This is a genomic window from Nostoc sp. CmiVER01, assembly GCF_034531135.2.
Classification (GTDB): domain Bacteria; phylum Cyanobacteriota; class Cyanobacteriia; order Cyanobacteriales; family Nostocaceae; genus Nostoc.
This window is the reverse complement of the sequence record NZ_JAVRBU020000006.1, coordinates 356,903-414,573: the sequence shown is the minus strand read 5'-3', so window position 1 is coordinate 414,573 and position 57,671 is coordinate 356,903. Positions and strand designations below refer to the sequence as shown.

The following is a 57,671-nucleotide window of genomic DNA, read 5'->3' as shown; positions in this document are numbered from 1 at the left end:
GGAGCGATTTGGAAGGATTGATTAAGACAGTGAGCATCCCCAAGCGCAATCGCACTTCTCCCACCCTTTACGAAAATGTAATAGGTTATGAAGCAGTCGCATAAGCTGCACAAACTGCCGATTCTATAAGGTAGAGAAATAGATAGTATAACTTTACGCACTCTTGTATGTATTGTGTAATGTCGGACGATCGCCCAAAACAAAACCCCCAGTAAGACTACTGGAGGTTAGTTATTTTTTGAACCATAGTCACCACTTCAAACACTTTGATAATGCTAGGAAAACAATGAGTGAGAATTTCCATTCCAGACTTGTTACTCTTTGCTCGGCAATCTTTTGGTGACTCTTTCCAATGCCCATTAAAATCTCAAACCAACACCACCTTGTACAGAGATAGCTGTACCACCGCTATCACGGTAAGCATCAAAAGCAATAATGGCGTTGCCAAAAAGTACAGTATTGCTATTTGGGATCATGTAATCAATGCCTGGTTGTAAAGCAAAACTAATTTTGTCGCCCACAGGAGAAGAACCACCACCACTAGCCAACACTAACCCAGCACCCAGGTAAGCATCAGCTTGCCAGTTAAGGGGTAAATCGTAGGAAACCGTTGGTACAATTGCCGTATTATTACCAATTAACACTTGGGCACGCAGCGAAAGTGGCGCTTCCAAAAGCTTGTAGCGACCGGCTATAACTCCCCCCAATTGGATACCATCAGTAAAACCAACAGTGGGGCCTATACCGACATAACTGCCATAGGCTACTTGTCCTTGTGCTGGTTTAGCACTTGCCAGACTCAAGACCAAGCCAGCACCCAAAACTGAAACCAAATATTGAATACACTTCATAACCAACTCCTCACACCAATCTGTCATTTGTCATTTGTCATTGGGTATTGGGCATGGGGCATTGGGCATTGGGCATTGGTCATTCGCCTTGTCTTTCTCATCTTCCCCTGCTCCCCCTGCTCCCTCTGCCTCTCCCCTCCACCTGCCCCCTGCCCCTCTGCTCCCCCTCCCATTCTACGGGCAACTAGAATGAATACCTCCTTGAGTACAAATGTATGCTATTTGCTTAGGATCTAAATTTTTGGCTTGAGAAAAATCAACCCCTTGGACTACGGCAGATACTGAGCCTAAATCTGGGGTTTGTACAAATTGATCGGCTGGATCTTGTTTAGTAGGGGCGAGAATTGCTCCTTTAAAATCTGCTCCAGCAACATTTGCCCCACGTAAATCTGCAAGACTCAGATCGGCATTTTGCAAGTTAGCGTTTTCCATCTGGGCAGAACGCAAGACAGCACCAGCTAGACGAGTGGCTCGGAGGTTAGCATTACTGAGATTAGCACGATCCAAATAGGCTCCTGATAAATCTGCCCCTTGCCAATCAGTGTTCGTTAAGTTAGCAAAGGATAATTGTGTTCCGATGGCAGTGGCGCGACCTAAACGGGCAGCGTACAGATTGGCTTCGTTCAACTTAGCGTCACCTAAATCTGCTCCAGTCAAGCTGGCTTTTTCTAAAACAGCGTTTCGCAGATCGGCTCCTACTAGTTGGGCGCTGTTGAGTTTAGCCTCATATAGACGTGCATTGGATAAGTTGGCTCTGTTGAGAGTGGCGCGGCTCAAATCGGTACGGTTCATTAAGACGCGACTGAGATTAGCATCAGTAAGATTGGCTTGCTGCAACTGAGCTTGGCTTAAATCAGCCATCACATCGTCGTAGGTATCCCAACGTCCATCTTCACCCACATCTCGAAAGCGGCTACCCTTAAAGCTGGCTTGATTAAGATTTGCAGATTTAAACTTAACTCCTGACAAATCAAGGTTGTCTAGTACCAAATTGAAGAAGGAACTTCCTGGAGTCCCGCTTTGACCTAATTGGGTGCTACTAAGGTCAACGCCCTCGATTTTCCCGCTATAAACAGAGAGAATCTTGTTAATTGTTCGCTGGTTTCTTTGTAACCGTCCTTGCCGTAATTCCCGTTCTTGGGTTGCAGTACTACCCACAGCGTCTAGTTCGCTAACCAAAAACTGATTCTTATTTTTTAATTCCGGGATGGCTTTGGGCCCGACAGTTGTCAAAGCTTGTTGAATCGTATCCAGGATGCTGGGGTTGGTTTCGCTAACCAAGAGATTCGCCAGAAATTTGATAGACTCTGGGTCATTAAGACCACCTATAGCCAAAATTGCACTTTGGCGTTGTTCATTAGTTGCCCCAGAGTTGGGAGCTAATTGTTTGACAAGTTCAAGGAACTGTTGGCTATTGATTTTCTCGGTTGCTCGCTGGGATTGTTGAATTTGGATATAAACTTGAGTACCGATTAAAGTTGCCAATACAGCAGTCATACTCGTAAGCCCTACCCCAAACAAAGTCAGATTAGGATTTTGCTGTATTCGTCGCCAGATATTGGGCGACTGATTGGTTTGGGCTGCCGCTAATTCTTCTCCCTCCTGCCATTCTTCTGCTTCATCATTACCATCAGCAGACTGAGCTTGTTTGTTATTAGCTAAGAGTGAGGATGGCAAGGGGCGAGTCGCATCTATTGTATAAGTGCCTGCAAGTTGATCATGCAATGCGCGACGACCCCGGCGCGACGGTAAGCCTATCCCTTCACCGACAATCATTAACAAAGATAAAAATGTGAATAATCCTAAATTAGGAAAAGCAAAGCTGTAGCGCCACAGCAGATAGGCGATGGAAACGGGTACAGTCCAACGCCCAACTCCTTCTCTAATCACCACTGCCCCTAAACCAGGTGGTTTTCCTTGCCCGTTGACAACCCGCACTTTTAACCAACGTTTAGGAATTGTGCTACCAGTCTTAGCCAGTAAATACAATTGCCACCATGAGAGAGTTACAGGTGCTAACAGGGCGATTGTCCACAAAATATTAGTCGGCCATGCCACGTTACGGATGCCATAGCTAACAGGTAGAGCCAGGGGTCTAGCGATCGCTCTTTCTGTAACTACCAACACGGGGTTAAGGGGTACTCGGTTTAAATCGCTTCTAGAATCGGCATAGACACCAATGCCGAAGGGAATCAACCCACTTGTAACCACTAGTGTAATTTCAGCCGCCCAAGCAGCAAACCGCCTACTTGCTAGTAGCAACGAATTAGCTCTTTCTGGTTGTTTAGATTGACCAGATTGATTACTTCTTTTAACAATTGGTGTCGTCATCGCATAATTTCCTTTGACATTATTTATACGCCGCGATCGGCACAGTTAAAATAGACTAAGCTAATCGGCAAAAAGTGAAATAGAATTTTGGAGCTATAAGTCAGGAGCCTTTTGTATCATGGCTCCTGACTTTCATAACTACAGGTATGCAAAGTAAATGCATATCTAGCTTATTACTTACGTTGAAAGCTACTGGACACAAAAATTTTGTATCCAACATACACTAACACTGCCAAAAGTGCCAGACTAATTACAGATGCAACCAGTTTAAACACTGCTTGCAGCATTGCCAAGCCTACTAGCACCGTCACACCCGAAACTACCAGCTTTTTTGTTCCAGATAAACTGTTGAACCAAATCTGAAATCGCTCCAGTTGCAAATTAAATTTGGCAAAAACAGATGCCTCAGTCTGTCTTTGTTCTTGTGGTTGGGGAACCACTTCCGGCGAAGAATTAATATCTGCCTCTAGCTTATTGAGGCGACGCTGCAAGTCTTCTTCTCTTTGAGGATTCATCAATCTTTTCTACCTCAGCTAGGTCACTTATTCCACAACAGACCAACCAAATTATATTTTTGGTGGTTGTCTTAGTGATTTTAGCTAATGTCTGTGTATGCAATACCTTTCTAGGCACTAAAAATTATGATGATTTTTGGAATCTTAACGTACTACGGATTGAAGTATAAAATGTAGAGTAGAAAATTTTAGTGTAAAAGCGCCACCACTATAATAAATAAACTTGCATAGTTAATGGTCTTTATACCCATCGGATCTTCACAAAAAATCCTTAAATGAATGGTATTGCTTTATACGGCAGATTTTGGAACCAAGATAGATTGTTGCCGTCTATTAAATCAGACGATATAACAATACTGCTCTAAAAAAATTTGGAGCATTAATAAAAATGAAAACGCTTAGGCTACTTACAATTGTTCCCACAGCTTTGGCGATGAGTTTGGTTTTCGCCCAGACTAATCTGGCACAGACACCAAAAATCCAAATTAATCGGAATCTCCAAGCAGATCCACTGATTTTGAAGGGAAAGTCTGGGGGAACTGTCAAAAGTAATTGTGGCAATATTACCACTGAACCTAATCACGTTATCCAGGTTACAGAATCACTACCTTATTTGCGATTAACAGTAGAGAGTGAAGGAAAGCCAACGCTATTGATCGATGGGCCTGGGGGGCGTTTTTGTGTAATGGCAGATAAATATTCTGGAGGCAAGCCAGAACTTTCTGGTTTCTGGCAAGCAGGAACATACTCGCTGTTTGTAGGCGACCAATCCCAAGGAAATCCAAACTTTAACTACATCCTCTCAATCTCGCAAGAAACAAAGAAATAGTTATTGGTCATTAGCAAAGGACAAATGACTAATGACTAATCTTCCAGTGATTTGCCTGGGATTTCGACAGCTTTGACATCAATTGTGCCTTCTGGTGTGAAGCGTTGAAAATGACTATTTTGTACCAACAGTGACTCTCCACAGTTAGGACACTGCAATTGACTGTTATTTAAACCTGTAAATTCATATCGACAGACGGGACACTGATCAGCAACTAAGTTACGTTGCAGCCACCAACGAAAGCCAAAAAAAGCCACAATGGGTGCTAAAAACAGCAACCCGACAATAATTAGTAACGAATTAACCAGCCAACCCAAGCCCAGTGATGCTAGCAACCAAATAACTGCCAGCAGGGTAAGCCAAGGGCGGAGATTTAAAAGATTCAATTGAAATGACTTAAAGCTCATTTTTTAAATATTGTCCTGCTCTCCTTCTAGGATAGCGATTTTAGTCATTGGTCATTTGGACTTCATTACTAAGGATAGAAGAATTTTTTGTAAGTGCTGTTGAAAGGCATCTATGCCAAACATAGCGATCGCTTGTTCTTGTAGCCACTCTCCATTACATCGCTGGTCATTCCCTTGAAGCATTTCTATACAAGCCGTTGCTACCGCATCAGGACTGCGGTGCGGGACTCGCCATCCCAGTTTACCATCTTGCAAAGGATCAGCTGAACCATCGTCGTCACCGGATAATACAGGTACTCCACAAGCCATTGCTTCTAAATAAACTATGCCAAAGCCTTCTTGTGAAGGCATAATATAGGCATCAGCAAGGCGGTAATGTTCCATTAATTCTTCTGTGGCAACAAAACCAGCAAATACGACGCGATCGCTCACACCTAAATCTTCTGCAAGTTTAGCTAATCGCGGTTGGTCATCACCGCGACCAATTACTAAATATTTCACTTCTGGGAAAACTTGAGCGATTTGTGGTAATGCCCGAATCGTTACATCTACACCCTTGTAAATATCCCCTGACCATAACCGCGCTACTGTCATTAACACCTTAGCATCAGTTAAGCCATACTTCTTTTCTAATTCTGGCTGCTTGGAACCAGGAGTAAATTTATCACCGTCAATTGCACAAGGCATCATTTGTACAATGTTCGGGTTTAGATTATTGGCAGCACAAGCGCGATCGCGGCTGTAACGACTAATTGTCCAAATTCCAGCTGCTGATGTCAGGGCGCGACGTTCTTGATTTTTGAGCGGTTCCCAAACTTCTTTGCCGTAAGTTAGCACTGTGTAAGGAATCCCTAAGGGCTGGCAAAGAGTTTGTACTAATACTCCTAAGTTAATGTGACCGCAGAAAACTTGTTCTGGACGGTTTAGCAACAGACACTTAAGTAATGCTGCTGCCATTTGCAATCTCCCCACATAAGGAGACTGATTTTTAAAGTAATGAAATTTTAAGTTCTTGTCTTTAAACGGATTTAAGCTATCAGGATTATCTCGCAGCAAAAACACTTCCGCTTTGTAAACATCGCTCAATCCCAGATAGGCGCGAAAAATATCTTTTATATATGATTGAATACCGCCTTCGTGGGCAAAAATTTCTAAAAACACGAAGACATGATTAGTTTTTTTGTTAATTTTATCACCTAACTTGAGGTTTTCTGTCACTGTAGTGATATGCATGTTAGGTTATTTACACTTGCGGTAAGGGAGCAATGCGATTTTGTGAGGTGGGCAAGCAGGGGAGGCAGGGGAGGCAGGGGAGGAAAAATAAATTAAGTGTATTTTGAAGTATTTATAGTAGCGCATGTTACTAAATTCTCTCTTTACTCTCCCTGCTCCCCCTGCTCCCCCTGCTTCAAAAAGCCATGATCTCACATTTTCGCGTTGCTCCCTGCGGTAAGGGTGCGATTGCACCGCTTTTTAACCGCTCTAAATCTGTTTTTACCATTGTTTTCTACCAGTTATTAAATCCAGGGTTCCCAATGAGCTATTCCATGAATCGGGTACAAAATTGGGAGCCGCCAAATTGTAAATTTCTTGAGGACGGCTGACAAATATTAACAAGGGAGCTAGGATAACTCGAATGTTATCTTTACTGTATTTCTTAATTTTTTTTATACAACAATATTTTTTGGTACTTTATAAAATGCTCATAATAAATGAGCGTTTTTACATAAAAAACATATTACCCCAATCCAGATAATATTGAGAAAGCAGTATACTCTTATCAATCAAATAACTATTTGTTTAGTCGAAGACCCCTGCCGCTCCTGCTTCTGTTTTGATGTGAGTGGCATTACTTCTCTAGCTTACGCCTTTGCTCAAAACCCAAAATTGGCATCAGAAGTATTCTTACTTTTGTGCTTCTTGAGAGTATTTGACGATGAGAAGGCAATTTCTACCATCTGCACCACGTTCGTATACAACCCGATCAGCCAACCGCCGCAGGAGAAACCATCCATAACCGCCTACTTGCAGTGTACCTGGTTCTGGTTCTGCGATCGCATCAGGATTAAAAGGTTTTCCATAATCCCAAATTCTGATCTCTAGTCGGTCAATCCATAGATAAATGTTAATCTCAATGGTTGTTTCCGGGGGTAAAGCATGATGAGCGTGACGAACAGCGTTAGTAAAGCCTTCTGCTAATGCTAAATTTAGGCGATCAAGTTGTGTTTTTGACCAGCCAAGTTGAGACAAATGTTGCAGACAAAATTGCTCGAACCATTCTTGTACCTGGTTTAGGAGACTGAGTTCGCTCTTAACCGTCAGATGGTCTTGCTGCACTATGCTAAACATTAACTGTGACTTAAATATAAGTAAACCCAAGTTGCTAGTTATTAAATTTTGCACTATTCGCAAAATTTCTTTGATATAGAAAAATTTAAATTGAGATAATCTATGTCCCAAAAGACAAAACATGAAGGATTTTGGCATTTCGAGAATTGTAACTAGCAACTTACGTTAAGTAAGTTAAAAATGTTTGTATTTGATGACTTTTGGTGATTTTAAATTTTGGAATAGCTTTTCCATCCAAAACTTCAGATTCCAGATGCAATCTAAATTATTAAAATTGACGCCTGTAAATTTTTTTCAAAAGCACATTTGCATCTGCTTTTGAAACTCACAGGCGTCAAAGCACTTTGTGGTGACTAATTTAGAATAGTCCCAAGGTTAAAGATTTATCCAATGGCAAGGCAGCACCAATACCCAGCCACAAGGTGACAAGGGTACCAAAGAGGAACACTGTGGTTGCAACTGGACGACGGAAGGGGTTTTGGAACTTGTTAACGTTCTCAATAAAGGGAACGAGGATTAGCCCCACTGGTACCGAACCCATTGCTAACACTCCTAAAAGTTTGTTAGGAAGCGATCGCAAAATCTGGAAGACTGGATACAAGTACCACTCTGGCAAAATTTCCAATGGTGTAGCGAAAGGATTTGCTGGTTCACCGGTCATAGCGGGGTCTAGCACAGCTAGAGCTACAATCGCAGCGAAGGAACCCATGATCACGATTGGAAAGACATAAAGTAGGTCATTAGGCCAAGCGGGTTCACCATAGTAGTTGTGACCCATGCCTTTAGCTAGTTTGGCTCTTAACTGAGGATCGCTCAGGTCAGGTTTCTTTTGTGTTGACATATTGAAATTTGCTCTCCTGCTTAACTTAAATTAAAGCATTTGTGAAAGCTATCAGCTACTAAACAACCCTAACCTTGCGGCTAACAGTATTTGTCTATTTCCGGTCAGCCGCTTGGAGGGTGTCTACAGCTTTAGCCTTCAGATACAAGTGTTTGTTTTTTGAAACTTATGTACAATTAATTTCTTGTGTTTCATAAGTTTAAAACAAACAACTTCATCTGGGAACTGATAAATGTTGCCGAGGGCTAATAGCTGAGATTACAAAGGCCCGGAAATGCCTTGTTTGCGGATCATCAAGAAGTGAAACAGCATGAAGACTGCAATCAACCAAGGCAGTACAAAGGTGTGTGCGCTATAGTAACGAGTTAGTGTAGCTTGACCAACACTTGAACCGCCGCGCAGCAGGTCGGAAATCAGAACGCCAACCACGGGAATTGCTTCTGGTACGCCGCTAACGATTTTCACAGCCCAGTAGCCAATTTGATCCCAAGGTAAGGAATAGCCTGTGACTCCAAAGGAGACTGTAATCACAGCCAAGATGACACCACTTATCCAGGTCAGTTCGCGGGGCTTTTTGAAACCACCAGTCAGATAAACCCGGAAGGTGTGCAAAATCATCATCAATACCATCATGCTGGCAGACCAGCGATGGATGGAGCGAATTAGCCAACCGAAGCTGACTTCATTCATGATGTACTCTACAGAGGAGAAAGCTTCAGTAACTGTTGGTCTGTAGTAGAACGTCATCGCAAATCCAGTGGCAAACTGGATGAGAAAGCAAACCAGGGTAATTCCACCCAAACAGTAGAAGATGTTGACATGGGGAGGGACGTACTTACTAGTAACGTCTTCGGCGAGTGCCTGAATCTCTAGGCGTTCCTCAAACCAGTCGGAAACGTTGGCCATACAATCTCAAGTTCCTAAAAGTCGGTTGCGGTTGATAAATCTCGAAGTTCTGAATCGGCGACCAAAATTCTGATGGACTCAAGCTTCGGCATGCTGTAAGTTTGCCTTTAGGTTTTCCCGTTCGATAAAGGAAAGGGGTTGCCACAGACTAGGGTAGCAGCAGAATTGTCTACGGACTTCTCATAAGCCACCGTTCAGACTTCTCTCCCAATTAGCAATTTTGGGATTTTAGTAAAGGCGAGTTTTCTTTGCTTATCAGCTTTCAGCGTGCTAAGAGTCTTCAGAAACTTTACACTCTGTAAAGAAGGAATATATTGCGATCTCTTTACGCCCCTGCACAGAAAAAGGTGGACACAAAGTAGATTTTATCCTTTGATGAGTGGATACAACGCATCAGTTGACTGAACAACTTGATGAGAGGAATGCACCACTTCTATAAAAAAAGTAACATAATCGAGAGATAGATTTCATCAACAACAGAGCAAGTGAGCATTTCTAGGCAATTTGGGTTGAGGTGGAATTGATAATGGGGTTCATGAACAAACAAGTCTTTCGGGTTGGATTTTCATTGTTAATGGCGTTTTGGGTGGCATTGGGTACGCTCACCCAGCCGGCGATGGCTTTAACGTCGGAACAAAAGCTGGTTTCGGAAGTTTGGCGAATTGTTAATCGTACTTATCTAGATGAGACGTTTAATCATCAAAACTGGGCGGCTGTGCGGCAAAAGGTTCTAGAGAAGCCACTAAAAGACTCAAATGCCAGTTATGAGGCAATTGGGAAGATGCTTAAGAGCCTCGACGATCCTTTTACCCGCTTTTTAGACCCAGAACAGTACCGCAGCTTACAGGTCAATACTTCTGGGGAACTGACTGGAGTAGGATTACAAATTGCTCTAAATCCTGAGACTGGGAAGTTGGAAGTAGTGGCTCCGATCGCAGGTTCACCAGCAGATAAAGCGGGAATTAGACCACGTGATCGCATTCTCAAAATTGAAGGCGTTTCCACAGAAAATCTTACCCTAGATGAAGCTGCGACTAAAATGCGCGGCCCGAGTGGCAGCCTTGTTACTCTCCTCATAGAACGGGACGGAGAGGCAGAAACAGAAATTAGATTAACACGCGATCGCATTGCTCTTAACCCTGTGGTTTCAGATTTGCGTGTTTCTCCTGAAGGTACGCCCATTGGCTACCTTCGTCTGACTCAATTCAATGCCAACGCCTCAACGGAATTGGCACACGCTATTTCTAGTCTAGAAAAAAAAGGCGCTGATGCCTACATTCTAGATTTACGAAATAATCCGGGAGGGTTATTACAATCAGGGATTGAAATCGCCCGTCTGTGGTTAGACTCTGGTACTATCGTCTACACTGTAAACCGACAAGGTATTCAAGGTAGTTTTGAAGCCTTTGGGCCACCTCTGACGACCGATCCTCTGGTGATTTTGGTGAATCAAGGAACTGCCAGTGCTAGTGAAATTCTGGCTGGCGCCCTCCAAGATAATGGTCGCGCCCAATTGGTAGGCGAAACTACTTTTGGAAAGGGCTTAATTCAATCTTTATTTGAATTATCAGATGGTTCGGGCTTGGCAGTCACAATTGCTAAGTATGAAACTCCTCAACACCGGGACATTAATAAACTAGGTATTAAGCCAGATAAAGTGATTTCCCAAGAGCCAATTAACCGCGAACAGATTGGCACGGAAGCGGATCTGCAATATCAAGCAGCAATGGAACTTTTGAAGAAAAACTCCGTTGTGGCGGGGAAGGTGTAAAAAGTTAGGAGTTAGAAGTTTACCTTGTTCCCAGTAAGAGACTGGGAACAAGCGAATAAATTCTTATCCGATAGCTCTTGAACGTGCTGCTGCCTATAAATGCCAGCATATCCAGATCGTAAATGCTTTTAGGTAAGCTCTATTTTAGTGCGATCATTCCTCCCATGACGAATTTCACCCTTTATCTTCTCTTCTATTCAGTCTGAAAAATCACCATTAAAACCAGGTTTTCTAAGTAAGGCAACAGCTTTTTGTGCTGAACTTGCTTTTTGTCAGTAACTATGAGATATTCTATCTGAGATTTAAAATACTATATTGCTATCGACTTACTGTAAATTGCTGGTAAGTACTAGAATATATAAGGTTTTTTATATGAATTTAAGTTTTTTCAAAAAGCATCCACTGTTGTTTGTCATAATAATTTTCTTTGGGCTTTTTTTCAGTAGTACAGTAGTTGCTGCCAACTTAAAATTGTATTTAGCTGCTCATAACTCTCGGTCACTACAATCAGCAAATCCTCAAGCTATTACGATTGCAGATCAACAACTACCTGTGAATAAATTACTAAAATTGATCCAGCAACGATTGCTAATTGCACATGATGTAGCCAGGTGGAAATGGAATCACAAACGTCCTATTGAGGATCTGAAGCGAGAACAAGAGTTACTATTAAAGGTTAGGCAACAAGCAAAAACCCATAGTCTAGAACCCGATACAGTTGCAGCATTTTTTAAAGCACAAATAGAAGCAGGAAAACTCATCCAAACGGTTGATTTTCAAAACTGGCAAAAGCAAGGCATTAAATCTTTTCCTAATGTGCCAGACTTAAACCAAACATTGCGACCAGCGTTAGATAAATTAAACACAGAATTTGTCTTTGCTTTAACAGAACTGACTCCTGTTCTGGGTTGTCCGCAGATACGAAAATTAATTCAGTCACGTTCTCAGGTGATTATTCAGGGAGATGGTATTGATCGGCAAGTGCAGAGCCTAGCAATTTCACCCCTGCTGAAATTTCAAAGCGCTTCTTGCAAAGTAGTTTCCTTGCCTTGAGCGTGGCCAGCATGTTTTGTACATCTTCAGAAGTTGTTTATAAACAACAGTAAAAATTTATAACGGAATTTCAATGATAAATTCTGTCCCTTCACCTTTAACAGAGTTAAAACTTAATTTTCCACGGTGGGTTTCTTCAACGATTTGACGAGCGATCGCAAGTCCTAATCCTGTCCCTTTACCGACAGCTTTAGTCGTAAATAAATGGTCAAAAATCTTTTGTTTTACTTCTTCGGTCATTCCCTTACCATTATCAGCAATGATAATTTTTACCAAATCTTCTTCTAGAGAGGTTGTAATTACAATTCGATTGCAATTATCCTGAATATCCTCAAAACTACGTCCATTATTCGATTCTTCCAAAGCATCAATAGCATTGGCCAAAATATTCATAAATACCTGATTTAATTGACCAGGAAAACATTCAATTTGAGGTAGCTTTCCATAGCTTGTAACTACTTCAATCGCTGGACGCTGTTCGTTCGCCTTCAGACGATGTTTCAAAATTAAAATCGTGCTATCAATACCTTGATGTATGTGAAATGGCACTTTATAATCTCTATCAGCACGAGAAAAAGTGCGGAGGCTAGTGCTAATATTTTTTAATCTTTCACACGCCATAGACATAGAATCAATCATCTTAGGCAAATCTTCTAAGGTATAATATAAGTCAATTTCTTCGGCATGTTCAAGAATTTCTTCGCTTTTAATGGGTAAAGTTTCTTGATAAAGTCTAAGATGTTCAAAAATATCAGTAATAGTGGGTTTAGCTTGTTTGAGACTGGCAGCAATGAAACCCAAAGGATTATTCATTTCGTGAGCTACACCAGCAACTAAATTGCCCAGTGCTGACATTTTTTCACTTTGGACTATTTGTAATTGGGCATTTTGTAGGTCGTTTAATGCTTGTTGCAAATCAAGTGATTTTTGCTGCAAGGCAAGTTCTGATTGTTTGCGATCGCCAATATCTCGCATCACAACTACTGCACCGATTTTATTACCCGAAGAATCAACAATTGCTTGTCCGCTTGCTAATAAAATTCTTTTAGAACCATGCTTTGGTGCAATCACCATTTCGGCATTTTCAACGATTTCCCCAAGTAATGCGCGAAACAGAGGAATTTCCGTTTTTGATAGGGGTGTTTGTCCATCCGGTTGATAAAGATCGAAGTGTTCTGTCCATTCTTCTGCTGGTAATGATTCTACTGGTAAGCCATGAAACTCACGAGTTGCTTTGTTAAATAGAGTTAATTTACCACTGGCATCACAAACAACAACCCCATCGGTAATATTGTGAATGATGGCATTCAAGAACTCTCTTTCTTTGGCTAGAGATGCTTCGGCCTCTTTGCGTAAGCGCAGCTCGTCGTAGACATCGCTAATATCAATTACCACGCCATCCCATAGAATTGCACCATCGGCTTGTAGCTCTGGGCGAGAAGCAGCTCGAACCCATTTGACGGTTCCTGAAGGCAGGATAATGCGCCATTCTTGCTCAAATGGTGTGAAATTTTGGGCAGAGTAGGCGATCGCTTCTGCAATAGCTGGTTGATCGTCAGGATGATGCATGGCATTAACACTATACGTTCCTGCCATCACTGACTCTGGCTCTAACCCATATAAGTCAAAACAGCCAGAGCTAACATAAGGTGTTGAAGTTGAACCGTCAGCCTCCAGACGGAATTGATACACCATACCAGGAATATTATTCGCCAAATTTTGAAAACGGGTTTCACTAGCCTGCAATTTTGCTAGAGATTGTGTTAATTGTTGAGCATGATTCTGGGAATTTCCATAAAGTCGGGCATTTTCCAAAGAAATTGCAGCTTGAGCGCAAAGTAAGTTTAATAGTTCGACGCGATCGCTTGTAAAGACTCCGGTTGCCAAATTATTTTCTAAATACAATATGCCCAACAACTTACCCTGATGCAAAATCGGGCAGCACAAGATACTTTTAGGCTGCTGTTGTTGAATATATGGATCATTAATTAATTGAGGATGCACCCTGGCATCAATAATCACTGTTGGTTGTAAGCTGCGTTTGACGGTATTAAGTAAACCAACTGGCACATCAACAGAGTCTTCAACAGACTGTGGATTGAGCAACATTGGATAAAAATCGACTTTAGCATCCTGGTTCTTGACACCACTCAGAGAAACCTGTGCTGACGCCTGAATTAGCAAACGATCTGATTCTAAAAGCATGAACACACACTTATCGGCTCCGGCATTTTCAATGACGATATGCAGTAATGCTTTGAGCAGTTTTTCGAGTTCGATTTCCCCTGAGATAGTTTGATAAGCTTTGAGAATGGCGGCTAAATCTAAAGCAACAGAGACGCTGCTACTACTGGAAGTGGCAAAAGTGGTGGATGTGACATTCCCCAAAGCAAATATAGTTTCGTGAGTTGAGAGAGTTGAACGGGTTTGCTCTAATATGGGAGCAAGTAATTGGGGATAGAGTTTTTCTAAGTTGGCAACTTTGGCTTTTGCACCCCAACGGGCGTAGCAGTAGTATGCTTCTTGCATGTATATTTGAGCTAGTTTTTCTTTATCCCAATCGAGATAAAATTTAGCGGCTAGTTCATTTGCTAAAGCTTCTTCTTGAATATATTCGTTTTCTTTGGCTCCCAAAATTGCCTTGTCGTATAGCTCAATGGCTGTGGATTTCTGTCCTAAAACTCGATATTTTTCGGCTTCTACGAGATCGACCTTATGCTGGTGATTCATGGGCGCATAATCCGCCCAATGCTGTAACTTAGTTTGGTTTTCTGCCACCCGTTCTAATACAGTTGATACTTCCCATAACGGTTGACTCAATAGTGCTAAAGCTACCAAAGAATCATAGAAATAAAACACAGGTTCGGCCACTGTTCCCGCACCCGACATCAAATAGTTCCTGCACTCAAAAGCATAGTTATTAGCTGGCTCAACTTCCCCAAACAAAAAGCAAAGCGTCAACTTATACGCGTAGAAAATATATAATCCGCATATATCATTTGCAGACTGCAACCGGGGGAGAAATTCTGTCTCTTGGAAAGCCGATCCAGACAAAATGGTGGGATGTTCTGTCAAACCTAGTAAATTTGAAATCACTTGCCAATAAATCAGACAGTAATTAGCCGTTCCCAATTGCTTCAGTTGCACTAAAGCATGGTAGTAAGTGCGTGTATCTTCTTCTAAGTTAGCAAGGGGTTGACCGCACCAAGAAGAAATTAAACAGAAATTGTGAACCGCATATCCAGCATATTCCAGGTTTCCAACTTCTAGCCCAAGGGTATAACTCTCACTCAAGAGGGGTAGCATTTCTTTGAGGTGAGATTTGCGGTGGAGGATATAACTTCCGAGCAGGAAAAATACTTCCAGTTTACTTTCTTTATCATCGAACTTTGCCGCCACATTCAATGCCAACTTTCCAAACTGTGCAGCTAAATCTATATTCTGCATATTACAAAGAACTATACTGTAACAAGCATAGTTAGTAGCAGAAACAGATATATTGCCGTGCCGCAGGAATAATTTGACTAACAACGTAGCTAGTAATGGATATAAAAGAGATCCACAGGTGTAAGCTGCTGCCATGATGCTGCTAGCAATCTGGGTAATGGCGATTTTATTTGCATCTGTCATCACAGGGAGGTAGACAAAATCTGCAATTTGGCGATCGCCAATCAGTTCGCTAATTTCTTGGATTGACTTTTGAATATCTGTGGGTGTGGGTGATTCGGTAATGTTTGTGCCCAACTGTTGCAAGATATTGATGCCGATCGCCAGCACTTCATTGAGTTGGCGCTGGGAAGTCTTACCTTGAATCTTAATGCGGTAAACATTGATCTGTTCTAGTAAAGAATGTGCTTGTTCGGTGACAAGATCGATAAACTTTTCCATCGCCTCAAAGTCACCGCATAGCATGGCGACTTCCGCCGCTAATTCATGAAAAGCGAGGCTCATTTCATACTGCTGTTGCCAAGTATTTTCTCCCAACAAAGACAATCCCATTGCGGCATATTCACGCGCTGCTTGATAGGCGGTGGCAGTTCTGGCTTTGCGACAGGCGGTGAGGTTAAGTTGTGCTAGTTCACTTCGTTGTGTTTGTTCGCTAATTAAAGAAGTTCCATAATTTAATTGGTTAATGATTTCAAAAATTCTCTCTTCTCTAGCTTCTGGCAAAATCTGTTGTAGCAGCAGTTGTCCAATTTGGTAATGAGTTATCTGTTTTTTGTCATCGGGAATTAGGGAATAGGCTGCTTGTTGGATGCGATCGTGCAAGAATTTGTAAACTGTCCTTTGTCCGTTATCATTTGTCCTTTGCAAATGAGCGATGACTAAGGAGGAATCTTGATAAAACTTGTAAATTTCATTGGTGGGAATGATAAATCCTTCTTGTAATGCTTTCCACAACTCTGAGGCGGTTTCTGTCTGCGACTTTTCAGAAACAATCGCTAACGTCGCCAAATCAAACTGATTACCGATACAGGCTGCCAGTTTCAAAATATTTTGAGTGATGTTGGGCAACTTCTGAAGCTGTTGTGCCATAAATTCCACCACATCATCGGTGAGAGCAAGCGATCGCACTTGTGTTACATCACACTGCCACCCCCCTTGACTTCCCCCCTTAGCAAGGGGAGCCAGTGCGTTGGGCGGCTCTGCCGACTTGTTCGCTCTTAGCGTTCCCGCAGGGTAGCATCTGGCGTGGGACTGAGGGGGGTCAAATCTAATCAGCCCATCCTCATGGAGCGCTTTCAGAAACTGAGTTGTGAAAAAGGGATTGCCTTTGGCTTTTTGATAAACCAACTCTGTCAATGGCAATGCTTGGCCTGTTGCACAACTGAGGGAATCGGCGATTAGATGGTTCACATCTGCTTGACTCAAGGGAAATAGAGTCAGAGTGTTGACGCAAGAAGATTCTTTTTTGATTTCATCTAGCGTCAACATCAGGGGATGAGCTGCAAACACCTCATTATCGCGGTATGCGCCAATAATGAATAGATAACCGCCATTGCTCTGAGACATCAACAGCTTCAGCAAATTAAGCGATGCCGAATCTGCCCATTGCAAATCATCGAGAAACATCACCAACGGATGCTCTGGTGTAGTGAAGACTTGAATAAACTTTTGAAACAGCAGATTGAAACGGTTCTGTGCTGCACTACCCGATAATTCAGCGATCGCCGGTTGTTTGCCAATAATCTGCTCTAGTTCAGGAATCACCTCGATCAGAAGTTGCCCGTTCTCGCCAACTACCGCTAAAATCTTGTTCTGCCATTGCTTTAGTTGAATATCGCTTTCACTAAGCAACTGTCCTATCAAATCACGAAAGGCTTGCACAAAAGCAGATAGAGGAATATTTCGGTTGAACTGGTCGTATTTTCCTTTAATGAAGTAACCATTCCACCGGACAATCGGCTTATGCACTTCATTAACAACTGCGGTTTTGCCAATGCCAGAGAAACCTGCCACCAGCATTAGTTGGCAGCCACCGTTGGCAACATGACCAAATGCTTCCAGTAACGTCTGTACTTCCGATTCGCGTCCGTAGAGTTTTTCGGGAATGAGAAAGCGATCGCTAATATCTCGCCTTCCTAAATCAAACCAGGTATGTTTGCCTGTTTCTCGCCACTGTTCTAGGCAAGTAACAAGGTCATGTTTAAGCCCCAACACACTCTGATATCGGTCTTCGGCGTTCTTTGCCATCAGTTTGCGGATAATTTCACCCAGCATCAAGGGCAAATTAGGGTTGAAATCGCAGGCGTTGGGTGGAAGTTTGGCAATGTGGCAATGCACCAACTCCATTGGTTCTTGGGACTCAAAGGGCAGTTGTCCACTTAGTAGTTCAAAGAAAGTTACACCTAATGAATAGAAATCGCTGCGGTAGTCAATGCCCCTGTTCATCCGCCCAGTTTGCTCTGGCGACAGATAAGCTAGCGTTCCCTCCAGCCCTTTAGGACTTTGAATCTCCTGGGTTTCTCGTGGTAGGAGTGAGGCAATACTGAAATCAATCAGCTTAATTTGTTTGGTGTCAGGGTGAATTAAAATGTTGGCTGGTTTAATATCTTTATGAATGATGCGTTGTTGATGTAACTGGTATAGCGTGTCTAGCAGTTGCAAAACAATGGGTAAAAATTGCTCTAATGTCAGTGTTTTTCCTTGAGTAAATTGCCGCAAGGAAACACCACCAAAGTCCTCCATTACCAGGGCATAGCCATTGTGATAGGCTTCCAGGCTGTAGGGTTTGATAATGCCAGGGATATCTAAGTTTTTAGCGATGCCTGCGGCGGTAAACAACGCATATTGGTTGCGAAACTGTACTAATTCGCTAAAAGTTGGGTATTCTCGTTTTAAGAGCTTGATGACAACTGGTAGGCGATCATATTCTCGTACTGCCCGATACACTTGGGTACGAGAACCTGAATACAGTTGCTCTGAGATTTGGTATCCAGCGAACCTTAAAGTTCCATCAGCTTTTGCGCTCATAAATTTTTACGGGAATTCCTGTGTACTAAAGTTAGAATTCCCAAGACAATATCTTGCTTAACAAATGTTACAAAACTTGCATTTGTCATTTGTCATTGGGTATTGGGGATTGGGGATTGGGCAAGAGAGAGGGAGTTAAAACTTAGACTTTGAGCCTCAGAAGGTCAACATTGAGCCTCAGAAGGTCAACGTCGAGCCTCAAAAGGTCAACGTCGAGCCTCAAAAGGTCAACGTCGAGCCTCAGAAGATCAACATTGAGCCTCAGAAGATCAACATTGAGCCTCAAAAGGTCAACGTCGAGCTTCAGAAGGTCAACATTGAGCCTCAAAAGGTCAACGTCGAGCTTCAGAAGGTCAACATTGAGCCTCAGAAGGTCAACGTCGAGCCTCAGAAGGTCAACGTCGAGCCTCAGAAGGTCAACGTCGAGCCTCAAAAGGTCAACTTTTAAGTTTTAACTCTCCATGCCCCATGCCCAATACCCAATACCCAATACCCAATACCCAATACCCAATACCCAATACCCAATACCTCAAAAAGGCTGTATCCGCAGCAAAGCTAATAAATCCAGAGAGGCGAGGTGTTGATAAGCTTGATCGATAAATCGTTTGCCCCTGAGAAAGCCTGTATTAGCACCGGGACAAATGTATCTAAGAGTTTCTGGTGTAAAATTTTCTAACAAGAATTGAAGGCTCTGGATTTGCCTGGGCCAGTGAAAGGTTTTAGCTGTCCGTAATGGTACTGCTTCACCGTGCTGGTTAGGGAGTAAATGACGACCAGAAAACAATATACCTCCACGTTCACTGTAGTAGAAGCAAGATGAACCGGGAGAATGACCTGGTGTCCAAATCGCTTGGGCTGCGCTATCAAGCGTAAATTCCTGCCTAAAGGTAGTTAAGGTTAAACCTGGTAACAAATAAGCTTCTTGCTCTTGAATCAACACCTCGCAGCTAAAGATTTGCTGAAATTCAGCAGTCTTGCCAATCGCGCCTCGATGGGTGATAAGTAACCAACGCACGCCTCCATGCGATCGCAAAAAATCTTCATTTGTTTGGTCTAGGGCAGGGCAGTCTATGAGGATATTGCCTTCATTTCTTACAATAAGATAAGAGGTTCCCCCTAATGTGTCCCGATTGGGTGGAAAAGCAAAAATGCTCTCTTGTGCGAAGTCCGATTGCAGAGAACCTCCGCTAGAAACTTCGTTAGAGAAAACAGCCCGTGGTGACTTAGTTGTATGGCTTGGCACTTGAGGTAGAGGGCACATAATCAAAGAACCGAAACTGAGGAGTTGTAGACAATCTGGTTACAGCGTGGAAATTCTAAAGAATTGAAACTTGAGCGTTAACCAGCACTGTTAACCGTTGTGAAAAAAAATTGGAATTTGAAGTCTGCCTTGTAGTTAATGCTATGGTGCTGAAGCTACTGGTGGGACGTTTTGTCAAAATTACTGAAGATAATATGGCATTTTGGTTTCTATTTATCCTCCTTTTGGGGCTAGCTACTTATCTAATGGTGCAGCACAGCGTCGCTCAGATCACCCGGACGCCAGTATGGTTGTTGTGGCTGGTTTTAATGGCACCAGCATTACTGTTGAGTGGATGGACGCTGGTGTATGGGCCAAAACAACCTCCACCGCCAGCGCTGATTCTTTGGTCGATATTCGTCTCTACAGTGTTGTACTGGACGTTGTTTCAATGGGGACGTCGATCGCCAAGAGATACACAGACCCAAACCCAACCCCAAGCCTCAGAATCACAGCCGACTATCCAGCCGATTACAGAACCAATAGTGCGTCCCATTGAGCCAACAGAAGAAACTCAACTACGAAATTGTTTTCCTTGGTCTGTATACTACGTTCAAAATATTGAGTATCGACCACAAGCCGTGATTTGCCGTGGTCAGTTGCGAACTAAAGCTAGCAACGCCTACCAGCAGATTAAGACTAATATTGAAGCACAATTTGGCGATCGCTTCCTGCTGATCTTTCAAGAAGGCTTAAATGACAAACCTTTCTTTGTACTGGTTCCTAACATTCAAGCTGCTAAAGAAAGAAATACACCACGACGCGAACAGGAACGCTTAACTCGACCAGGATTAGCACTTCTACTACTAGCAGCTACTTTGGTAACTACTACCTTGGTGGGAGTGGAAATTGCTGGTGTTTCTCTTCCGCCTATATGGCAAATTGGTTCTTTTTTCAAAGTTCTATCTAACCCAGATGTTCTATTCAAAGGATTGCCCTATGCTTTAGGGTTAATGACTATTTTGGGTATTCACGAACTTGGGCATTATTTAACAGCTAAATTCTACAAGATTCGCTCGACTTTACCTTACTTTATTCCCATACCCTTCTTCTTGGGAACTTTTGGGGCATTTATTCAGATGCGTAGTCCGATTCCCAACCGCAAAGCTTTATTTGACGTTAGTATAGCTGGGCCAATTGCAGGCTTTGTGGTGACTGTGCCATTACTAATATGGGGTTTGGCTCATTCTGATGTAGTTTCTATCACTGAAAAAACCCGACTTTTGAATCCTGATGCCCTTAATCCCAAGTATTCCATTTTACTTGCGGTACTCTCGAAGCTAGCCTTGGGTAGTCAGTTAACGGCAAAATCAGCCCTTGATTTGCATCCAGTTGCAGTAGCTGGTTTTTTGGGACTAATTGTTACAGCCTTAAATTTAATGCCTGTGGGACAGCTAGATGGAGGTCACATTGTCCATGCGATGTTTGGACAACGAACTGCGATGATAATTGGGCAAATTGCTCGCGTGTTATTGCTATTACTGGCTTTAGTAAGAGAAGAATTTTTGGTGTGGGCAATTATCTTATTATTTATGCCATTGATTGATGAGCCTGCGCTAAATGATGTCACTGAATTGGATAACCAACGTGACGTTTGGGGATTACTGGCAATGGCGTTATTGATTGTAATTATTTTGCCACTACCGCAGGCGATCGCTAACTTTTTGCAAATTTAAAAAGTTTCAACGCCAAGAGAAATATATCTAAGTTTTTTCCCACTATGGAATCAACCACAGCTTGGTATTTTTTTATTTGGATTTCTTCTAACATAAAAATGTGCGTTATGGACATTAGTCCTAACGCACCGAAAAACGCAGTAAAAATTTAGGATGGTGCGTAAGAGAGCGGCATAACACAGCCTACAAAACCTAACTCGATACTGAATTAGCCGCCTCAGAAGCCTTCGCAGCTGGTGGAAAACCACCCATGCGAATCTCAGAAGTAAAGGAAGCGATACTAAATCCATCAGAACTCTTGAGGACATTTACCCGCATTCGCAAATTGGGGCTAGCAAACCACAGACGCTCTTCTAACGACATGGTTTCATCCTCTATAGTTAAGATTAAAGCACCATCGCTGTCAAATTTATAGTGTCCGGCAACTGGAGTTTTATTAGCATCAACCACTTCCCGCAGTAACTTACCTTCATCTGGATTATCTGCATCAGTTACAGAAACTAACACAGTTGAACCACTGTGTTTTGTTTTATCTTTTTCTATTGTGCCGTTCCAGGTAATTTTGGCAGCACAAGAGGCAGAACTAGGATTAATTTCGTACTGTTGACACAGTTTGATCACTTGTGGATCATCTAGTGCCAGCGCCTCAATAATGATGTCTGACTTACTCTCTTCAGATTGGTTAAAAGCCAAATGTTGACTAGTACGATGAGAAAACCATTTACCAGTACTTAACTGAAAAAACTCTTCAATATTCATGAATGAAATTACCCTGCATCAAAATGCTAAAATTCCCACTTAATTATTAAAAGGTAGCAGGATGCTCTAATATTATTAAGCTTGATTGTCTATTTCCTCAAGCTTCTTGAGGCCAATCCTAGCTGCCTCAGCAACATTGAAATGATTGTCTTTTTCTAAGTATTTTAAAGCTGAAACACTTTTGGGAGTAGGAAGATTACCCAAAGCTTCTGCCAAACGCTGCCTTACAAACCAGTCATCTGATTGGGCAAAGCGCAGGATCTGATCGACTGACTCAATGTCTTGAATTTCACCCAGTGCAGAGATTGCAGCTTGTTGCAACACTACTTCTTTGCTATCCAATGCTTGAATAAGTATTTGATGGGCACGAGGATCTTTAATGTTACCAAGAGAAACGGCTGCACTAAAGCGTACTAGCCAATCAGTATCTTCATAAAATGCCCGTGAAAGCACCTCAAAAGCTCTGGCATCACCTAAATATCCTAAAGCACCAGCAGCATCAGCGCGTATCCCATAATCGGGGTCATTTTCGAGAATTCTGACCAAAATTGAATAACATTCTGGTGTCGGCTTAATTCCAAGGGCAAAAATTGCCATAGATCGCAGTTGCAAAGATTCGTCGTCTAGTACCTTTTTAATCAAAGGAACTGCATCCTCAGGGGACGCATGACGCAGATTGGCTAGGGCTACCATGCGATCGCGTAAATTCGGACTTTCTAACTGAGTAGAAATTTCTTGTAAGCTTAGAGTTGCCATTTAATTCAAAGCGTTTTCTTTACTTATCTTAATTTACCCGATCCGTTCATCAGGCTGTGGCCATAGTGAAGTAGGAGTTTGGCCACTTTACAAAATGGCTCAATTATGAATGAAAAATAAATAAATGTTACAAGAGGAGGCCAAAGGCACGAGGAAAAAAGTATTAATGAAAACTTTAATTGTGGGTATAAAGCTTATCAGTATAAAATGTTGGTTTTTTCCTCAAACGTCACTTACTTTTCCCTTGTAACTAGCCCCGAACAAGTTGGGAAAACCGCAAGGGCATAGTGGCTCTCCAAGCAACGCCGATTTCAGTTTTTAGCCTCAATTAAACCATATTGGTTTTTAAAGAACCTGACTATTTGTAGAAATCTGGTTCAAACTATATATTTAAACTAGCTTTGAGAACGGAGAGGGAGAGATTCGAACTCTCGGAAAACTTTCGCCCTCACAGACTTTCCAGGTCTGCGCCTTAAACCACTCGGCCACCTCTCCAGGTGCCACAAGTTACGATCATACTATAGAATCCCAGAAAATGCAAAGATAAAGAAAGATATTTTAAATTGAATCTGAAAGTCCCAATTCTAAAACGCAAATCCAGATGTCCCGTACATACACAATTAGAGTTCGCGATCGCGCCACTGGCCAAACTCACACCCTACAAGTCCCAGAAGACCGCTACATTCTGCACTCTGGCGAAAAACAAGGGGTAGAACTGCCGTTTTCTTGCCGTAACGGGGCTTGTACCACTTGTGCGGTAAGAGTTTTATCGGGAGAAATTTACCAACCGGAGGCGATCGGATTGTCGCCAGATTTACGTCGACAAGGTTATGCCTTGTTGTGTGTGAGTTATCCCCGTTCTGACTTGGAGGTGGAGACACAAGACGAAGATGAAGTCTACGAACTCCAGTTTGGCCGCTATTTTGCGAGGGGGAAAGTAAAAGCGGGTTTACCGTTAGATGAGGAATAAACAATTGAATAAGGCAGGAGGCAGAAGGCAGGAGGCAGGAGGTTTTGCTCATCAACCCTACCTGAGAGAGAGTCACTTGAAGAAGTGGGGCATTCAAACCCAAATCTCTGGTCGCAGCATGAGGCAAAAGACATTATTCCTCCTGCCTCTTTTGTTCAAAATTACCGATCGCGCAACAGCGACCATAGGCAAAATTTTAATGCCTATGCGTCTTGGTGATTGGGTGCGAAAAATAGCGATTTTGGCTTGCTTGTTGCTCTTAGTGAGTTGCCAAGGTAAAAACCAACTGCCAAACAATGAGGCTCAAGTAAAAGTAGCGCGGGTAGTTAGTGGGCAAAGTTTGGAAGTGATAGGCATGGCTGAACAACCAAATTTAATTTCCCAAGTGCGGTTAGTTGGCATTGATGCACCAGATTTGCGACAGCGCCCTTGGGGGGACGCAGCAAAAGAACAGCTAGAAAATCTAATTGGAGGTGCAGAACAATCGGTAACGCTGGAGTTTGATTTAGAAACAAAAGACAAAATCGGACGAACTCTAGCTTATGTGTGGAAAAATAAGGTGTTGTTGAATGAGGAATTAGTGAAACAAGGGAACGCAATGTTTGTTGAGCGATCGCCTAATCACAAATATGACCAGCGTTTAGAACGTGCCCAACAATGGGCTAGACTCATGGGCCAAGGAATCTGGAACCCAGAAAAACCCATGCACCTCACTCCTGCTGAGTTTCGCCGTCAAAATCTTTGAGGAGTGGGGAGTGGGGAGTGGGGAATGGAGGATGGGGGATGAGGGAGCAGAGGAGGCAGGGGAAGAAAACGAATGACAAATGACAAATGACTAATAACTAATGACTAATCTACAAATTTTTCTAGATATTGCTACTGAAGCGGCCTTAGCTGCTGGTGTTGTTTTGCAAGGTTATTTAGGTAAATTAGAAGACGCAATTATTGAAAAGAGTCGCCCTGGTGATTTAGTAACTGCTGCTGATAAAGCCTCAGAAGAGGTGATTTTAGAAATTTTGCGTCGCCACTTTCCCGATCACTCTATCCTTGCGGAAGAATCAGGTAAATTAGGTAATCAAGAGAATGAATACCTTTGGGCAATAGATCCCCTAGATGGGACAACCAACTACGCTCATCAATACCCATTTTTTGCTGTTTCCATTGGACTGTTAATTAATGGCGTTCCGCAACTTGGTGTAATTTATGACCCTTTTCATAATGAGCTATTCCGGGCTGCTGCTGGCTTGGGAGCAACGCGTAATCGTCGCCCCATTCAGGTTTCGGTAACATCGGAACTTAATAAAAGCTTACTAGTGACAGGATTTGCTTACGATCGCCGCGAAACCTCTGATAACAACTATGCAGAATTTAGTCACCTGACTCATCTTACTCAAGGAGTCAGACGTAGCGGTTCTGCATCGCTAGATTTGGCTTATGTCGCTTGTGGACGTGTCGATGGTTACTGGGAACGAGGGCTTTCTCCTTGGGATATTGCCGCCGGGATAATTTTGTTACAAGAGGCTGGGGGCAAAGTTACCGCCTACGATGGGACACCTGTCAAAATTGAGTCAGGTAGAATTCTTGCTACAAATAGTTATATTCACGATACTCTCAGTAACGAACTTTTACAAGTTCCACCACTGTCAGCATGGGTTTAGCAGGTGGGAGCTTTCCCTCTGACTTTGGGTAAACTAAGAGGAATCTAACTGCTGCTTTGGTGCAAAACCTCTATATGTCTTTCAAAATAGATCGTGGACTATTTAAATATGATTTCATAGATCATCACGCAGTTTTATGCGTTCCAGTGGATGCGGATGTCAAAGAGATTCGCAAACGCTATCTTAAAATTGCCCGTCGCTTACACCCGGATAGTAGTTTTACTGAAACTGATGAACAAAAACAGCTAGGCAACGAATTTTTATCAAAGCTGGTTAACCCAGCTTACGAAAAACTGTGTGGCGATCGCACTCGCACGGAATATATTTTAATTTTGTCGCAAATTGGCAAGCGCCTGCTACAAGAATCTACTTCAGTGACTCTCACCACCGAGTTGGCTAAACAGTTAGCCCAGACACCCAATCTTGAGCATTTCTATAAAAGTGCGATCGCTAAAATCGGCGAAACCCAATATGATTCTTTAGAGCAAGCACTGCAAGTCATTGCCCAAGTTAGTGAGTTGAATTTAGTGTATTTAATGCGGAATGCAAGTAAATCATCCGCAGCGCCGCGGCCACCTGCTCAACCCAAAGTCGAATCAGTTACGCCTCAGCCAAATACACCACCAGCACCAACACCAGCACCACCAAAAGAAGACTCGATTGTAGAACAATATATTCGTCGCGCTCAATCTTTGATTGATAAAAACCAATTTGCTCAAGCCAAAGTAGAGTTGCAGGATGGCCTGAAGCTAGAACCTAAAAATAGTCACTGCCATAGTTTAATTGCAATGGTGTATTTGAAGCAAAATCAGCTAAAAATGGCAAAAATCCACTTCGACAATGCCCTCAAATTAGACCCCAATGACGAAGCGGCTTTGCAATGGAAACCTAAAATAGATAAAGCTCTAGGACAACAACCAAGTGATCATAAGGTGACTTCATCCGCCAATAATGGAGATAAGCAACCAGAGAAATCTGGTAGTGGTGGTTTGTTCGGTGGTTTGTTTGGTGGGAAGAAAAAATAATGGTGTATCAACCAGCAGCAGGAGCCAGGGATTTATTGCCCTTGGATGTGGAGAAAAAACGCTGGATTGAAGATAGATTACAGCAGGTGTTTCACCGTTGGGGATATCACAGGATTATCACCTCGACTTTAGAACGCATGGATACTCTGATGGCGGGAGAAGCAATCCAGCGCCAGATGGTGATTCAACTACAAAATGGCGAAGATGATGAATTAGGGCTACGTCCAGAATTAACAGCATCCATTGCTCGTACAGTAGTCACTCGCATGGCAAATGCAACTTATCCGCAACGGTTGTACTACAACGCTAATGTGTTTCGCCGCACTTGGGATAGACACAATCGCCAGCAAGAATTTTATCAAGCTGGGGTGGAATTATTAGGTGCTGGCGGATTGTTGGCGAATGGGGAAGTACTACTGTTAGTAGCAGATTGTTTAGCAGCACTAGGGTTGCAGGAATGGCATTTAATTTTAGGTGAAGCGGGAATTACCCGATCGCTCCTGAGTGCTTTTCCTGCTAATTTACAGGATAAAGTTCGCAGTGCGATCGCTCATCTTGATCGCATTACTATAGATACTTTACCCCTAAGTGATAAACTACGCGATCGCGCCCGAACCATGCTTGATTTGCGTGGCCCCAGTGCAGACGTGTTGCAAAAAGTTAGTAGTTTGGATCTAGATGAAGAACAGCGAGAGGCAGTAAATAACCTCAAATCCCTAGTAGAATTACTAGAATCAGAGAAAAAATTTCCGTTAATCCTCGACCTCAGCCTTATCCAGACCATAGACTATTACACTGGTATCGTCTTTGAAGTTGTTAATGATACCGAATCTCAAGCTAGAGTTTTAGGGCGCGGTGGTCGCTACGACCAGCTTTTAGGGCTATATCATCCCCAAGGAGAAAACATTCCCGGTATTGGTTTTGGACTAAATATCGAAGATTTATACCAAGTTCTGTTGTCTACTCAGCAATTACCACAAGCAACTCCAACGAGTGACTGGTTGGTAGTACCAGAGACGGCTAGCGCTAACGCCTCTGCCTTTGCTTACGCGCAAAAACTCAGAGATTCTACTGATTTGGTACGCGTAGAAATTGATTTAGGGGGAAGGGATGCAGATGCTATTCGCCAATATGCAAGCGATCGCGGCATTGCCCAAATTGTTTGGATGAAAGCTGATGGCTCCCCAAAAATTGAACCATTGCGTTAGTGGGAATTGAGCATGGGGCATGGGTAAAAATTAATAGTTCTTCCCCTGCTTCCCCTGCCTCCTCTGCCTCCCCTGCTCCCTAATCCCCACTCCCCACTCCCCACTCCCCTGCTAGGCTAGAAATAGCCGATACAGAAAAGAGGGAATCGAGAACATGCCGCACACAATTGTTACAGAAGTCTGTGAAGGCGTTGCTGACTGCGTAGATGCCTGTCCAGTAGCTTGTATTCATGATGGCCCAGGCAAAAATGCCAAGGGAACTGATTGGTACTGGATTGATTTTGCCACTTGCATCGATTGTGGTATATGTCTCCAAGTTTGCCCAGTAGAAGGGGCAATTCTTGCAGAAGAACGACCAGAGTTGCAAAAAACTCCTTAATAGTCCATAGTCAACAGTCAATAGCTATTTTTAACTTGACTGTTGACCAATGACAAATGACAAATGACAAATGACAAATGACTATTTACTAGATGTCCAAAATGTCCACGCTGGATACATTAAAGATGTAGATATCCTGCAAGGCGTAAATTTCCGCGTTGCACCAGGCGAATTGGTAACTGTGATTGGCCCCAACGGCGCTGGTAAATCTACTTTAGCAAAAGCAATTTTTGGGCTTTTGATCCCGCACACAGGGACAATTACCTTCAAAGGTGAAAATCTCGTGGGGCTAAAGTCCAATGAAATAGTTCAGCGAGGAATGTGCTACGTACCGCAAATCGCCAATGTTTTCCCCTCCCTTAGTGTTGAAGAGAACTTGGAGATGGGTGCTTTTGTGCTTAACGTTCCTCTGAAACCAATTAAAGATAAAATATTTGCTATGTTCCCCAGACTAAGCGATCGCCGTCGTCAACGCGCTGGTACTCTCTCCGGGGGAGAACGCCAGATGCTAGCGATGGGTAAAGCTTTGATGTTGGAACCTAGTTTGCTGATTTTGGATGAACCATCTGCTGCTTTGTCCCCGATTTTGGTGACACAAGTGTTTGAGCAGATTAAACAAATTAATCAGGCGGGTACTGCGATCGTATTAGTGGAACAAAATGCCCGTAAGGCTTTAGAAATGGCTAATCGCGGCTATGTACTGGAGTCAGGACGCGATGCTATTTCAGGCCCAGGTCAAGAACTGTTGAACGATCCTAAAGTGGGTGAGCTATATCTGGGAGCAGGTAAAAGACATTAATTCGGATTTTCACTCTTGCCCCCATTCAATATAAGACCACTTTAATCAGGAAACTTCATCAGGCGATAGCGATGTTTAAGGCGGGGTGCGCCTACGCTATCTATAAACTAATACAAAAGCTAGAACTATTCCTGCCACTGCCGCGACCGTCGTTTTCGATGCTCAAAGAATTCTCCCCAATAATCCTTGCGTTTCTAATCACATCTACAGGGAGTAAAAAGGTAAAACAGGACATTCATTCAGGAAAAAATGACTAAAATGCAAATTAACCGGATTGGGCAGAACCCCAATTCAACAGGAAGGCTTACTGAAGTTCCTATATATAAAGTTCTGCATCAGTTTTTAATATACTGCTGAGTCGCAACAAATCCTGCAAAGCAGCTCCAGAGGAAACCTGGGGCGTTTTCTTATGGTATAAAAACGCCTATGTTTACCAAATCAAAATTGATTAAGTGCTTTTGGCAATTTGGCATCCAAAATTTTTCTGTTGCAGTTTTAATTGAAATATCAACAGGGTTACTGGGACATTGAGAAAATTCTACAAGGGAGCGATTCCCGTCTCAAAAATCCCACCCAATGGCCAGTTGTTGACGTTTGTGTGAACTACCCTTTTAGGGTTGGATGCACTTAACAAGCACAAGCGTCACCGCTTCACCACAACTGGCTAGAAATTAAACAGAAAATATATAGTACAAATGGTCTAATATCATTTCACGAAATATCTGATATATAAGTAGGAGCGTACAGCCAATTCATTATAATATTGCAAAAATTTTTGGCGGAGGTATTAACATACTAAAGCGATCGCTACCATTTATTTAATCTGTAGCTGCCTAAGTTTATTATTTGCCGACAGTAGTAACTCTTGAGCTTTAAGATAGGCTGTAGTACCATTTTGCACTTTTTCTAACTGATTAATAATACTTTGCAATTGGCTCAATACCCGATTGTGCTGTACATCATGAGCATCAGCAGGAATTGAAGCTAAAAAGCTTTCAATTTCTCGTTGTGCTGCTTCTAAAGCCTCCACACCATCTGCCTCAGCTTGCCGCCTTACCTTAACTTGACCTAAATTAGCCTCATAAATTGCTAATAATTTCTGTGCCTCGGTATAACCAGCTACGTCTTTTGAAGGAATCTCTTTAAGCCGCTCAATTGCTTCTATCCACAAATTTTCTATTTGTCGCCATTCAGTTACGGTGTGTGGTGGATTTTGACCAGCTTTGGCAGCTTGCCAAGAAAATTGTCGCGCTGCGGTAATTAAGGCACTGATGCGATCGTTTCCAGCGGTCAATCCGACAACTTCCTGAAACTCACGCTTATAATTATCTAGTTGGTTTTGTACAGTTTTTCCTGCCAGAGTTTGACCAGGAATCTGCTCTAATTGATTAAGCGCCGTCTGCCAAGCAGCTGTTGCAGTCTGTTTATCAGTTGCTGTTGTGGCGTGTTCATATTGTTGTTTGGCATTTAATAGGGTCTGCATATTATTGGTAAGCAAAGACTGAGCATTCTTTTCTTGAAAAACTTTAGCTTCTAGTTGTCCAACTTGACTCCGAAATGCATTAAAACCGTAGATGCTAAAGCGCGAATCGTACCACCAATATCTGTATTCAGACCAATCGTTAACAAAGGAAGTTGGTAACTGATCTAAATGTTTTTGTGCTTCGTGTAGCTTCTCTTCTCCCAAAGCCAAATCTGCTGGACTGGTAGCTTTTTCAATCAATTGTTCAGCTTGCTCGACTGATACCAACGCCTGTCGATAGTGATTATCCATACTTATATAGCTGGGTAGCAACAAAAAAGGTGCATGGAGTATCAGCGGACGGCGAATCACCTGGTAAGGCTGGTTTGCCACCCAAATCACACCAATCGGAATACCGATAAGTATTGTTATCCAAATAAGTTTACTACCTATACCCCGCTTGGTTTTGCTATGCACTTGCTGAGAGGATTTTTTGAGAGCCTGCCTCTCTAGCTCCATTTCATGCTCTAATTTAGCTAGATTTTTAGGGGTTAATGGTGTTGTAGATGGTTGGATAGGGGCAAATGGATCTATGCCAGAGCTATTTTGAGAATTTTTACGTAGAAAATTCCAGTTGATTTTGTTTAAAAAAGTCATAAATATAGCCAATACTGTGTTAAGTATTCCCAAAGAATACAGAAAATATATACATAGGGGTAAATAATTGGTTTGTAGTAAATATTTTGTCTTACTAAAACTTGCTATAAGCGATGAATCGCTTACTACGAACTAGGATTTTCTTATATGTTTAGTTATGCCTATATACTTAAGTTCTAAATTACGATGCTATCTGAAGATTAAATGACTCTTAAATCGTGTAAAAGGGTACTATTGCATCTTGCTTAAGTCTGATATCTTTCTGAGAACAGCTTTGTTTTCTGGTAGATTGATGAGTCGAATTAATGGATTTGTAGGGCGACGTAATTTCTTAAAATTTGCCAGTTTAGTAGGTATTACAGCTACTGCTTTTGGTGATAGTTTTTGGAATACAGAGCAAACTGCTATTGCTGATATTCATCCAGGCAACCCTAATCCAGTTAGTCCTAATGAAGCTATCAGACGCTTACTGGATGGTAATCAACGATTTATCCAACAAAAACGTAAATATCCCGATCAATCACTAGAACATTTGCGATTAGTTGCTAAAGCTCAATATCCCTTTGCCGCTATATTAGGTTGTGCAGATTCCAGAGTCCCTGCGGAAATCGTCTTCGATCAAGGACTTGGAGATTTATTTGTTGTGCGAGTTGCTGGTAATGTCGTCAGTGACACAGTTATAGGTAGTCTGGAATATTCTACAACAGTTTTAGGTTCGCAGTTGATTGTGATTTTAGGTCATAAAAGATGCGGTGCAGTAGCAGAAGCAATCAAAAACGAACCACTTTCTGGCAGAATTGGTTTGATTATTGAGGGTATCAAACCATCTGTAGAAAGAGTAAAGTTAAGAACGGGTGATAGTATGCAGAATGTAGTTATAGCGAATATTCAATATCAGGCTGAAAAATTGCAGGAAAGCTCAACAATTTTAGCTAAATTGAGCAGTGAAGGTAAACTAAAAATTGTTGGCGCTTGTTACGATATTGACACTGGTAAAGTCGACATTATTACTTGAAAATCATAAATTATTGGCGTAGTATTCTCAGGGTTAGCGCGTCTCAAAACCTATTGACAAGAGGACTGGCCCGATCAGCAATCTTTGTTGGAAACAAAGTGACATCATCCGAGGTAGGGTAAGATTTAATTCATCTCGCTGCCAACTGAAAGTAATGTCAACAGGATTTCAGAACAAGAAAAGCAAAACCAAAGCATCTTTTGCACCTAGCGTAAACAGCTTTGACATTACCAGTAAGTTTCAAGAATACTTCACACAAGTAAAAGACCCAAGAACAGAAAGGACGAGATGGCATTTACTTACTGATATCATTACCATTTCCATTTTGGCAGTAATCGCCGCCGCTCAAGGTTGGGAAGATATTGAAGAGTATGGGCTCAATAAAAAAGAATGGTTGCAAACATTTTTAGAACTACCGTTTGGAATCCCCAGCCCTGATACTTTTAGAAGGGTGTTTGAGAGAATTAACCCCAAAGAATTTGAGCAATGTTTTCAGGTGTGGATACAATCATTGGTTGAGAAGTTAGGAGTAGAAGTAGTTGCCATAGACGGTAAAGCTCTCAAAAGCTCATATGACCGCAAATCCCAACTAAAAGCTTTACATCTGGTTAGTGCCTGGTCTAGTGAACACCGTTTGGTCTTGGGACAAACGAAGGTTCATGCCAAATCGAATGAAATCACCGCAATTCCAGCACTCTTAGAAATGTTGGACATCTCCAGCTGTATCATTACTATTGATGCAATGGGTACACAGAAATCAATTGCCGAAGAAATCATAGAAGCTAATGCCGATTATATCTTGAGTCTCAAAGATAATCATCCTAAGCTACACCAAACAGTGAAGAATTGGTTTGAAATCGCACAATCTCTTGGGTTTAAAAATGTTGAGGTGAATATTAGTCGGCGGGTAGAAAAAGGGCATCACAGAATTGAAAATCGCAAAGTTTACACAGTGCCAGTCTCACAAATTCCTGCACTTTATGAACAAGACGATTGGGTAGGACTGAAAACAGTCGTTATGGTAGTGCGTTCAATTCAACATTGGAATAAGATTACCAATGAAGTACAATTTTATATCTCTAGTCTTGCTAGTGATGCTAACAAAATTGGTAGTGCAATTCGACAGCACTGGGGCATCGAGAACTCTGTTCATTGGACATTAGATGTTACCTTCCATGAAGATGAATGTCGGATTCGTTCTCTGCACAGTCCACAAAATTTTGCTTTGCTACGTCGCATTGCCCTTAATGCCCTAGAGAGAGAATCATCTTTTCGCCGCAGTATTCGGCAAAAGTCACGGCGCGCGGCTATGAATGACCAGTACATGGTTTCTGTGTTGGCTGCCGCTCTTTGCAACTCTTCCCCTTTGCTAGAATCCACCTGTCAATAGTGTTTGAGATGCGCTAACCCTGGTAGTATTCTTAGTTTAATTATGTTTCAAAAAATAATGAGTTATTGATAGTATTGAAAATTAATCAAATTCATTGATCAGCTTAAAAAATATTCCTTATACCATTTAACGAAATACCTGTTACCTATTATATATTGATAGGGGAGTCGATGCCTGGGTTAGTCTACGCTAACGCAAACTCATAAAAATTAAGAAAAACCTAAAAGCAAGGCACAATCGCAGCTTGTAACAAATAAATCCGGCAGGGGCCATATAACAAGGCCGCCCGCCAGGAAGGTATAGTATATTCTGGCCATGTTTGATCAGGTTAGCGCTTATTTGTAAAAAATAATTGCATATCCCTAGATACAATAACTAAACACTTTGGAAAACACAGTTAAGAAAAGTTACTAAATAGGTTAATTTCTAATTAAAACCAAAAATTCCCCAAATAAGTAAATAAGTGAGTAGGGGGCAACAAGGGGGAAAATAAAAATTACATCGTTCCCCTCTGCTCCCTGCCCCTCTGCCTCTTTCCAATACCCAATGCCCCATAATATAAGAAAGCGCTTCACACTTCTTAAATAATCAGCTTTATTAGAACAATGGCAAGAGACTTGCGGGGATTCATTAAAATTTTGGAAGATAAGGGACAATTACGGCGAATTTCAGCTTTAGTTGACCCAGATTTAGAAATTGCTGAGATTTCCAACCGGATGCTGCAAAAAGGTGGCCCAGGATTGTTGTTTGAAAATGTCAAAGGCGCTTCTTTCCCTGTGGCAGTGAATTTGATGGGAACTGTGGAAAGGATTTGCTGGGCGATGAATATGCAGCATCCAGAGGAGTTGGAAACTCTGGGGAAAAAACTAAGTATGCTGCAACAGCCAAAACCGCCGAAGAAGATTTCCCAAGCGATAGATTTTGGGAAAGTGCTGTTTGATGTGGTAAAAGCGAAACCAGGACGGGACTTTTTCCCTGCTTGTCAGCAAGTTGTAGTTCAAGGCGATGATTTAGATTTAAACAAGTTGCCCTTGATACGTCCTTATATTGGTGATGCTGGCAAGATTATCACTTTGGGACTAGTAATTACCAAAGATTGCGAGACGGGTACTCCAAATGTAGGTGTGTATCGCTTGCAACTACAATCCAAGAATACGATGACGGTTCACTGGTTATCGGTGCGGGGTGGGGCAAGGCATTTGCGAAAAGCGGCCGAACGTGGGAAGAAATTAGAAGTTGCGATCGCACTTGGTGTAGATCCTTTAATTATCATGGCAGCAGCTACACCTATACCTGTAGATTTATCAGAATGGCTGTTTGCTGGACTTTACGGCGGTTCTGGTGTGCAGTTGGCGAAATGCAAAACTGTCGATTTAGAAGTTCCCGCAGATTCAGAATTTGTTTTAGAAGGGACGATTACACCAGGAGAAGTTTTATCGGATGGGCCTTTTGGCGACCACATGGGTTATTACGGCGGTATAGAAGACTCGCCATTGGTACGCTTTGAGTGTATGACGCACCGGAAAAATCCGATTTACTTAACAACATTTAGCGGTCGTCCACCTAAAGAAGAAGCGATGATGGCGATCGCACTAAATCGTATTTATACGCCTATTCTGCGGCAACAAGTATCAGAAATCGTTGATTTCTTCCTACCAATGGAAGCTTTGAGTTACAAAGCGGCGATTATCTCTATTGATAAGGCATATCCGGGACAAGCGCGACGGGCAGCTTTAGCGTTTTGGAGTGCTTTACCACAATTTACTTACACCAAATTTGTAATTGTTGTGGATAAAGACATAAATATTCGCGATCCGCGTCAAGTTGTGTGGGCAATTAGTTCTAAAGTTGACCCAGTGCGGGATGTCTTTATTCTGCCAAATACACCTTTTGATACCTTGGATTTCGCCAGTGAAAAGATTGGCTTAGGTGGACGGATGGGAATTGATGCGACTACAAAGATTCCGCCGGAAATAGACCATGAGTGGGGTTCGCCTTTGGAATCTGATCCAGATGTAGCGGCGATGGTAGAGAGGCGATGGGCGGAGTATGGTTTGGCAGAGTTGCAGTTAGGAGAAGTAGACCCGAATTTATTTGGCTACGATATGAGGTAATACTATTTCACGAAATACCTGATAAAGATAGATATGTAGGGGCGTACATCTGTACCCCTCTATAGCTGATGCCATAAAATTAAAATTTTGGTTTTGAGATATTTGTTATGACTTATCCATTTCCAGGAATGAACCCGTATTTAGAAGATCCTGAATTATGGCCAGGAGTACATGGGAGACTAATAGTTGCGATCGCAGATTATCTATCTCCTCAACTACGTCCTAAATATTTTGTCGCTATTGAAGAACGAATTTATCAAACTACTGGCGATGACAAACTTTTGGTTGGTATTCCTGATGTAATAGTACAAAATTCACAGGCAGCAATAAATCCTAAAATACCAAATATAGCTGTAGCTACACCTGCAATTAAACCTAAAACAGTGACAGTTCCCATACCTGAGATAGTAAAGGAAAGATATTTAGAAGTGCGAAAGGTGGGAACAAAAGAAGTAGTGACAGTAATTAAAATTTTATCACCTAAAAATAAACGTACAGGAGAAGGACGCAACGCAGACGAAATTAAGCGGCAGCGAGTATTGGGAAGTTTAACACATTTGGTGGAAATTGATTTATTGCGTGTTGGGGAACCAATGTTAGTTTTTGGAAATGGTACGCAAAATGATTATCGGATTTTGGTAAGTCGGGCAGAAAATCGTCCCCAATCTGATTTATATGCTTTTAATTTGCAAGATATAATTCCTGCATTTTCATTGCCTTTGCAAGCTGGTGATAGTGAACCTTTGGTGGATTTGCAGAGTTTATTAGCTGGGATTTATGATCGTGCAAGTTATGACTTGGTAATAGATTACAGCAAAGAGCCAGTGTCCAAATTTCCAGAAGAGAATGTAGTTTGGGCAAACGCATTGTTACGGGAGAAAGGACTGCGTTAAAGAAGAAAATAGGAGTTAAATCAATGCCTTCCATATTTCCTGGAATGAACCCGTATTTAGAACATCCTGAATTATTTCCAGGGTTACATCACTTGCTAATTAGTGAAATTGCCAGGTTTTTATCTCCCCAATTGCGTCCTAAATATCGAGTTGCTGTAGAGGTGCGGATGTATGAAACCACTGATGAGAATTCATTACTTGTTGGCATTCCTGATGTGATTGTGAAGAATCGGCAGACTGTAACTGATTCTACAAATACAAATGTAGCAGTAGCCGCACCAACGCCTGAACCTATAAAAGTAAAGATTCCTATGCCTGTTTCCATCAGGGAAGGATATTTAGAAGTGCGAGAAGTAGGAACAGAGGCATTAGTTACTACTATTGAAATTTTATCTCCTACAAATAAACGTACAGGGAAAGGACGGCAGACATATCAAGAGAAACGCGAACAAGTATTAGCCAGTCGTAGTAATTTAGTTGAAATTGATTTACTGCGTAAAGGTGAACCAATGCCAATGATGGGCAACGATATTCAGAGTCACTATCGAATTTTAGTTTGTCGTGGCGATCGCCGTCCTTATGCTGACTTATATGCTTTTAATTTACCAGATATAATTCCACCTTTTCTCCTGCCTTTGCGTTCTGGAGATACGGAACCAGTTATAGATTTGCAGACATTGTTAAATGAGGTATATGATATCTACGGCTATGATTTGGTAGTAGATTATAGTCAACAACCAGTACCAGCGTTGTCAGAAGCAGATGCAGCTTGGGCTGATGCACTGTTGCGGGAGAAGGGTTTACTGTAGAACAACTTAATAGGATTTGAGATTTCTGTCACTTAACTGGGAATACTAACCGGAGATTCCTTGTAATACCGTTTCACTTTAAGGTTGATACATTTAGGCAAGCAGGGGAGCAGAGGGGAAAGAATTTGTATCAGGATTTTAGTGAAATGGTATAAGGTAAGACTGGATTCATAAAAAGATGAACTTGACTATTTCCCAAAGTAGCTTTTCTGAGGGAGTTGGTTCACATCGCATCTGTCGCGCTAATGGCTTAAGTTTTTTCCAAAGTTCGTGTGGGGTTTACCAAGGGTATCACGGAACCCCACCCCCTAACCCCCTCCCCGCTCTTCGAGAGGGGGGACTGGAATCGGTGAGAGAGTTTGGGTTGGGGTTTTGATTTTGGGTCATTTGCGCGATTGGTGGTTAGCTAATATTTCATGTATTATTAAGAGCGATCGCACTCTCTCAACTCTTTAAAACTCTGGCATAATCAGACATGGCTGCACCTAAAGAGTTAATTAAAAGCTTTACGCCGAATAGATATTTTAATAGAATAATCTCATCAAAAGATTCGCAGAAACATAATGGACTGGATTACACTACTGCGATCGCTACAGTCTGATTTTATTAAAAGGTTAACATCTGGTTCTCTGCTTCATTGTGAAACAGAAGGTCAATATAGTGAATTAACTATAATCTCTGGAGAGAGATTAAAGGCACTACGGGAATTTTGCTGGCAAATGGCTGAGAAATATAAGCGTGTTTTACCAGTCCGTGACGTTTTTCTTAGCTATCTTAAAGGGAAGTTGGGTGAGGAAGTTGTCAAAGAACGTTTAGCTGATTTTATTACGGAAGTCGATTATGAAAAGCGATTCGGTGGCGATGGCAATATAGATTTTACCTTGACTTCTGACCCATCTATTGGTATCGAAGTTAAATCTCGTCATGGTAGTATTGATAGAGTTAGATGGTCAATTAGTTCTGAAGAGGTTGAAAAAAATGCGGTTGTAGTTTGCATTTTGATTCAAGAAGATGTGAGTGAAGCCCAATCTGAATATCACCTTTTTTTGGCTGGTTTTCTCCCAACCCAGATGATTAAGTTGAAGACTGGTAAAATATCATTTGGGATTGAACAATTACTGTATGGTGGTGGTTTATGGTGTTATTTAGAACAGTTACAATCTTCTATAAATAATTCTTCTAGGCAACAAACACCAATTTATAAATATCTCCAGAAGCAAGAAATTGTATCATCTAAGCCAACTATTAATCAATTGACTAAATCTTATTTAAAACCAGAATATAGTAATGAAAATTTAAATACACTTTATGTAAGATTAGGTGATGAATGTTTTGAGAAAGGAGAATATTTAAATGCGATCGCTAACTATAATCAAGCCTTAAAAATTAAATCTAGTGATGTTGATTTATATTATAAACGAGGTTTAGCTCACTATCAAATAGGAGATTATGAAGCTGCGATCGCAGATTATTCTCAAGCAATTCAACTAAATCTTCATAATGCTAAATCTTTCAATAAACGAGGTTTAGCTCTGTCTCAACTAGGGCGGTTAGAAGAAGCAATTAATGATTATACTCAGGCTATCAGAATTAATCCTAATGTTGCCGTAGCTTATAAAAACCGGGCTGAAGCTCGTTCTCATGTCGGAGATAACCAAGGAGCAATTGAAGATTATACACAGGCTATTAAAATTAACCCCCATTATGCAGATGCTTATAAAAATCGTGGAATTACTCGTTATTTATTAGGCTCTCAACCAGGATTCCCCCAAGCAATTAAAATTAATCCTAAAGATGCCATAGCTTATAAAAAACGTGGTAATGCTCGTTCAGATTTAGGAGATTTTGAAGGAGCAATTGAAGATTATACCCAAGCAATCCAGATTAATCCTAATTATGCAGATGCTTATTACAACCGTGGTAATGCTCGTTCAGATTTAGGGGATTTTGAAGGAGCGATTGAAGATTATACCCAAGCAATCCAGATTAATTCAAATTATGCAGATGCTTATTATAATCGTGACAATATCCGTTTAGAAATAGCAGATAAACAGGGAGCAATTGAAGATTTTCAAAAAGCGGCAGATATCTATCGTCAAGAAGGTAAGCTAGAATTGCTCAAAGATACACGAGAAATAATATTAGATTTAGAAATAGAAGAATCATTAGATATTTTAAACTTCTAGAAAATCGATAATTTCGGATAAATAGCAAATTATTAGTATTATCATGTCCGCATAATTAATTATGATTCCCACAGTCATTGCACACAAACCCTTAATCCCCTCTCCGCAAGCGGGGAGGGGCGGGGTGAGGTTATTTGATTTAATGTGTAGCGGCGATTGATAATCGCCAAGGCTAGTAAGAAATTACACTACAAAATTGCTCCAGTCTCTTTCAAATAAACCCGCGTAAATGGTTCATCTTCACCCAAAGTATAATCTTCAATCAATCCTTTGCGACGGATAGAAATGTCGTTGCCTTTTCTAATTACCACAGTCGAACCATCAAAGACATCCCGTACCAAGATCATTTCAGTTTCGGTGGGATTATCCAAAACGACCATATTACTACTGCGGTAAAACATGCCCTCTTCATCTAGAATATCTTCCGCATACTCGGCAATGAGCAAATCAAGTTTTGGATGACGCAGCAAAGTTTGGACGTTACTGTTGTAATTTTTGCTTAATACTTTTTTCGAGCGATTCACAAAAACTGCATCACGACAAACAGCACCTATTGTCCAGTTGGGGTTTTGCAAAAGAATATGGTCAATTGTTGCTTGCAGTTCTTCAACTGAGATTTTATTAAAGGTAATAATCGGTATCCTGGCATCTGTACCCGACTCAAAAAAGGTTTCTAAGATATAAGAAGGCACATCAACGCTTTCACCAACAGAAGGTTTAAGATGCATCAAAACCCCTGGTGCAGCATTGATTTCCAAGATAGCAAAGTTACTGGATTTCCAAGATTCTGAGAGACTTTTCGTAATGACATCAATACCAAGGCAAGTCAACTGGAAGTGTTGGGCAATATCTTGCGCCAAGATAATATTGTCATCATGAACTGTCTTGGTTGCATCAATGCTCATACCTCCGGCTGAAAGATTGGCGACTTTACGTAGGTAAACAGTGCGCCCTTTCTCAATCACGCTGTCCAATGATAAGCGCTGTTCCTCTAGATAGAGTTCCATCGCTTCGTCGATCTGAATTTTACTCATCGGCGAGGTTGGCGTGTCTAAACGTGCAGGTTTCCGATTCTCTTGGCGGATTAATTCTGCAAGCGTTAAATAGCCATCACCAACAACCGATGCTGGACGGCGTTCTGTGGCGGCGACAAATCTGCCATTGACACACAACAAACGAAAATCTGATCCGGAAATACTTTTCTCAACAATTATCCGAGTTAGCTGATCTTCGGGAATTGCTGCCAGTGCCCTATTATAAGCAGCTTCGAGTTCTTTTGAATCTTGCACGTCAGCCGTAACGCCAATTCCTTTATGGCCTACCACTGGCTTAACTGCGACTGGGTAGCCAATTTGTCTTGCTGCCGCCAAGGCTTCCTTTTCAGAAAAGACGATATCGCCTTCAGGGACTGGGAAACCCAAGGTTTTTAAAAATGCCTTGCAGTCATCTTTGCGGGTGGTAAACTCTGAATCTAGATGGCTATCACAGTTAAATGTTGTTGCGACCCCTCGGACATGTTTTTTTCCTAAGCCGTATTGCATTAATCCTTCTTCCCACAAATAAAACGCGGGAATGCCTTTTTCGTAGGCTGTTCGCAATAAGGCGTAAACTGTGGGGCCACCATAGACAGAGGCGCGGAATTTATTTTGCAGCCTTACCAACTGTTCATCAAAGGTAAAGTCTTCATCTTGAGTAATGGCTTCAAACCAATCCCAAACAAAATAAGCTACCTCTCTAGTTGTGCGTTCATGTAGTGATTGAACGCTAATCCGCACAAAATCTGGATATGGCTTGACACTCCAACAGTTAAGGTGCAAATCCATGTCCAGTTTTCCGACTTCGGACACAACTTGAGCAAATAGATGAGCATAAGATTCGTAACTTTGGCTGCCCAGGTGGGGATAGCGATCGCTAATCTTTGCAATATAATCTTCGATGGGCAAAGGCTCTCTAGAGTCAACTAGAGTAAAATCAAATACTAGCGCTCCTATATCTAAATAGGGGTTGGGCCCAACATAATGCTTGAAGTTGAAAATATCGAATACATCCGTTCTTCTAGCATTAATGCGGACTAAATCACTGCTTTTTTGTAGAACCATTGATTACAAACCTTTGGCTAAACACCCTGAAATTTCAATGCTGAGTTTTGGTTACTCAGACTTATTGATTGTAAATTAACTCACATTATTTTTTGAGAGTGATGGCAAAGCCATTGATCTAATCAGAACTTACATTAAACCTATTAGTAAGCATTTTCAACTATCTCAAGGCATAATTAAACCCCCCTACCTCAGCAAAGAAAAAACTATAGTCAATTCATCCTTATGAATAGTCAAATATATAACCTTTGAAAGGTGCAACACTCAGCCAATAATTGTATAAATGAATATGCGGTATTCAAAAGACAGCAAAGTATGAATAGCACACAAGCTGCTCTAAGAGACGAAATTCGAGAACTTGCTGAGGAAGCTTTTCACCAAAAGCTGATCTCTGGGCATGGTGATGGCCCGGATATGAATGAGTATCAAATTGTCTACCAAGGCAAACCCAGGCATCTGCCACTAGAACAAGCACGTTTTTTCTTAACTAACTTGCTTTACAGAAGTCGCATTCATTAGGGCTTGCCATCAGATATCTAATTACACTCAGTTAGAGTCAATAGCGACTATTTAATAGAACAATAAATTTTCAATTGCCTTTAGAAAATCACTCTAGAGGCAGTTGATGTTGTGAGTTTTGCTAAGTCAAGGAACCTTAATGATGTTGTTTTTTTTGTAATTTTTTGGCAAAATCTTTTAGTTTCATGGCGATGTCTAACGACAAGCCGTTTCTCTCCGAGACGCTACGCGAACGTGTCTATGCAAATATCAATACTTCTTTCTATCAAGCGATCTACCAAAAGGATGATTTGATATTTGGAATTGTGATGATTTAGTAAAATTTATTAGCTCAAATCAGGGGACATCCATCATGGTACAAACTAATTCTAAAGGGCAACTGGTAATTATTGGAGGAGCCGAAGACAAGGAAGGAGATTGCCAAATTCTCCGAGACTTTGTGCGACGCGCTGGGGGTACAAAGGCGTATATTGTAATTATGACGGCGGCGACAGAATTACCTAGAGAAGTGGGAGAAAATTATATTAGAGTATTTGAGCGGTTGGGAGCGGAAAATGCTCGCATTATTGATACAGAAACCCGTGAAGATGCATCTTCTTCTACCGCATTGGAAGCAATTAATAAAGCAACTGGGGTATTTTTTACCGGGGGAGATCAAGCTCGCATTACCAGTATTCTCAAGGGCACCGAAATAGATACAGCGATTCATCAACGGTTCGGTGAAGGTGTAGTTATCGGAGGCACAAGCGCCGGGGCTGCCGTGATGCCAGACGTAATGATTGTGGAAGGCGACTCAGAAACACATCCTCGGATTGAAACTGTTGAAATGGGTCCTGGTCTTGGTTTTCTCCCAGGAGTGGTAATCGACCAGCATTTTTCCCAGCGTGGACGCTTGGGACGCTTAATCTCAGCTTTGATATTACAGCCTGCTGTTTTAGGATTCGGTATTGACGAGAATACCGCTATGGTCGTAACAGATAACCAAATTGAAATTATTGGTGAAGGTGCGGTTACGATTGTTGATGAATCAGAGGCTACGTACAACAATATGGACGAAATTTTGAAGGATGAGTCTTTAGCGATTTGCGGAGCAAAGCTTCATATTTTGCCACATGGCTTTAAATTTGACTTGAAAACCCGTCAGCCTATCCTAAGTAATGGCTCTGTGGCAAATATGTCTGTAGCTGTTGGGTGAATCAACACCTAACTTTTAGCAGGTGCATTTTAATTGAGCCAATAATTAATAATTGTAGATTAGTGACATTTATTTCTTGAATATCCTCCCAAGTACTCTCAGAAATAGCGGACATAGCCCCGCATTTTCAAGAGGAAAGGGGGGATTTATTATTAATAAGCGATCACAGCCTTAATTACAAAAAGTATTTATTTATACTTTATTTATCATACGTATTATAAAAATGCATGGTGATGTGAAATAAAGAAAATAGATTGTTTTAGACTTTTCTTAATTCACCTGCGATACCTACGGCGGTAAACTACGTAAATAGACCATGCTATGCCCTTACGAAAGATGTGGTTTAAAAACACACTCACAACTAGTGCTTTTGTCAATATATAAGTTCTATTCATAAGCTTCACAACTGGTTAGCCAAATCTAAAATCTCTTTATCTCAATAAATTGTGCTGTGGTGGGGCAGTCTGTCAGGGTCTGTTGCGATGATTTCCCAAGTTTGGAATACAAAAATTCCGATAAATTAAGTCACGCTGTGCTAAACCAACCTGATGAAAGATACCTTCTGGTTTTGGGAACACTAGATTCAGCATCAGACTGAACAGGAAAGGCCTGATGTCTAAAGGCGAATGGAATAACAAATTAAAAAATACAGTTCCCCTGTAATTACCCATAACATACTTAAAATCAGTGAAGCGTAATACAATTACCCATGAATTTGACTCTGGTTCACAAGCAGAAATACTACGTATAGAGGAAAGTGATGATATATCGGAAGCATCTAAGCTACTACGACAAGGAATTCAACAGCAGCAAGCTGGTGAGTTAATAGGGGCTTTGAAGTCCTTACAACAATCTTTGGGGCTGTTTCAGTCCGTTGGAGATTTGCAAAAACAGGCACAGGCACTTTCTTTTTTAGGATTGGTAACTTACACAGCTGGAGACTACAAAGGTGCTATCTCTTACTCCGAACAGTGTTTGTCTTTGGTCAAAAACTCCTCAGATTTTGTAGTGCAAATGCAAGCACTTTCCCATTTAGGGAATGCATACCGTCACCTAAATGACCATAACAAGGCTATTGAGTTTTTGGAAAAGTGTTTAAAAATAACGCAACAACTGCAAGACAAACGTAGTCAAGTAGCAGCACTGAATAATTTAGGATTGGTATATAAAGCTTGCGGTAACTTTACGCAGGCAATTGAGTATCAACAGCAAAGCCTAGAAATTGTCCGGGAACTCAAAGATAACTGGGGTGAGGAACAGGTACTCAAGAATTTGGGTAATGCTTGGTATGCTTTGGACAATTACTCAAAAGCGATCGCCTATTATGAGCAGTGTGTAATCCTAGCACGTTCCTTAAAACATGTTCGCAGTGCTTCTCAGGTGCTAAAGAATTTAGGGAATGCTTGTTATGCTTTAGGTGATTATGCCAAAGCTATTAAGTATTATGAAGAACGGTTGCAATTAGCTAGAGAAATTAAAGACAAGCGTAGCGAGGAACAATCTTTAGGTAACTTGGGAGTTGCTTGTGAAGCTTTGGGTGACTATAACAAAGCCATTAAGTATTATGAAGAACGTTTGCTGTTAGCTAGAAGCATCAAAGATCGGCGCAGTGAAGAAGAAGCTCTTGATCGTCTGAAAGCCGCTTGCTACGCCTTGGGTGATTATGCCAAAGCTATGCAATACCATCAAGGAACATCTTCAAATAATTTGTAATACTTGCCTCCGGTAAGCAACCATAGATGAATATTGTACAGACTATAAAGACCTGTTTAAAGAAGTAAGAAATTATGAGTGCTTCAAATATTTACATCCAAGAATAATGTCCAAAATTTAAATAAAACCATTACTAGAGATAGCGAAAGTTGTAAATAAAAACTCCGCTCAGTCATTAGATCGTTTTCTAGCCAATTCAGATTAGTCAGTAAATAACAGGACTTACGCAAAAATTGCCGAAAAGCTTAATTTATCGAACCGCCAAGACGCCAAGAACGCCTTCGCGCAGCGTCTCGTAGAGAAGAATTCGTAGAGTGTGCGTAAGTCCTAAATAAGTTAAAACAACGAAGATTAAATAAATTGAAGAAAGAATTAGATGGTCAGAGTAGCAATACGGTTCAAATAAGTGGTTTTGTAGTTGAGGCAGGGAGACCGCTAGCTGATTTTAAGCAGGGGGGAATTACGCCAATAAATATAAGCCTTTAAAGCTTTAAGGGGATTAGAGGAAGGCGAAAAGCCTTCTAACTTTCTCTAAAAGGACTTACTTTAGCTCGATAAAGCAACTTCTCACCTTGAAGGTAGCCAGTGTAGCGCACCTTGACTAATTCTCCAGGTTGTGAAGTTCCCTCCATCAATTGGTGCAGTTGGGGATCATAAGGTAATTCTGCCCCTACGGGTGCGATCGCTTCTACCCCCCACGCCTCTAAAAGCTTTTCTAGAGGTTTTTGCACCAACGGGACTATCTTGACTGCTGCTAACTGGGGATTCTCCTGCGCTTTCTGTGCTGCGGTTGGCCATTGCAATAATAAAGACTCCAGCAGTTGCAAACTCGACTGCTGGAGTTCTTGTAGTAATATTTCTCGCTGTTGTTCTAATTGAAGTTGCGATCGCTGGTACTCTTTTCTTAAATCTGCAATTTCTTCTAATAATTCCTGAGTAGGCGCTGCTTTTTCTTGTAACAACTCTACGGTTGAAAAATTTGCGATTAATTCATTCAATGAAATTTGTAGCACTGCCGAAAGCTTAAGCAATACATCTACCCGCATCTGCTCTAGCTTTCCTTGGCGTAATCGCAAAAGTTGACGCTCTGAGACACCAGCAGCGCGACTTAGCGCTTTAAAACTAGGAATCCCTGCCTGTTGCATTAAATTTTGCAACTTTTGGGAATTGGGCATTGGTAATTGGGAATTAGGCATCGGGAATTGGGTATTGGGAATTGGGTATTGGGGACTGGGTATTGGGGATTGGCAAAAAAATTAAGTCTTTATTAGTCCCCAGTCCCTAGTCCCTATTCTTCCAGTAAACTTCTCAACATCCAAGCTGTCTTTTCGTGTACTTGCATCCGTTGAGTTAATAAATCAGCTGTAGGTTCGTCATTAACTTCCTCTACCACAGGGAAGATAGACCGTGCAGTTCGGACTACGGCTTCTTGTCCTTCCACTAATAAACGGATCATTTCCACAGCTTTTGGAACGCCAGGAGTTTCTGGAATCGAACTCAGTTTGGCATATTCGCTGTAGGTTCCTGGCGCAGGATAGCCAAGCGCTCTAATCCTCTCGGCAATTAAATCAACTGCTAAAGCTAATTCTGTATACTGAGTCTCAAACATCAGATGCAATGTTTGGAACATCGGCCCCGTTACATTCCAATGGAAGTTATGAGTTTTCAGATAAAGTGTATAAGTGTCAGCCAACAGGCGAGATAAACCTTCGGCGATTTTAGCCCTACTCGCCTCGTCAATGCCTATATTTACATTTTTGACTGTTACTTTCGATGACATAATTTTCTCCTAATTAGGTTATATGTAATTGGGGATTGGGAATTGAAAAGAGTCAGAGGGGCAGGGGGCAAAGAGAAAATTCTTCCCCTCTGCTTCCCACTCTCTACTCCCATTCTCTATGCCAAGTGCATCTTTAATACGCTGCGGGGTGCTTTACGAACTCTGGCTAAAACGGTTTCTTTGCCTAAACGCTGGCAAGCCTCATACCGATGGCAACCAGAAAAGCCATAATATTGTCCATCTACTTCTAGGACATCTATAGGTTCTTGCTGCCCAATCTCCGCAATCGATTCCATTAAAGCTTGCACTTTGTTTGGATCGTTTGCACGAGGCAATGGCCGTTTTATCTGATTTAATGGAATTTCTTGGACTCTAACCATAAGGAGTTTATCCAACTAGTTCTGTTTTGTGTCTCTAAATAAATCATAGTCATTATGACTACGTTTTGCAACTATTTTGGGCAAAACTGCTAATGGTATCATTGGAGCACTCATGCGACAAAAAAACCGCACTACAAAGCAATCGGAAAATCAGCTCCAACACCGCATTAAGGGGCAGAAAACGATCGATTATTTGCGATCGCAACTCTTGGAGACTCTGCGCGTAGCTTGCTTCCCCGTAGGTGTACGCTATCAGGTAGCCATGAAATTTTCGCTTTGGCGTTTTTCCCAGGCTGTGCTGACCACATTTTGTCTATTGGGACTAACTGCTGCATCAGCGCCTGAGAGTAACATTCAGGGTATGGAACTGAAAATTGGGATTGTGCAGCGATTTGGCTCACAACCCACAGCCAAGCTGCAACTAGAACCGACAAAAGGCGATCGCTTAAAGCTAAAATTTCTTGCGGGCAACAAGCAGCAAACCCTAGTTACCAAGAATCCTGTAAAGCTGGAAACAGTTATGCAAGCTTTACCCCAGCCAACAGTTGAGGAAGTGGTAGTTTTAGGCACATACCGCACCTTTGAAACTGCGGAAGACAGTGCTAATAAATGGCGTTCTCAAGGAATAGAAGTGGAAATAGCCCAGCCAGAACGCTGGCAGGTTTGGGCGAAACGCGATGTTTATAGCACTCCTTTACTACGGCGGTTGCTATTGCAGAACATCCAAGCTTCTACCCAAGAAAAAGTATATCTTGATACTAAAGTTTTAAAACAAGTACCCCGAGTTAGTTGGGTAGTGGATGGTAAGCGCTATAGCCCAAATAATTTGGAAATCAGTACTGATAAAAACTTGATTCGGGTGAATAAAAGCGAAAAACCCGAAAATGCTCGTCTTTATGCCGGGCGAATGAATTTGCAGCCAAATGCTTATGGCACATACACTTTAGTTAACCAAGTTGCTTTAGAAACTTATTTGCGTGGGGTTGTGCCTTACGAAATAGGCATAGATGCACCAACAGCTGCGCTAGAAGCCCAAGCAATTCTGGCTCGAACTTATGTTTTAAGAAATTTGCGTAGGTTCGCAGCAGATAACTATCAGTTGTGTGCTGATACTCACTGCCAAGTTTATTATGGGCTAAATGGAGCGGCCGCCAAAACAGACAAAGCGATCGCCTCAACCAGGGGTAAGGTAGTAACCTATAAAAACGAACTAGTAGATGCCCTTTATTCTTCCACTACTGGTGGCGTTACCGCCTCCTTCAGCGATGTCTGGAATGGTGACGATCGTCCTTATCTGCGCCCCGTACTGGATGCTGCAACTAATTTTTGGGACTTGTCTAAGCAGAGTTTAGCAGATGAAAACAACTTCCAAAAATTTATTAATATCCAACAAGGATTTAATGAAAGCAAATGGGATATGTTTCGTTGGCATAAGGAAACCCCTTTAAAGGATATTACCAAAGACTTGCAGAAATTTTTGCAGGTGAAAAACAGTCCTTATGCCAAATTTAAGACAATTCAGGCTATGGCAGTAGTGAAGCGAAGCCAGAGTGGACGTATCCTTGAACTTGCCGTCAAAACTGATAACAGCACCTTTGTTCTCCACAAAGACGAAGTTCGTAGTGCCTTTGCTGCTCCTAGAAGTACACTATTTTACATAGAACCCCTGAATAAAGGAAAAGCCGAACTGTGGGGATACGCCTTTATTGGGGGTGGATTAGGACATGGAGTCGGCTTGAGTCAAACTGGCGCTCAGAATTTAGCTAAATTAGGTTGGTCAAGTCCAAAAATTCTCCAATTTTACTATCCTGGTACTCAGATTCAGATTTTCAGCAAAGAGACTAAACTTTAAGCTAATCGAAAAACTCCATACTGAAAAATTAAGCAGGAACACAAAATTTATTGTGTTCCTGCTCAAGACGAAATTAGACTTTTTGTGAAAGTCGCTTTATAGACACGGCATTGAAAAGGCTTTAACACTAGATGTGATGCTTTTATTTTTTCAACATCACTAACTCTTGCAAGAGGTTTATTGTTGAGGGGCCTAACTCTTAGTAGAGTTCTTCTTCTTTGTGAGTTTCGATTGTCACGTCAGAGGTTGGGTAAGCGACACAGGTCAGTACATATCCAGCTTGTATTTGATCGTCATCTAAGAATGACTGGTCACCTTGATCGACGGTACCTGATACGAGTTTACCTGCACAGGTTGAGCAAGCACCAGCGCGGCAAGAGTAGGGCAGGTCAAGACCGGCTTCTTCAGCAGCGTCTAAAATATAAGTATCATCATCAACATCAAGTGTTTGGTTAAGTCCTTCAGCTTCATTGACTAGTGTCACTTTATAGCTTGGCATTGAGTAATCCTCTCTTTTGCAAACGGTAGTATAAGTTATCTTTAGGCAAAGGTCACGGCTTTTCTGTAGGATTAGCCGCTGGTTCAAATTTGCTTCAATTCTGATACTACGAGAAAAATTAAACGATGTGACTAGAAATTGAACGCGATTAGTAATGAAATTTAGTTGCTTAATCCTTATAAGTTTTATTTATATTATTTTCGTCCCTATCCAGGCTGTAATTAGAAAAAGTTATATTAAAAGATAAAAATATGAATAGGATTAATGTTAACTATATTTTAGAGGACTTACGCAAACGAGATCCCTAACTTTCTTTAAAAAGTAGGGCTGTTTTATTCGATCGGGTAGAGATTTTCTCAATATCAGCCTTGCCGTATCCCTATTCAAAAGCTAGCTAGGCATTACGGATGTAACAGAAGACATTAACTGTGCCATCGTCTTGATTATTTTGTGGTTATAGTTTTGAAAACATGCCCTAGTACGAATGTTGTAAAGTCTAAACTGGTGAAGTCATTTGATTCGAGATGTTGAGAGAATCTCAACACTAGAAGGGTGAAAGAATCAAAAACATAACTAGTGAGGATCATGTATAATTCAGAAGCAGCTTTGGAAAAAGCAAAAGTGCGTGTAGGTTTGGTGGGTACTGGGTATGCGGCAAAGTTTCGATCTGAGGCATTGCTCCATAATGAGGGAATGCGATCGCAGTTAATCGCAACTGTTGGTCATACCGCAGAAACAACAGAAACCTTTGCTAAAGAGTACCAAATTGAAGCGTTGAGTTCTTGGCAAGAGCTAGTAAAGCGTGAAGATATAGACCTAGTGGTGATCTCTACTATTAATCGAGATCATGGGGCGATCGCTCGTGCAGCCCTGACTAACGGCAAACATGTGGTTGTAGAATATCCTCTGTCGTTGGATGTAGCCGAAGCAGAAGAACTAATTGCCTTAGCCAAAGCACAAAAGAAACTCCTGCACGTTGAACACCTAGAACTTTTGGGTGGTTTGCATCAAGCTTTGAAGCAAAACTTAGCCAAAATTGGTGAAGTTTTTTATGTTCGCTACAGCACCATCAATCCCCAAAATCCTGCACCCCGTAAATGGACTTATAACCACGAGTTGTTCGGTTTTCCCTTAATGGGTGCCTTGTCTCGCTTAAATCGTCTCACAGATTTATTTGGTAAAGTATTTACAGTTAACTGTCACCAACGATATTGGGAAATAGAACCGGAATATTACCAAACCTGTTTTTGCACTAGTGAACTATCCTTTAACAGTGGACTTTTAGCTCAAGTAGTCTATGCCAAAGGCGAGAGTATTTGGCAATCAGAACGCAAGTTTGAAGTTCACGGTGAAAAAGGTGGTTTAATTTTTGATGGCGATACCGGAATATTTATCCAGTCAGGGGAAACAACACCTATAGAGGTTGGCCCTCGGCGGGGTTTATTCGCCAAAGACACAAGTATGGTTTTAGACCATCTTTTTGATGGTACTCCTTTGTACGTTACCCCAGAGGAGAGCTTGTATACCCTAAAGGTTGCTGATGCAGCCCAAAGAGCTGCACAGACAGGGTTAACTATGTTTATGAAAGATATCTAGATAAAAGTTAATGAAAACCGAACTAATTGTTATTTTATCCCAACGAGAAATAGAGAAAATGCGTCAAGCGGGGCGTTTAGCTGCTAAACTTCTCCAGCATCTCGAACCATTCGTGAAGCCAGGAGTTAGCACTCTTGAACTAAATGATGAAGCCGAACGTTGGACGCAAGCGCATGGAGCAAAAAGCGCACCCCTTGGCTATAAGGGCTATCCTAAATCAATTTGCACCAGTGTAAATGAGGTAATTTGTCACGGCATTCCCAATGCCAAGCAAATCCTTAAGGATGGTGACATTATTAATATTGATGTGACGCCAATTGTTGAAGGTTATCACGGCGATACATCTAAGACCTTCTTTGTCGGTACTCCTTCTCCAAAAACGAGAAAGCTGGTAGAGGTAACAGAAGAGTGTTTGCGCTTGGGTATTGCTGAAGTTAAACCTGGGGCCCGCATTGGCGACATTGGTGCAGCTATTCAAGAGTATGCTGAAGGGCAAGGCTTTTCTGTAGTGCGAGATTTCGTTGGACACGGCATCAGTAACATTTTTCACACTGCACCGGATGTTCCCCACTATGGCACACGCGGTAAGGGTAAGCGCCTCAGACCAGGGATGGTTTTTACTATTGAGCCAATGATTAACGAAGGTACTTACGAAGTCGAAGTTCTGGGCGATAAATGGACTGCGGTAACGCGCGATCGCAAGCTTTCTGCTCAATGTGAGCATACCTTAGCTGTAACTGAAGATGGCGTTGAAATCCTCACCCTACCTGAAGGCGAGAATTACTAAACGTCGTTGATTAAATTCGGGCAGTCATTGATTGAATTCGAGCCGCGATCGCAAACTTTCTGCTCAATGTGAGCATACACTAGCTGTAACTGAAGATGGAGTTGAAATCCTCACCTTACCTGAAGGCGAGAATTACTAAACGTCGTTGATTGAATTTGGGTAGTCGTTGATTGAATTTAGGTAAGATTATGACCCAAGCGTTGCCAAAATTACTAACCTTCAATGAATTTATCGAATGGTATCCCAACGATGGAAAACGCTATGAGTTGCACAAAGGAGTAATTGTTGAAATGCCGCCTCCGACCGGTTCGCACGAAAAAGTTATTGCGTTTTTATCGCGGAAATTAACAGTGGAGTTTGATCGTCTTAATTTACCCTATGGAATCCCCAAAACTGCATTAGTTCAAACTCCTTCTGCCGAATCAGCTTATTCCCCTGATGTGTTGCTGCTAAATCTTGATAATCTCAACAATGAACCGCTTTTTCAAAAACAGTCAACAGTAAGCCAAGCAGCATCGGTTCCAATAGTCATCGAAGTTGTTTCAACCAACTGGCGAGATGATTACTACAATAAATTTGGAGATTATGAAGAAATGGGAATTCCTGAATACTGGATTGTTGATTATGCTGCATTGGGTGCAAGAAAGTTCATCGGCAATCCCAAACAACCTACTATTTTTGTGTGCGAATTAGTTGATGGTGAATATCAAATGACAACGTTTCAAGGTAACACCGCGATTTCATCGCCTACCTTTCCCCAATTAAATTTAACTGCACAGCAGATTTTTAATGCAGCTAACTAATTTTTTATCTAGTCTTATAATTATCTTCCCAACTTATTAGAAATACCTTTACAACCACCAGGAATAGTACCTCTAGTTTGTTTACCACCCCAAGCGCAACAATAGTTGCGTGCAGACAGTGATAGCGATCGCTATTAAAGTAATTAGCAATGTCCTCGGCTTAACTAGAAATTGCTTGGTAGTAGGTTGGTTTATTAAGTAATATTTGAGACACGACTTTTACGTTTCGTTTTTGTGCCACAATTCTTCTTCCAAGTCAAACCATTCTTCCACTAACCCCAAATCGCGTTCCGCCCGTTGGATGGCTCCCTCTTTTAACTGTTCTCTAAGCTTGACTAAGGCTTTTTCAGCAATATAATATTGCACAGCTTCATTGATGAATCGACTGCGTTGGCGTAGCCTCTCCTCCGGAGAATCGCCTTTTTCAATGACTCGATCAATTAGTTCAATTGTCTCATCTGGTAAGGTGATGTTAATCCGGCGATGCATAATTTTTCGCTTTGTTTTGCCTATCAGGTGTATTATACATACTACAGATGTGTATAGTTGTGTTGAAGGAGCGTAGCTTACCGACGTAGACATCGCATGAGAAACTTCTACAAAGTGCGTAGACGCTTCTTCGACTTTTTGCCAAACATCGCTTGGCTTTCACTTAATATCATCGCAGAGACGCTTATCGCTCTCACTCACATTCAAGTTATTCTGCAAATAATCATGCAGCCAATTGCAACCCCGCACCAGCAATTCGTCTAAATTCTCCACAGGCCACAACCGCGCTGTGTTGTCAGATGATGCCGTGGCGATAGTTTTGCCGTCCGGGCTGAAACTCACATTATAGACCCAGCCTTGATGCCTTTTGAATTCTTGTAGCAGTTGCCCGTTGAGCGTCCACAACCGCGCTGTGTTGTCAGATGATGCCGTGGCGATGGTTTTGCCGTCCGGGCTGAAACTCACACTATAGACCCAGCCTTGATGCCCTTTGAATTCTTGTAGCAGCTGCCCGTTGAGCGTCCACAACCGCGCTGTATTGTCAGATGATGCCGTGGCGATGGTTTTGCCGTCCGGGCTGAAACTCACACCCCAAACTGTGCTTTGATGCCCTTTGAATTCTTGTAGCAGTTGCCCGTTGAGCGTCCACAACCGCGCTGTGTTGTCATCAGATGCCGTGGCGATGGTTTTGCCGTCCGGGCTGAAACTCACACCCCAAACTGTGCCTTGATGCCCTTTGAATTCTTGTAGCAGTTGCCCGTTGAGCGTCCACAACCGCGCTGTCTTGTCAGATGATGCCGTGGCGATGGTTTTGCCGTCCGGGCTGAAACTCATACTATAGACTCTGCCTTGATGCCCTTGCAACTGGTTGCGTTCTTTAATTTTATCGAGAATACTATCCAAAGCAAAAATAGGGCTGATAGCTGGATATTTTTCTAAAGGGCGACCATCTTTTACCAAAGTCTTTAACTCTTTACCACTGTGCATTGCTGCCACCAGCGATTCTAACTCGGCATATTCAAATTGTCTTAAAGCATTAACACCTGCCCGTTCTAATTCCGTTACCTTTTGTGCTTCTTTTTGTGCTGCTTCTGCTCCTTCTGTTGCTTTCTGTGCTTGTGCAAGTTTTGCTTGCGCTTGGTTGAGAGTGTTTTGGGCTTGTTGAGCTTGAGATTCTGCTTGCTGTTGTTTTGTTGCTGCTTGTTGTAATTTTACTTCAGCAGTTTTTATTTTTTCGTTTGCCGTTTTAATGCTTTCCTGCGCTTGGGCATTTTTCTCTTGTAATTCTGAGGCTTTCTGGTTTACCTCTTCCAAGTCTGCTTTAGCAGTCAGTAAGTTTTGGTTTGCCTGCTGAGTTTTCTGCTTTGCTAGTTTCGATTCTCGTTCTGCGGCTTGCTGATTCTTCTGCGCTGCTTGAAACTTTTGCTCTGCATCCTTCTTTTTAGTTTCTAATTCCTGCGCTTTCTCCTGTATTGCTGCTTGTTGCTTTTGGGTATCTTCCAAGTTTTGATTTACTAACTTGTATTGAGCTTCAGCCGTTTTAACTTTATTTTCTGCCTCTTGCTTTTTACCATCAGCATCCTTAGCAAATTGAATTTGATTCAATGCATATAAAGATGATATACCTGCAAATAATAATAGACATACCGCCAAACCAGAACTCACTCTCAACTGCATCCGCCCTTGGCGAATTTGCCGCTTGGCTTCTTGTTGAGCATTAACTAATATCTGCTTTGCATCTTGTTCAAGCTTCAGCTTCTCTTCTGCTTGCAAGCGTTGTTCTCGCTCTCTAGCAAGTTCTGCTAATATTTCATTACCCTGTTGCTGACGAATGAATGATACAAGGTAATCATGAACCAGTTGATAACGGTCAGCTGGCGATTCTGGTAATAGCAACACTAACCTTGATGCCACAAAAATCTCTAACACCAAATCTAGTTTATCGGCTTCTGCTGGCAAATCTGCGGCTAACTCAGCACGAGTCTTCAGGGGACGAGTGCCATTTTCATCTGTGAGTAAATATAAAACCAGTCGAGCAACCTGTTCATTCTTCGCACCACAATCATGGATAACTTCTTCTAAAAATCGCTCAACTAGTTTTTCTTTAGTGCCAAACTGACGATACTTATCTAAAGTTGTAATTTTCTCAGTTTGCAATTGCGTCCCCACAATTTGTAACTCAATCGGGCGTACCTCACCCAATTCGCCTGCTAATTCCCGCACTAATTCATCAATCAGTGCAGGCTCTAAGTAAAAGTGAGAGCGTTCTGTTAAACTCTGCACAACAGCCATCGCATGGGCTGGCGAAAAGTTACCCAAATAATAGCGAATATTTTTATCGAGAATATTATTATTAATTACACTTAAATCAAACAGACGGTCTAACTCTAATAAATAATGTAAATAATCTTCCCGCAAAGACAGAATTACCTTGACAAAAGGAATATTTAGACAAACTCGCAAAAAATCATAAAATGCTCGTCGTTGACCTTGGTCTGGATAAACAAAGAAAAACTCCTCAAACTGGTCAAATATTAAAATTGTCAACAAATTCCGGTCAGCATTTTTCCGTAATTGTTCTAAAATATCGGCTGAAGAATCAAGATTAGCAAATAATTGATTTCCTCTAACTTCCTCAAAAGCCTTAGCCAAACTCTGTCCCAACATCCCCACCCAATCGGTATAAACTCGCAACAAAATAGGTAAAGCATCTCGCTCACCAATTGCTTCTTGTTGCAACGCCGGGATTAATCCACCCTGCAAAATCGAGCTTTTACCCACTCCTGACTGACCATGAATTACAGTCAATTTATGCTCAGTCCCGCCAATTCTTTCTCGCAATCGCTTAACATCTTGTCCGCGACCAGAAGCAGCAATTTCTTGAGCAATTGTTTCAGGATTTTCTACCTGCAACTGTGCGGAATTAATTGCCTGTCGCTGTGGATTGAGATAAGATGCGCCAACAAAGGCGCGAAAACCATACTGTTGTTCAATTTGTAATTGTTCTTGCTTAATATTAAAAGCTTTAAGATATTCACCTTGTTCAAAATAAACTAGGCGTAACCTCTCTAATATAGAGATATATAATTGTGGGTTGTAGTGATGATTACTTTCATTTTTTGCAGCTTCTAAATTAGTAATTTCTGCTTGAATTTGACCTAAACCTTGTTGTGATTTGGCTAAAATAAATCGATACAAAGCAAATTGATCTGGTTGTAAATTAGGTATCGCAGCTAATATTTGCAATGCTTGTTCTGCATGTTTATGAGCTTCATTCCACTGTGACTGCTCTAAGGCTACTTCTGCTAAAAATCCATAATCTTGAGCCAACTGCAACGATGTGCCATAATTTTGATGTAGCGGCAGAGATTTCTCCACAAGACTTTGCAACTCTGGCCATGCTTGTAAACGTCGCAACACTTCACCCAGTTTAGTAATATGTTTTGCAACTAAATCTGAACGTTGTGCTTGTTCAAAAATTTCAATAGCTTGCTGAAAGTAATTTCTAGACTCTTGCCAATAGCGTTGATTTTCGGTCTGGTTTTTTTCAGATTGGCGATTATAAGCTGAAGCAATATTAACGAGTAATATACCTTGTCGTTCTAAATCATTACTTTGTCGCCAGAACTCCAAGCTTTGTTGATAATGTGCTAAAGCAGAATCTATCTGGTCATGTAAATAATCATTTAAACCAAGCAAATACTCTAAACTTGCTTGAAGTGCGGCTTCTAATACTTCTCCTCGATTTTGCAAATCTTGACGGGCGGTTTCTAGTTCCCGGCACATTTGGGTATTGGGTGTAATATCATCTGCAAAGATTTCATCACTTTTTTGCTGAAGGAAATTGACTAACTCATCGGTAGGGTTTTCAAACTCGATGATAGTCGCCCAATTCTCTAAATCAGTTGCTAATCGAATAAATTTTTGCAGAACTGAATCATTAACCCACAACAATATCGGAAATGGGAAGTTCTTTCTAAACTCCTCCCGTACTTGATTAGCTGAAGTCAGAACTGTATCAATATCTTTAACCGACTCCAAACCAAAAATCATCAATGTAAGTGGCTGTTCATCTAAGAGTTGTTCGCGTATATTTGTGTAAAGCGTTTTGACTGATGCAGGTAAAGTAATTTCGTGAATGTGTACAGGAGATAATTGGTGCAGGCGTTCTACCATGCGCTGACGTAAATCAGCATAGTTACAGCGCAGCAAAATCAGCGAAAATCCCCCCTGAGAAAGGGTAATTGTTCGTACCAGAGTTTGCAATGAACGTTCATTGTCAAAGGCTAAATTTTCTGGCTCTTGCTGATTACTCATAACATAAATAAATTATCTTATATTAGCTGTTTGTATAATTACATCATGCAAGTAGGGGGCAGTGGGCAGAAGGATGATTTCTGCTAGTTATAAGCTGTAGTTGTGAAAATTACAACTGAGACCGCTCCCGTGAAGACTCAGACCGCTCCCGTGAAGACTCAGACCGCTCCCGTGAAGACTCAGACCGCTCCCGTGAAGACTCAGACCGCTCCCGTGAAGACTCAGACCGCTCCCGTGAAGACTCAGACCGCTCCCGTGA

At 41.7% G+C, this 57,671-nt stretch carries 47 protein-coding genes, 1 tRNA gene and 1 pseudogene (1 of these 49 cut by a window edge); 27 read left to right on the top strand and 22 right to left on the bottom strand.

What is annotated here, in order from left to right; genetic code table 11:
* Positions 1–25, top strand: the 3' portion of a protein-coding gene (locus RMZ43_RS12570) for a hypothetical protein (RefSeq protein WP_322646763.1). The gene continues 578 nt to the left of window position 1, outside the view; 25 of the gene's 603 nt are visible here — the last part of the coding sequence; its start codon lies off the left edge, out of view; it ends in the stop codon at positions 23–25.
* 334 nt (positions 26–359) lie between these two features.
* Here the strand turns inward: RMZ43_RS12570 and RMZ43_RS12565 are convergent, their stop codons facing one another.
* From RMZ43_RS12565 to RMZ43_RS12555, 3 genes are all read right to left on the bottom strand, one after another.
* A complete protein-coding gene (locus RMZ43_RS12565; protein ID WP_322646808.1) occupies positions 360–851 on the bottom strand; it encodes a hypothetical protein in 492 nt (163 codons plus the stop codon).
* 174 nt (positions 852–1,025) lie between these two features.
* Positions 1,026–3,182, bottom strand: a complete 2,157-nt coding sequence (locus RMZ43_RS12560) for a pentapeptide repeat-containing protein (RefSeq protein ID WP_322646762.1) — start codon at positions 3,180–3,182, stop codon at positions 1,026–1,028.
* Positions 3,183–3,355: 173 nt separating this feature from the next.
* Positions 3,356–3,697, bottom strand: a complete 342-nt coding sequence (locus tag RMZ43_RS12555; protein ID WP_322646761.1) for a hypothetical protein — start codon at positions 3,695–3,697, stop codon at positions 3,356–3,358.
* A 388-nt stretch (positions 3,698–4,085) separates the two neighbouring features.
* Between RMZ43_RS12555 and RMZ43_RS12550 the strand changes: the two genes are divergently transcribed.
* The gene (locus RMZ43_RS12550) at positions 4,086–4,526 is read left to right on the top strand and encodes a hypothetical protein (RefSeq protein ID WP_322646760.1); all 441 of its coding nucleotides are present in this window, start codon (positions 4,086–4,088) and stop codon (positions 4,524–4,526) included.
* A gap of 35 nt (positions 4,527–4,561) precedes the next feature.
* Here RMZ43_RS12550 and RMZ43_RS12545 read toward each other — a convergent pair whose 3' ends face one another.
* The 5 genes from RMZ43_RS12545 to petB all read right to left on the bottom strand — a co-directional run bounded on the left by RMZ43_RS12545 (position 4,562) and on the right by petB (position 9,029).
* Positions 4,562–4,933 carry a hypothetical protein gene (locus RMZ43_RS12545; protein WP_109012294.1) on the bottom strand — a complete coding sequence of 124 codons (372 nt, stop codon included), beginning with the start codon at positions 4,931–4,933 and terminating at the stop codon, positions 4,562–4,564.
* A 51-nt stretch (positions 4,934–4,984) separates the two neighbouring features.
* Complete coding sequence (locus tag RMZ43_RS12540) at positions 4,985–6,166, bottom strand: glycosyltransferase (RefSeq protein ID WP_322652251.1); 1,182 nt, start codon at positions 6,164–6,166, stop codon at positions 4,985–4,987.
* Positions 6,167–6,838: 672 nt separating this feature from the next.
* Positions 6,839–7,282: an ATP-binding protein gene (locus RMZ43_RS12535; protein WP_109012771.1), complete on the bottom strand. Its 444-nt coding sequence runs from the start codon at positions 7,280–7,282 to the stop codon at positions 6,839–6,841.
* Between the two features lie 358 nt (positions 7,283–7,640).
* Positions 7,641–8,123, bottom strand: coding sequence for a cytochrome b6-f complex subunit IV (gene petD, locus RMZ43_RS12530; RefSeq protein ID WP_069068452.1), 483 nt, complete (start codon positions 8,121–8,123; stop codon positions 7,641–7,643).
* Positions 8,124–8,381: 258 nt separating this feature from the next.
* Complete coding sequence (gene petB, locus RMZ43_RS12525) at positions 8,382–9,029, bottom strand: cytochrome b6 (protein ID WP_100900603.1); 648 nt, start codon at positions 9,027–9,029, stop codon at positions 8,382–8,384.
* A 526-nt stretch (positions 9,030–9,555) separates the two neighbouring features.
* Between petB and ctpA the strand changes: the two genes are divergently transcribed.
* Both ctpA and aroQ read left to right on the top strand, forming a co-directional pair.
* Positions 9,556–10,800 (top strand): carboxyl-terminal processing protease CtpA, encoded by a 1,245-nt coding sequence (ctpA, locus tag RMZ43_RS12520; protein ID WP_322652252.1) that lies wholly within the window; start codon positions 9,556–9,558, stop codon positions 10,798–10,800.
* A 372-nt stretch (positions 10,801–11,172) separates the two neighbouring features.
* Positions 11,173–11,853: a gamma subclass chorismate mutase AroQ gene (gene aroQ, locus RMZ43_RS12515; RefSeq protein ID WP_322646757.1), complete on the top strand. Its 681-nt coding sequence runs from the start codon at positions 11,173–11,175 to the stop codon at positions 11,851–11,853.
* Positions 11,854–11,910: 57 nt separating this feature from the next.
* On the opposite strand, the gene RMZ43_RS12510 is transcribed toward aroQ, so the two are convergent.
* From RMZ43_RS12510 to RMZ43_RS12500, 3 genes are all read right to left on the bottom strand, one after another.
* A complete protein-coding gene (locus RMZ43_RS12510; RefSeq protein ID WP_322652253.1) occupies positions 11,911–18,327 on the bottom strand; it encodes an ATP-binding sensor histidine kinase in 6,417 nt (2,138 codons plus the stop codon).
* A 142-nt stretch (positions 18,328–18,469) separates the two neighbouring features.
* Positions 18,470–18,760, bottom strand: a complete 291-nt coding sequence (locus tag RMZ43_RS12505; RefSeq protein ID WP_322652254.1) for a hypothetical protein — start codon at positions 18,758–18,760, stop codon at positions 18,470–18,472.
* 96 nt (positions 18,761–18,856) lie between these two features.
* Entirely contained in the window at positions 18,857–19,588 is a 732-nt protein-coding gene (locus RMZ43_RS12500; protein WP_322652255.1) for an MBL fold metallo-hydrolase, read from the bottom strand.
* Between the two features lie 194 nt (positions 19,589–19,782).
* Between RMZ43_RS12500 and RMZ43_RS12495 the strand changes: the two genes are divergently transcribed.
* Entirely contained in the window at positions 19,783–21,303 is a 1,521-nt protein-coding gene (locus RMZ43_RS12495) for a site-2 protease family protein (RefSeq protein ID WP_322652284.1), read from the top strand.
* A gap of 192 nt (positions 21,304–21,495) precedes the next feature.
* On the opposite strand, the gene RMZ43_RS12490 is transcribed toward RMZ43_RS12495, so the two are convergent.
* The 3 genes from RMZ43_RS12490 to RMZ43_RS12480 all read right to left on the bottom strand — a co-directional run bounded on the left by RMZ43_RS12490 (position 21,496) and on the right by RMZ43_RS12480 (position 23,313).
* Positions 21,496–22,062 carry a phycobiliprotein lyase gene (locus RMZ43_RS12490; RefSeq protein ID WP_322652256.1) on the bottom strand — a complete coding sequence of 189 codons (567 nt, stop codon included), beginning with the start codon at positions 22,060–22,062 and terminating at the stop codon, positions 21,496–21,498.
* A 75-nt stretch (positions 22,063–22,137) separates the two neighbouring features.
* On the bottom strand, positions 22,138–22,818 hold the full coding sequence (locus RMZ43_RS12485) for a HEAT repeat domain-containing protein (protein ID WP_322652257.1): 681 nt from the start codon (positions 22,816–22,818) through the stop codon (positions 22,138–22,140).
* 408 nt (positions 22,819–23,226) lie between these two features.
* Positions 23,227–23,313 (bottom strand) — tRNA-Ser (locus RMZ43_RS12480).
* Between the two features lie 106 nt (positions 23,314–23,419).
* On the opposite strand from RMZ43_RS12480, the gene RMZ43_RS12475 reads away from it, so the two are divergent.
* The 7 genes from RMZ43_RS12475 (at position 23,420) to RMZ43_RS12445 (ending at position 28,857) form a co-directional block, all read left to right on the top strand.
* The gene (locus tag RMZ43_RS12475) at positions 23,420–23,788 is read left to right on the top strand and encodes a 2Fe-2S iron-sulfur cluster-binding protein (protein ID WP_109012284.1); all 369 of its coding nucleotides are present in this window, start codon (positions 23,420–23,422) and stop codon (positions 23,786–23,788) included.
* Between the two features lie 199 nt (positions 23,789–23,987).
* Positions 23,988–24,533: a thermonuclease family protein gene (locus RMZ43_RS12470; RefSeq protein WP_322652285.1), complete on the top strand. Its 546-nt coding sequence runs from the start codon at positions 23,988–23,990 to the stop codon at positions 24,531–24,533.
* A 100-nt stretch (positions 24,534–24,633) separates the two neighbouring features.
* Positions 24,634–25,446, top strand: coding sequence for an inositol monophosphatase family protein (locus RMZ43_RS12465; RefSeq protein WP_322652258.1), 813 nt, complete (start codon positions 24,634–24,636; stop codon positions 25,444–25,446).
* A gap of 74 nt (positions 25,447–25,520) precedes the next feature.
* Positions 25,521–26,471 carry a J domain-containing protein gene (locus RMZ43_RS12460; RefSeq protein WP_322652259.1) on the top strand — a complete coding sequence of 317 codons (951 nt, stop codon included), beginning with the start codon at positions 25,521–25,523 and terminating at the stop codon, positions 26,469–26,471.
* The gene (locus tag RMZ43_RS12455; protein WP_322652260.1) at positions 26,471–27,679 is read left to right on the top strand and encodes an ATP phosphoribosyltransferase regulatory subunit; all 1,209 of its coding nucleotides are present in this window, start codon (positions 26,471–26,473) and stop codon (positions 27,677–27,679) included. Before RMZ43_RS12460 ends, RMZ43_RS12455 begins: the two co-directional genes overlap by 1 nt.
* Before the next feature lie 154 nt (positions 27,680–27,833).
* Positions 27,834–28,058, top strand: coding sequence for an indolepyruvate ferredoxin oxidoreductase subunit alpha (locus tag RMZ43_RS12450; protein WP_012407913.1), 225 nt, complete (start codon positions 27,834–27,836; stop codon positions 28,056–28,058).
* Positions 28,059–28,128: 70 nt separating this feature from the next.
* Positions 28,129–28,857 (top strand): ABC transporter ATP-binding protein, encoded by a 729-nt coding sequence (locus RMZ43_RS12445; protein ID WP_229554046.1) that lies wholly within the window; start codon positions 28,129–28,131, stop codon positions 28,855–28,857.
* Between the two features lie 814 nt (positions 28,858–29,671).
* Here the strand turns inward: RMZ43_RS12445 and RMZ43_RS12440 are convergent.
* On the bottom strand, positions 29,672–30,976 hold the full coding sequence (locus RMZ43_RS12440) for a hypothetical protein (protein WP_322652261.1): 1,305 nt from the start codon (positions 30,974–30,976) through the stop codon (positions 29,672–29,674).
* Positions 30,977–31,268: 292 nt separating this feature from the next.
* On the opposite strand from RMZ43_RS12440, the gene RMZ43_RS12435 reads away from it, so the two are divergent.
* The 6 genes from RMZ43_RS12435 (at position 31,269) to RMZ43_RS12410 (ending at position 39,383) form a co-directional block, all read left to right on the top strand.
* Positions 31,269–31,991 carry a carbonic anhydrase gene (locus tag RMZ43_RS12435; RefSeq protein ID WP_322646746.1) on the top strand — a complete coding sequence of 241 codons (723 nt, stop codon included), beginning with the start codon at positions 31,269–31,271 and terminating at the stop codon, positions 31,989–31,991.
* A gap of 154 nt (positions 31,992–32,145) precedes the next feature.
* Positions 32,146–33,381, top strand: coding sequence for an ISAs1 family transposase (locus tag RMZ43_RS12430; protein WP_322652262.1), 1,236 nt, complete (start codon positions 32,146–32,148; stop codon positions 33,379–33,381).
* 605 nt (positions 33,382–33,986) lie between these two features.
* Complete coding sequence (locus RMZ43_RS12425; protein WP_322652263.1) at positions 33,987–35,495, top strand: UbiD family decarboxylase; 1,509 nt, start codon at positions 33,987–33,989, stop codon at positions 35,493–35,495.
* A gap of 107 nt (positions 35,496–35,602) precedes the next feature.
* Positions 35,603–36,388, top strand: a complete 786-nt coding sequence (locus RMZ43_RS12420; RefSeq protein WP_322652264.1) for a DUF4058 family protein — start codon at positions 35,603–35,605, stop codon at positions 36,386–36,388.
* Between the two features lie 23 nt (positions 36,389–36,411).
* On the top strand, positions 36,412–37,197 hold the full coding sequence (locus RMZ43_RS12415; RefSeq protein ID WP_322652265.1) for a DUF4058 family protein: 786 nt from the start codon (positions 36,412–36,414) through the stop codon (positions 37,195–37,197).
* A gap of 563 nt (positions 37,198–37,760) precedes the next feature.
* Complete coding sequence (locus tag RMZ43_RS12410; protein ID WP_322652266.1) at positions 37,761–39,383, top strand: tetratricopeptide repeat protein; 1,623 nt, start codon at positions 37,761–37,763, stop codon at positions 39,381–39,383.
* Between the two features lie 188 nt (positions 39,384–39,571).
* On the opposite strand, the gene RMZ43_RS12405 is transcribed toward RMZ43_RS12410, so the two are convergent.
* Positions 39,572–41,482: an acetate--CoA ligase family protein gene (locus RMZ43_RS12405; RefSeq protein WP_322646740.1), complete on the bottom strand. Its 1,911-nt coding sequence runs from the start codon at positions 41,480–41,482 to the stop codon at positions 39,572–39,574.
* Between the two features lie 315 nt (positions 41,483–41,797).
* Here RMZ43_RS12405 and RMZ43_RS12400 point away from each other — a divergent pair, with 315 nt between their 5' ends.
* The 5 genes and pseudogenes from RMZ43_RS12400 to RMZ43_RS12380 form a co-directional block, all read left to right on the top strand.
* Entirely contained in the window at positions 41,798–42,001 is a 204-nt protein-coding gene (locus RMZ43_RS12400) for a hypothetical protein (protein WP_229483945.1), read from the top strand.
* A gap of 185 nt (positions 42,002–42,186) precedes the next feature.
* Positions 42,187–42,318, top strand: coding sequence for a hypothetical protein (locus tag RMZ43_RS12395; protein ID WP_428850723.1), 132 nt, complete (start codon positions 42,187–42,189; stop codon positions 42,316–42,318).
* Between the two features lie 35 nt (positions 42,319–42,353).
* On the top strand, positions 42,354–43,196 hold the full coding sequence (locus tag RMZ43_RS12390; RefSeq protein WP_322652268.1) for a cyanophycinase: 843 nt from the start codon (positions 42,354–42,356) through the stop codon (positions 43,194–43,196).
* Positions 43,197–43,865: 669 nt separating this feature from the next.
* Complete coding sequence (locus RMZ43_RS12385; RefSeq protein ID WP_322652286.1) at positions 43,866–44,909, top strand: tetratricopeptide repeat protein; 1,044 nt, start codon at positions 43,866–43,868, stop codon at positions 44,907–44,909.
* Between the two features lie 16 nt (positions 44,910–44,925).
* A pseudogene (locus tag RMZ43_RS12380) lies at positions 44,926–45,111 on the top strand (IS701 family transposase); the annotation flags it as partial.
* 319 nt (positions 45,112–45,430) lie between these two features.
* On the opposite strand, the gene grpE reads toward RMZ43_RS12380, so the two are convergent.
* From grpE to RMZ43_RS12365, 3 genes are all read right to left on the bottom strand, one after another.
* Positions 45,431–46,105, bottom strand: a complete 675-nt coding sequence (gene grpE, locus RMZ43_RS12375) for a nucleotide exchange factor GrpE (RefSeq protein WP_322652269.1) — start codon at positions 46,103–46,105, stop codon at positions 45,431–45,433.
* A gap of 92 nt (positions 46,106–46,197) precedes the next feature.
* Complete coding sequence (locus tag RMZ43_RS12370) at positions 46,198–46,689, bottom strand: Dps family protein (protein ID WP_322646736.1); 492 nt, start codon at positions 46,687–46,689, stop codon at positions 46,198–46,200.
* Positions 46,690–46,805: 116 nt separating this feature from the next.
* Positions 46,806–47,069, bottom strand: coding sequence for a ParB N-terminal domain-containing protein (locus RMZ43_RS12365; protein WP_012410090.1), 264 nt, complete (start codon positions 47,067–47,069; stop codon positions 46,806–46,808).
* Positions 47,070–47,181: 112 nt separating this feature from the next.
* Between RMZ43_RS12365 and RMZ43_RS12360 the strand changes: the two genes are divergently transcribed.
* Positions 47,182–48,921: a SpoIID/LytB domain-containing protein gene (locus RMZ43_RS12360; protein ID WP_416212403.1), complete on the top strand. Its 1,740-nt coding sequence runs from the start codon at positions 47,182–47,184 to the stop codon at positions 48,919–48,921.
* Between the two features lie 199 nt (positions 48,922–49,120).
* Here RMZ43_RS12360 and RMZ43_RS12355 read toward each other — a convergent pair whose 3' ends face one another.
* Positions 49,121–49,420 (bottom strand): ferredoxin, encoded by a 300-nt coding sequence (locus tag RMZ43_RS12355; protein WP_322646735.1) that lies wholly within the window; start codon positions 49,418–49,420, stop codon positions 49,121–49,123.
* Between the two features lie 585 nt (positions 49,421–50,005).
* Between RMZ43_RS12355 and RMZ43_RS12350 the strand changes: the two genes are divergently transcribed.
* From RMZ43_RS12350 to RMZ43_RS12340, 3 genes are all read left to right on the top strand, one after another.
* The gene (locus RMZ43_RS12350) at positions 50,006–51,016 is read left to right on the top strand and encodes a Gfo/Idh/MocA family protein (protein ID WP_322652270.1); all 1,011 of its coding nucleotides are present in this window, start codon (positions 50,006–50,008) and stop codon (positions 51,014–51,016) included.
* A 10-nt stretch (positions 51,017–51,026) separates the two neighbouring features.
* The gene (map, locus tag RMZ43_RS12345) at positions 51,027–51,803 is read left to right on the top strand and encodes a type I methionyl aminopeptidase (protein ID WP_322646733.1); all 777 of its coding nucleotides are present in this window, start codon (positions 51,027–51,029) and stop codon (positions 51,801–51,803) included.
* 188 nt (positions 51,804–51,991) lie between these two features.
* Positions 51,992–52,606: a Uma2 family endonuclease gene (locus RMZ43_RS12340; RefSeq protein WP_322652271.1), complete on the top strand. Its 615-nt coding sequence runs from the start codon at positions 51,992–51,994 to the stop codon at positions 52,604–52,606.
* 219 nt (positions 52,607–52,825) lie between these two features.
* Here the strand turns inward: RMZ43_RS12340 and RMZ43_RS12335 are convergent, their stop codons facing one another.
* Entirely contained in the window at positions 52,826–53,188 is a 363-nt protein-coding gene (locus tag RMZ43_RS12335; RefSeq protein ID WP_428850722.1) for a ribbon-helix-helix domain-containing protein, read from the bottom strand.
* 66 nt (positions 53,189–53,254) lie between these two features.
* Positions 53,255–57,412, bottom strand: coding sequence for a tetratricopeptide repeat protein (locus RMZ43_RS12330; RefSeq protein WP_322652273.1), 4,158 nt, complete (start codon positions 57,410–57,412; stop codon positions 53,255–53,257).
* Positions 57,413–57,671: the final 259 nt, after the last annotated feature.

Excerpts from the sequence above, each read along its gene's own strand:
- RMZ43_RS12565 (WP_322646808.1), bottom strand. The coding sequence starts at position 851 with ATGAAGTGTATTCAATATTTGGTTTCAGTTTTGGGTGCTGGCTTGGTC.
- RMZ43_RS12560 (WP_322646762.1), bottom strand. The coding sequence starts at position 3,182 with ATGACGACACCAATTGTTAAAAGAAGTAATCAATCTGGTCAATCTAAA.
- RMZ43_RS12555 (WP_322646761.1), bottom strand. The coding sequence starts at position 3,697 with ATGAATCCTCAAAGAGAAGAAGACTTGCAGCGTCGCCTCAATAAGCTA.
- RMZ43_RS12550 (WP_322646760.1), top strand. The coding sequence starts at position 4,086 with ATGAAAACGCTTAGGCTACTTACAATTGTTCCCACAGCTTTGGCGATG.
- RMZ43_RS12545 (WP_109012294.1), bottom strand. The coding sequence starts at position 4,933 with ATGAGCTTTAAGTCATTTCAATTGAATCTTTTAAATCTCCGCCCTTGG.
- RMZ43_RS12540 (WP_322652251.1), bottom strand. The coding sequence starts at position 6,166 with ATGCATATCACTACAGTGACAGAAAACCTCAAGTTAGGTGATAAAATT.
- RMZ43_RS12535 (WP_109012771.1), bottom strand. The coding sequence starts at position 7,282 with ATGTTTAGCATAGTGCAGCAAGACCATCTGACGGTTAAGAGCGAACTC.
- petD (WP_069068452.1), bottom strand. The coding sequence starts at position 8,123 with ATGTCAACACAAAAGAAACCTGACCTGAGCGATCCTCAGTTAAGAGCC.
- petB (WP_100900603.1), bottom strand. The coding sequence starts at position 9,029 with ATGGCCAACGTTTCCGACTGGTTTGAGGAACGCCTAGAGATTCAGGCA.
- ctpA (WP_322652252.1), top strand. The coding sequence starts at position 9,556 with ATGGGGTTCATGAACAAACAAGTCTTTCGGGTTGGATTTTCATTGTTA.
- aroQ (WP_322646757.1), top strand. The coding sequence starts at position 11,173 with ATGAATTTAAGTTTTTTCAAAAAGCATCCACTGTTGTTTGTCATAATA.
- RMZ43_RS12510 (WP_322652253.1), bottom strand. The coding sequence starts at position 18,327 with ATGAGCGCAAAAGCTGATGGAACTTTAAGGTTCGCTGGATACCAAATC.
- RMZ43_RS12500 (WP_322652255.1), bottom strand. The coding sequence starts at position 19,588 with ATGTGCCCTCTACCTCAAGTGCCAAGCCATACAACTAAGTCACCACGG.
- RMZ43_RS12495 (WP_322652284.1), top strand. The coding sequence starts at position 19,783 with ATGGCATTTTGGTTTCTATTTATCCTCCTTTTGGGGCTAGCTACTTAT.
- RMZ43_RS12490 (WP_322652256.1), bottom strand. The coding sequence starts at position 22,062 with ATGAATATTGAAGAGTTTTTTCAGTTAAGTACTGGTAAATGGTTTTCT.
- RMZ43_RS12485 (WP_322652257.1), bottom strand. The coding sequence starts at position 22,818 with ATGGCAACTCTAAGCTTACAAGAAATTTCTACTCAGTTAGAAAGTCCG.
- RMZ43_RS12475 (WP_109012284.1), top strand. The coding sequence starts at position 23,420 with ATGTCCCGTACATACACAATTAGAGTTCGCGATCGCGCCACTGGCCAA.
- RMZ43_RS12470 (WP_322652285.1), top strand. The coding sequence starts at position 23,988 with ATGCCTATGCGTCTTGGTGATTGGGTGCGAAAAATAGCGATTTTGGCT.
- RMZ43_RS12465 (WP_322652258.1), top strand. The coding sequence starts at position 24,634 with ATGACTAATCTACAAATTTTTCTAGATATTGCTACTGAAGCGGCCTTA.
- RMZ43_RS12460 (WP_322652259.1), top strand. The coding sequence starts at position 25,521 with ATGTCTTTCAAAATAGATCGTGGACTATTTAAATATGATTTCATAGAT.
- RMZ43_RS12455 (WP_322652260.1), top strand. The coding sequence starts at position 26,471 with ATGGTGTATCAACCAGCAGCAGGAGCCAGGGATTTATTGCCCTTGGAT.
- RMZ43_RS12450 (WP_012407913.1), top strand. The coding sequence starts at position 27,834 with ATGCCGCACACAATTGTTACAGAAGTCTGTGAAGGCGTTGCTGACTGC.
- RMZ43_RS12445 (WP_229554046.1), top strand. The coding sequence starts at position 28,129 with ATGACAAATGACTATTTACTAGATGTCCAAAATGTCCACGCTGGATAC.
- RMZ43_RS12440 (WP_322652261.1), bottom strand. The coding sequence starts at position 30,976 with ATGACTTTTTTAAACAAAATCAACTGGAATTTTCTACGTAAAAATTCT.
- RMZ43_RS12435 (WP_322646746.1), top strand. The coding sequence starts at position 31,269 with ATGAGTCGAATTAATGGATTTGTAGGGCGACGTAATTTCTTAAAATTT.
- RMZ43_RS12430 (WP_322652262.1), top strand. The coding sequence starts at position 32,146 with ATGTCAACAGGATTTCAGAACAAGAAAAGCAAAACCAAAGCATCTTTT.
- RMZ43_RS12425 (WP_322652263.1), top strand. The coding sequence starts at position 33,987 with ATGGCAAGAGACTTGCGGGGATTCATTAAAATTTTGGAAGATAAGGGA.
- RMZ43_RS12420 (WP_322652264.1), top strand. The coding sequence starts at position 35,603 with ATGACTTATCCATTTCCAGGAATGAACCCGTATTTAGAAGATCCTGAA.
- RMZ43_RS12415 (WP_322652265.1), top strand. The coding sequence starts at position 36,412 with ATGCCTTCCATATTTCCTGGAATGAACCCGTATTTAGAACATCCTGAA.
- RMZ43_RS12410 (WP_322652266.1), top strand. The coding sequence starts at position 37,761 with ATGGACTGGATTACACTACTGCGATCGCTACAGTCTGATTTTATTAAA.
- RMZ43_RS12405 (WP_322646740.1), bottom strand. The coding sequence starts at position 41,482 with ATGGTTCTACAAAAAAGCAGTGATTTAGTCCGCATTAATGCTAGAAGA.
- RMZ43_RS12400 (WP_229483945.1), top strand. The coding sequence starts at position 41,798 with ATGAATAGCACACAAGCTGCTCTAAGAGACGAAATTCGAGAACTTGCT.
- RMZ43_RS12395 (WP_428850723.1), top strand. The coding sequence starts at position 42,187 with ATGGCGATGTCTAACGACAAGCCGTTTCTCTCCGAGACGCTACGCGAA.
- RMZ43_RS12390 (WP_322652268.1), top strand. The coding sequence starts at position 42,354 with ATGGTACAAACTAATTCTAAAGGGCAACTGGTAATTATTGGAGGAGCC.
- grpE (WP_322652269.1), bottom strand. The coding sequence starts at position 46,105 with ATGCCTAATTCCCAATTACCAATGCCCAATTCCCAAAAGTTGCAAAAT.
- RMZ43_RS12370 (WP_322646736.1), bottom strand. The coding sequence starts at position 46,689 with ATGTCATCGAAAGTAACAGTCAAAAATGTAAATATAGGCATTGACGAG.
- RMZ43_RS12365 (WP_012410090.1), bottom strand. The coding sequence starts at position 47,069 with ATGGTTAGAGTCCAAGAAATTCCATTAAATCAGATAAAACGGCCATTG.
- RMZ43_RS12360 (WP_416212403.1), top strand. The coding sequence starts at position 47,182 with ATGCGACAAAAAAACCGCACTACAAAGCAATCGGAAAATCAGCTCCAA.
- RMZ43_RS12355 (WP_322646735.1), bottom strand. The coding sequence starts at position 49,420 with ATGCCAAGCTATAAAGTGACACTAGTCAATGAAGCTGAAGGACTTAAC.
- RMZ43_RS12350 (WP_322652270.1), top strand. The coding sequence starts at position 50,006 with ATGTATAATTCAGAAGCAGCTTTGGAAAAAGCAAAAGTGCGTGTAGGT.
- map (WP_322646733.1), top strand. The coding sequence starts at position 51,027 with ATGAAAACCGAACTAATTGTTATTTTATCCCAACGAGAAATAGAGAAA.
- RMZ43_RS12340 (WP_322652271.1), top strand. The coding sequence starts at position 51,992 with ATGACCCAAGCGTTGCCAAAATTACTAACCTTCAATGAATTTATCGAA.
- RMZ43_RS12335 (WP_428850722.1), bottom strand. The coding sequence starts at position 53,188 with ATGTCTACGTCGGTAAGCTACGCTCCTTCAACACAACTATACACATCT.
- RMZ43_RS12330 (WP_322652273.1), bottom strand. The coding sequence starts at position 57,412 with ATGAGTAATCAGCAAGAGCCAGAAAATTTAGCCTTTGACAATGAACGT.